Annotated in this window: 51 protein-coding genes (2 of these 51 cut by a window edge); 12 read left to right on the plus strand and 39 right to left on the minus strand. The window is 55.9% G+C overall.

From position 1 onward, the window contains the following. A protein-coding gene (locus AC1RKC_RS00530; protein WP_041414588.1) for a peptide ABC transporter substrate-binding protein crosses the window boundary here: on the plus strand, positions 1–843 show its 3' portion. 792 nt of this gene lie to the left of the window's left edge; 843 of the gene's 1,635 nt are visible here — the last part of the coding sequence; its start codon lies off the left edge, out of view; its stop codon occupies positions 841–843. Between the two features lie 174 nt (positions 844–1,017). On the opposite strand, the gene AC1RKC_RS00535 is transcribed toward AC1RKC_RS00530, so the two are convergent. Further along, complete coding sequence (locus AC1RKC_RS00535) at positions 1,018–1,266, minus strand: hypothetical protein (RefSeq protein ID WP_020827088.1); 249 nt, start codon at positions 1,264–1,266, stop codon at positions 1,018–1,020. A gap of 193 nt (positions 1,267–1,459) precedes the next feature. Next, a complete protein-coding gene (locus tag AC1RKC_RS00540) occupies positions 1,460–2,542 on the minus strand; it encodes a hypothetical protein (RefSeq protein ID WP_493092248.1) in 1,083 nt (360 codons plus the stop codon). Between the two features lie 146 nt (positions 2,543–2,688). Between AC1RKC_RS00540 and zntB the strand changes: the two genes are divergently transcribed. Beyond that, positions 2,689–3,672, plus strand: coding sequence for a zinc transporter ZntB (gene zntB, locus AC1RKC_RS00545; protein WP_020827086.1), 984 nt, complete (start codon positions 2,689–2,691; stop codon positions 3,670–3,672). A gap of 215 nt (positions 3,673–3,887) precedes the next feature. Here the strand turns inward: zntB and AC1RKC_RS00550 are convergent, their stop codons facing one another. The 11 genes from AC1RKC_RS00550 to nifJ form a co-directional block, all read right to left on the minus strand. After that, positions 3,888–4,286, minus strand: coding sequence for a VOC family protein (locus tag AC1RKC_RS00550; protein ID WP_020827085.1), 399 nt, complete (start codon positions 4,284–4,286; stop codon positions 3,888–3,890). 141 nt (positions 4,287–4,427) lie between these two features. Further along, positions 4,428–5,360, minus strand: coding sequence for a tRNA 2-thiocytidine(32) synthetase TtcA (ttcA, locus tag AC1RKC_RS00555; protein WP_020827084.1), 933 nt, complete (start codon positions 5,358–5,360; stop codon positions 4,428–4,430). A gap of 306 nt (positions 5,361–5,666) precedes the next feature. Next, positions 5,667–5,927 (minus strand): multiple stress resistance protein BhsA, encoded by a 261-nt coding sequence (gene bhsA / locus AC1RKC_RS00560; protein WP_046373417.1) that lies wholly within the window; start codon positions 5,925–5,927, stop codon positions 5,667–5,669. A 92-nt stretch (positions 5,928–6,019) separates the two neighbouring features. Then, positions 6,020–6,220, minus strand: a complete 201-nt coding sequence (locus AC1RKC_RS00565) for a heavy-metal-associated domain-containing protein (protein ID WP_115058725.1) — start codon at positions 6,218–6,220, stop codon at positions 6,020–6,022. 59 nt (positions 6,221–6,279) lie between these two features. Further along, positions 6,280–6,780 (minus strand): Cu(I)-responsive transcriptional regulator, encoded by a 501-nt coding sequence (cueR, locus tag AC1RKC_RS00570; protein ID WP_128865194.1) that lies wholly within the window; start codon positions 6,778–6,780, stop codon positions 6,280–6,282. Between the two features lie 34 nt (positions 6,781–6,814). Beyond that, positions 6,815–7,123, minus strand: coding sequence for a glutaredoxin family protein (locus AC1RKC_RS00575; RefSeq protein ID WP_130015819.1), 309 nt, complete (start codon positions 7,121–7,123; stop codon positions 6,815–6,817). 34 nt (positions 7,124–7,157) lie between these two features. Then, on the minus strand, positions 7,158–9,698 hold the full coding sequence (locus AC1RKC_RS00580; protein WP_493092247.1) for a heavy metal translocating P-type ATPase: 2,541 nt from the start codon (positions 9,696–9,698) through the stop codon (positions 7,158–7,160). 60 nt (positions 9,699–9,758) lie between these two features. Further along, entirely contained in the window at positions 9,759–11,255 is a 1,497-nt protein-coding gene (locus AC1RKC_RS00585; RefSeq protein ID WP_493092246.1) for an efflux transporter outer membrane subunit, read from the minus strand. Beyond that, the gene (locus AC1RKC_RS00590; protein WP_493092245.1) at positions 11,252–14,437 is read right to left on the minus strand and encodes an efflux RND transporter permease subunit; all 3,186 of its coding nucleotides are present in this window, start codon (positions 14,435–14,437) and stop codon (positions 11,252–11,254) included. The genes AC1RKC_RS00585 and AC1RKC_RS00590 overlap by 4 nt, the downstream gene beginning before the upstream one ends. Then, positions 14,437–15,591: an efflux RND transporter periplasmic adaptor subunit gene (locus tag AC1RKC_RS00595; protein WP_493092244.1), complete on the minus strand. Its 1,155-nt coding sequence runs from the start codon at positions 15,589–15,591 to the stop codon at positions 14,437–14,439. The genes AC1RKC_RS00590 and AC1RKC_RS00595 overlap by 1 nt, the downstream gene beginning before the upstream one ends. 217 nt (positions 15,592–15,808) lie before the next feature. Beyond that, positions 15,809–19,342 (minus strand): pyruvate:ferredoxin (flavodoxin) oxidoreductase, encoded by a 3,534-nt coding sequence (nifJ, locus tag AC1RKC_RS00600; protein ID WP_261286912.1) that lies wholly within the window; start codon positions 19,340–19,342, stop codon positions 15,809–15,811. A gap of 248 nt (positions 19,343–19,590) precedes the next feature. Between nifJ and AC1RKC_RS00605 the strand changes: the two genes are divergently transcribed. Together AC1RKC_RS00605 and AC1RKC_RS00610 are read left to right on the plus strand one after the other, a co-directional pair. Then, on the plus strand, positions 19,591–19,923 hold the full coding sequence (locus AC1RKC_RS00605) for an SMR family transporter (RefSeq protein WP_044551516.1): 333 nt from the start codon (positions 19,591–19,593) through the stop codon (positions 19,921–19,923). A 470-nt stretch (positions 19,924–20,393) separates the two neighbouring features. Continuing rightward, positions 20,394–20,654: a putative hemolysin gene (locus AC1RKC_RS00610; protein WP_046373425.1), complete on the plus strand. Its 261-nt coding sequence runs from the start codon at positions 20,394–20,396 to the stop codon at positions 20,652–20,654. 43 nt (positions 20,655–20,697) lie between these two features. On the opposite strand, the gene hslJ is transcribed toward AC1RKC_RS00610, so the two are convergent. Then, positions 20,698–21,126 carry a heat shock protein HslJ gene (gene hslJ / locus AC1RKC_RS00615; protein ID WP_048758730.1) on the minus strand — a complete coding sequence of 143 codons (429 nt, stop codon included), beginning with the start codon at positions 21,124–21,126 and terminating at the stop codon, positions 20,698–20,700. Positions 21,127–21,145: 19 nt separating this feature from the next. After that, positions 21,146–22,138 carry a 2-hydroxyacid dehydrogenase gene (locus AC1RKC_RS00620; RefSeq protein WP_046373427.1) on the minus strand — a complete coding sequence of 331 codons (993 nt, stop codon included), beginning with the start codon at positions 22,136–22,138 and terminating at the stop codon, positions 21,146–21,148. 551 nt (positions 22,139–22,689) lie between these two features. On the opposite strand from AC1RKC_RS00620, the gene AC1RKC_RS00625 reads away from it, so the two are divergent. From AC1RKC_RS00625 to AC1RKC_RS00635, 3 genes are read left to right on the plus strand one after another with little or no spacing between them, the layout of a single operon-like run. Further along, positions 22,690–25,302, plus strand: coding sequence for a YdbH family protein (locus AC1RKC_RS00625; RefSeq protein WP_493092243.1), 2,613 nt, complete (start codon positions 22,690–22,692; stop codon positions 25,300–25,302). Continuing rightward, a complete protein-coding gene (locus tag AC1RKC_RS00630; protein ID WP_020827070.1) occupies positions 25,299–25,496 on the plus strand; it encodes a YnbE family lipoprotein in 198 nt (65 codons plus the stop codon). Before AC1RKC_RS00625 ends, AC1RKC_RS00630 begins: the two co-directional genes overlap by 4 nt. Positions 25,497–25,504: 8 nt before the next feature. Next, positions 25,505–25,828 carry a YdbL family probable chaperone protein gene (locus AC1RKC_RS00635; protein ID WP_020827069.1) on the plus strand — a complete coding sequence of 108 codons (324 nt, stop codon included), beginning with the start codon at positions 25,505–25,507 and terminating at the stop codon, positions 25,826–25,828. A gap of 128 nt (positions 25,829–25,956) precedes the next feature. Here the strand turns inward: AC1RKC_RS00635 and azoR are convergent, their stop codons facing one another. Then, positions 25,957–26,562 (minus strand): FMN-dependent NADH-azoreductase, encoded by a 606-nt coding sequence (gene azoR, locus AC1RKC_RS00640; RefSeq protein ID WP_020827068.1) that lies wholly within the window; start codon positions 26,560–26,562, stop codon positions 25,957–25,959. Between the two features lie 269 nt (positions 26,563–26,831). Here azoR and hrpA point away from each other — a divergent pair, with 269 nt between their 5' ends. Then, positions 26,832–30,719 carry an ATP-dependent RNA helicase HrpA gene (gene hrpA, locus AC1RKC_RS00645; RefSeq protein WP_493092242.1) on the plus strand — a complete coding sequence of 1,296 codons (3,888 nt, stop codon included), beginning with the start codon at positions 26,832–26,834 and terminating at the stop codon, positions 30,717–30,719. On the opposite strand, the gene AC1RKC_RS00650 is transcribed toward hrpA, so the two are convergent. Beyond that, the gene (locus AC1RKC_RS00650; protein WP_115058734.1) at positions 30,697–31,845 is read right to left on the minus strand and encodes an MFS transporter; all 1,149 of its coding nucleotides are present in this window, start codon (positions 31,843–31,845) and stop codon (positions 30,697–30,699) included. The two genes, hrpA and AC1RKC_RS00650, sit on opposite strands and share 23 nt — an antisense overlap. A gap of 101 nt (positions 31,846–31,946) precedes the next feature. Here AC1RKC_RS00650 and AC1RKC_RS00655 point away from each other — a divergent pair, with 101 nt between their 5' ends. After that, complete coding sequence (locus tag AC1RKC_RS00655) at positions 31,947–32,762, plus strand: AraC family transcriptional regulator (protein ID WP_493092241.1); 816 nt, start codon at positions 31,947–31,949, stop codon at positions 32,760–32,762. Positions 32,763–32,765: 3 nt separating this feature from the next. On the opposite strand, the gene AC1RKC_RS00660 is transcribed toward AC1RKC_RS00655, so the two are convergent. From AC1RKC_RS00660 to folM, 7 genes are all read right to left on the minus strand, one after another. Then, on the minus strand, positions 32,766–33,587 hold the full coding sequence (locus AC1RKC_RS00660) for a trypsin-like serine peptidase (RefSeq protein WP_493092240.1): 822 nt from the start codon (positions 33,585–33,587) through the stop codon (positions 32,766–32,768). A gap of 129 nt (positions 33,588–33,716) precedes the next feature. Further along, the gene (ydgU, locus tag AC1RKC_RS00665) at positions 33,717–33,797 is read right to left on the minus strand and encodes a small membrane protein YdgU (RefSeq protein WP_455567193.1); all 81 of its coding nucleotides are present in this window, start codon (positions 33,795–33,797) and stop codon (positions 33,717–33,719) included. 92 nt (positions 33,798–33,889) lie between these two features. Then, entirely contained in the window at positions 33,890–34,195 is a 306-nt protein-coding gene (gene asr, locus AC1RKC_RS00670; RefSeq protein ID WP_020827063.1) for an acid resistance repetitive basic protein Asr, read from the minus strand. A gap of 348 nt (positions 34,196–34,543) precedes the next feature. Beyond that, positions 34,544–36,040 carry a carboxypeptidase M32 gene (locus tag AC1RKC_RS00675; RefSeq protein ID WP_048758738.1) on the minus strand — a complete coding sequence of 499 codons (1,497 nt, stop codon included), beginning with the start codon at positions 36,038–36,040 and terminating at the stop codon, positions 34,544–34,546. A 66-nt stretch (positions 36,041–36,106) separates the two neighbouring features. Further along, the gene (gene rstB / locus AC1RKC_RS00680) at positions 36,107–37,411 is read right to left on the minus strand and encodes a two-component system sensor histidine kinase RstB (RefSeq protein WP_020827061.1); all 1,305 of its coding nucleotides are present in this window, start codon (positions 37,409–37,411) and stop codon (positions 36,107–36,109) included. Continuing rightward, positions 37,408–38,133 (minus strand): two-component system response regulator RstA, encoded by a 726-nt coding sequence (gene rstA, locus AC1RKC_RS00685; protein WP_493092265.1) that lies wholly within the window; start codon positions 38,131–38,133, stop codon positions 37,408–37,410. Before rstA ends, rstB begins: the two co-directional genes overlap by 4 nt. 73 nt (positions 38,134–38,206) lie before the next feature. Beyond that, positions 38,207–38,929 (minus strand): dihydromonapterin reductase, encoded by a 723-nt coding sequence (gene folM / locus AC1RKC_RS00690; RefSeq protein ID WP_046373437.1) that lies wholly within the window; start codon positions 38,927–38,929, stop codon positions 38,207–38,209. A 126-nt stretch (positions 38,930–39,055) separates the two neighbouring features. On the opposite strand from folM, the gene AC1RKC_RS00695 reads away from it, so the two are divergent. After that, positions 39,056–39,472 carry a hypothetical protein gene (locus AC1RKC_RS00695; RefSeq protein WP_020827058.1) on the plus strand — a complete coding sequence of 139 codons (417 nt, stop codon included), beginning with the start codon at positions 39,056–39,058 and terminating at the stop codon, positions 39,470–39,472. Between the two features lie 28 nt (positions 39,473–39,500). On the opposite strand, the gene AC1RKC_RS00700 is transcribed toward AC1RKC_RS00695, so the two are convergent. Next, positions 39,501–40,892 carry an amino acid permease gene (locus AC1RKC_RS00700; RefSeq protein ID WP_020827057.1) on the minus strand — a complete coding sequence of 464 codons (1,392 nt, stop codon included), beginning with the start codon at positions 40,890–40,892 and terminating at the stop codon, positions 39,501–39,503. 245 nt (positions 40,893–41,137) lie between these two features. Next, positions 41,138–42,088: a DUF1471 family protein YdgH gene (ydgH, locus tag AC1RKC_RS00705; RefSeq protein WP_048758739.1), complete on the minus strand. Its 951-nt coding sequence runs from the start codon at positions 42,086–42,088 to the stop codon at positions 41,138–41,140. Positions 42,089–42,627: 539 nt separating this feature from the next. Between ydgH and pntA the strand changes: the two genes are divergently transcribed. Continuing rightward, the gene (gene pntA, locus AC1RKC_RS00710) at positions 42,628–44,157 is read left to right on the plus strand and encodes a Re/Si-specific NAD(P)(+) transhydrogenase subunit alpha (protein ID WP_046373440.1); all 1,530 of its coding nucleotides are present in this window, start codon (positions 42,628–42,630) and stop codon (positions 44,155–44,157) included. A gap of 10 nt (positions 44,158–44,167) precedes the next feature. Next, complete coding sequence (pntB, locus tag AC1RKC_RS00715) at positions 44,168–45,562, plus strand: Re/Si-specific NAD(P)(+) transhydrogenase subunit beta (protein ID WP_041414583.1); 1,395 nt, start codon at positions 44,168–44,170, stop codon at positions 45,560–45,562. Between the two features lie 53 nt (positions 45,563–45,615). Here the strand turns inward: pntB and uspE are convergent, their stop codons facing one another. The 13 genes from uspE to AC1RKC_RS00780 all read right to left on the minus strand — a co-directional run. Beyond that, the gene (uspE, locus tag AC1RKC_RS00720) at positions 45,616–46,578 is read right to left on the minus strand and encodes a universal stress protein UspE (protein WP_020827051.1); all 963 of its coding nucleotides are present in this window, start codon (positions 46,576–46,578) and stop codon (positions 45,616–45,618) included. A gap of 127 nt (positions 46,579–46,705) precedes the next feature. Next, the gene (fnr, locus tag AC1RKC_RS00725) at positions 46,706–47,470 is read right to left on the minus strand and encodes a fumarate/nitrate reduction transcriptional regulator Fnr (protein WP_012145310.1); all 765 of its coding nucleotides are present in this window, start codon (positions 47,468–47,470) and stop codon (positions 46,706–46,708) included. A 422-nt stretch (positions 47,471–47,892) separates the two neighbouring features. Further along, the gene (ogt, locus tag AC1RKC_RS00730; protein ID WP_020827050.1) at positions 47,893–48,417 is read right to left on the minus strand and encodes a methylated-DNA--[protein]-cysteine S-methyltransferase; all 525 of its coding nucleotides are present in this window, start codon (positions 48,415–48,417) and stop codon (positions 47,893–47,895) included. Positions 48,418–48,628: 211 nt separating this feature from the next. After that, a complete protein-coding gene (locus tag AC1RKC_RS00735; RefSeq protein WP_116690386.1) occupies positions 48,629–48,940 on the minus strand; it encodes a YmdA family protein in 312 nt (103 codons plus the stop codon). A 326-nt stretch (positions 48,941–49,266) separates the two neighbouring features. After that, on the minus strand, positions 49,267–50,121 hold the full coding sequence (locus tag AC1RKC_RS00740) for a tagatose bisphosphate family class II aldolase (RefSeq protein ID WP_020827048.1): 855 nt from the start codon (positions 50,119–50,121) through the stop codon (positions 49,267–49,269). Between the two features lie 9 nt (positions 50,122–50,130). Continuing rightward, on the minus strand, positions 50,131–51,297 hold the full coding sequence (locus AC1RKC_RS00745) for an SIS domain-containing protein (RefSeq protein WP_176983517.1): 1,167 nt from the start codon (positions 51,295–51,297) through the stop codon (positions 50,131–50,133). A 26-nt stretch (positions 51,298–51,323) separates the two neighbouring features. Beyond that, a complete protein-coding gene (gene agaR, locus AC1RKC_RS00750; protein WP_046373443.1) occupies positions 51,324–52,094 on the minus strand; it encodes a transcriptional repressor AgaR in 771 nt (256 codons plus the stop codon). 332 nt (positions 52,095–52,426) lie between these two features. Further along, entirely contained in the window at positions 52,427–53,335 is a 909-nt protein-coding gene (locus AC1RKC_RS00755; RefSeq protein ID WP_044551454.1) for an ROK family protein, read from the minus strand. Between the two features lie 18 nt (positions 53,336–53,353). Continuing rightward, complete coding sequence (locus AC1RKC_RS00760; protein ID WP_020827044.1) at positions 53,354–54,637, minus strand: Gfo/Idh/MocA family protein; 1,284 nt, start codon at positions 54,635–54,637, stop codon at positions 53,354–53,356. Between the two features lie 19 nt (positions 54,638–54,656). Next, positions 54,657–55,769 (minus strand): ABC transporter ATP-binding protein, encoded by a 1,113-nt coding sequence (locus tag AC1RKC_RS00765; RefSeq protein ID WP_044551450.1) that lies wholly within the window; start codon positions 55,767–55,769, stop codon positions 54,657–54,659. Between the two features lie 22 nt (positions 55,770–55,791). Continuing rightward, positions 55,792–56,610 (minus strand): carbohydrate ABC transporter permease, encoded by an 819-nt coding sequence (locus AC1RKC_RS00770; protein ID WP_044551448.1) that lies wholly within the window; start codon positions 56,608–56,610, stop codon positions 55,792–55,794. A 12-nt stretch (positions 56,611–56,622) separates the two neighbouring features. Beyond that, a complete protein-coding gene (locus tag AC1RKC_RS00775; protein WP_020827041.1) occupies positions 56,623–57,561 on the minus strand; it encodes a carbohydrate ABC transporter permease in 939 nt (312 codons plus the stop codon). Between the two features lie 82 nt (positions 57,562–57,643). After that, positions 57,644–57,671, minus strand: the 3' end of a protein-coding gene (locus AC1RKC_RS00780) for an ABC transporter substrate-binding protein (RefSeq protein WP_176983520.1). It continues 1,226 nt past the right edge of the window; 28 of the gene's 1,254 nt are visible here — the last part of the coding sequence; its start codon lies beyond the right edge, outside the window — the gene reads right to left on this strand; the stop codon is at positions 57,644–57,646.

Raw genomic sequence — 57,671 nt, forward strand, 5'->3', positions numbered from 1 at the left:
CTGGCCGGAGATATCGATATCACCGAATCCTTCCCTAAAAACATGTACCAAAAACTGCTGAAAGACATTCCGGATCAGGTGTATACCCCGGACCAACTCGGCACCTATTATTATGCTTTCAACACCCAACGGGCGCCGACCAACGATGTGCGGGTGCGCAAGGCGCTGTCTTACGCGATCGATCGCAAAATTATCGCCGAAAAAGTGTTAGGCACCGGTGAGAAACCGGCTTATCACTTTACGCCGGATGTGACCGCAGGGTTTAAACCGGAAGTGAGTCTCTTGCAACAGCAGCCGCAGGCCGAACTGGATGCCCAGGCCAAGGCGCTGATGCAGGCGGCCGGCTATGGCCCTAATAACCCTTTGAAGCTGACGCTGTTGTATAACACTTCAGAAAGCCACCAGAAAATAGCCATCGCCGTGGCCTCGATGTGGAAGAAAACCCTTGGGATCGACGTTAAGTTGCAGAATCAGGAATGGAAAACTTATATCGACAGCCGCAACACCGGCAATTTCGACGTGGTGCGCGCTTCCTGGGTGGGCGATTACAATGAAGCTTCGACCTTCCTGTCGTTGTTGAGCTCCACCCACAGCGGCAATATCGCCAAATTCAAGAGCGCGGATTACGACAAGCTGTTGGCGCAGGCCAGCCGTGAAACCAGCGCCGCGGCCCTGACGGCGGATTACAACAAACTGGAACAGATCATCGCGGAACAGGCGCCGATCGCGCCGATTTACCAATACACCAATGGCCGTCTGATCAAGCCTTGGGTAAAAGGTTACCCGATCACCAATCCGGAAGACGTGGCCTACAGCCAGACGATGTATATTATCAAGCATTAATAACTGCATTTAACCAGGCTCCGTTAATTCGGGGCCTGGTTATCAATATTTGTCGAATAATAAAACAAACCCCAATGGCTTATTTCAGCCAGGGCGATGCTGTCCGTTGAAATAACCGGAGCGGCCTTTATATTCGGCAATGAATAGTGGGTAAAACAGGTCGTTATTTATGCTTTATAAGCTGTCCCGCATGGCATCAACCAGGATGCGGCCGCTCATGTCCGTTTGGGTAATGCGATAGCTGGTTGGGTATGAGCGTCGGGTGCTGAGGTGATCGTGTACCGATACCTTGCCAACCTGCGCACCACTGGCATTCTTAACGATAAACTCGCTGATCTCTTCCTGGCCCTGATTTTGAAAATTAACGCTGCGGATTTTCTCCAGCGTATCGCTGTCGTTTAATTTTAAATGGTCGCGTAACATAACTACCTCCTCGTAGTGAGGGAAGTATATGCCTCTCAAATTTGAGCTGGAACAGCTTTTTGTTAATTTTTTATTGTCATTATGAATTAAGATTGCTGTGAATATGTTAAGTCATAATAATGGCGCGATAGCCAGCGCTTTATTCCACGATATCCGCATTTATCGGTCGGGTTTTATTTCATCTCCGTTATTATTAGTCTGCATTTTTGTTAAATAATACCTGACGCCCAACGGGTGAGGGAAATACGCAGGACACGTCATGTGCACAGTCGGGAACGATCGCTAAATCACGTTTGGCGCGCGGGGCAATAAAACGTCGATCGTAAGCCGCATAGGCGATGCCGCGTTGTAGACGATCGGGGCCTTGCGCCTGCGCCGCACAAGATTTGTCGAGTATTTTGTAGAAGCTGCCTGGCGCGTCGCCGCTGTCCTTTGCGCCAACCATGTAGGTGATATTCGCCGTGGCATAGCGTTGGCGTACTGATTCAGTCTGTTGGTCGAGGTAGCTCGGAATAGCTTCAATGCCGTATTTCCAACGATTGACGCTCGGGCAGGCGTCACTGTTAACCTCAACCCAATCGAAGGTGCAGCCCCCTGTTGAATCACAATCTCGCCAATCGACAGGGCGCTCGTTGTTTACCGGCAGTGGTCGGTGATTGTCAAAATAGAGCCAACTGCCGGGGTCGGATATCACAAAGCGCAGTTTTACGCCGGGCGGCGGATTGGCGAAACCGACATAGTGCTGTACAAACTGTGCACCGGCGGAAAACCCTGCAACGGTGACCCAGCGTATCTGCGGCCATTTTACTTTCAATTCGGCAACCAGGCGATCAAGCGCGGCAAACGAGCTGGTTCTTCCCTGGTTGTCCAAACCGCCTTCGATCCAGGAACTGCAACTCCACAGCGCGTCCCCGGCCTGCGCTTGTGGAACGCCGGGAGAATGGCAGCGTGTGGACTGAGCATTACTGACCGGGAACAGCGGGGCGACCAACAGCGCTTGGCCGGTTTTGCCTGCAAGTTGAGCCGCTTTTACCGCGGCGGCCAGGGTTTTCCCCGCATCTCTGGGATGTCCGTGCAGCACGATTAACGCGCTATCTGGTGTGATTACCTGGGGGTGTGCGACAAAGTAAGGTAAATTTCCTGCTGTTGGTCCCAGTTTCACCCGGTATGCGTCGGCAAGAGTGTCGAGTGTGCTATCTGCGGCAAACAGTGGATGAAACGGGGTTGCGATAACCGCCGCTACTGAGGCCAATACCAATGTTCGAGTGGGGGTCATTAAGCACCAGCTTTAGGGTTTGCGCATTATTCCTCCATGTTAGCCTATAAGGCCATTTCGAGCGTAGCATTCGCACGGCTTCATCTTTGATCCGCCTGGCATTAACGCTAGACTCTGAGGTAACTGAAAAGCAAAGAGGATGAGGAATGGAAGTCATTGAGGGGCGCGAGTTACAGGTTCCTGACGCAGTCTATGCCTACCAACTCGATGGTAAGGGCGGTGTAACATCGATTGATTACGATGATAAAGTCACCTGCGATGAGCCGTGCTGGCTGCATCTCGATTATGCGCACCCAGCCAGCGCCGAGTGGCTGGCTACCACACCGCTTTTGCCGGATGCGGTAAGAGAGGCTTTATCCGGCGAAAGTTCCCGGCCGCGCGTCAGCAAGGTGGGCGAAGGCACCATGATCACGCTGCGCAGCATCAACTTTAACGCCAACTCGCGGCCGGATCAGCTGGTCACTATCCGCGTTTACATGACCGATAAACTCATCGTTTCTACCCGCCATCGCAAGGTCTATTCCATTGACCAGGTGGTGAACGATCTGCAAAGCGGCAGTGGGCCAACCAACAGCGGTAACTGGCTGGTGGAGATATCGGACGCGCTGACCGACCACGCCAGCGAGTTTATCGAAGATCTGCACGATAAAATCATCGATCTGGAAGATTCGTTACTGGAGCAGCAGGTCCCCGAACGGGGGCAATTGGCGCTGATCCGCAAACAGTTGATTGTGCTGCGTCGTTATATGGCACCGCAACGCGACGTGTTCTCGCGTTTAGCCAGCGATCGTTTGCCCTGGATGAATGACGACGATCGTCGCCGCATGCAGGATATTGCCGATCGGCTGGGGCGCGGGCTGGATGACCTGGACGGTAGCATTGCACGTACCGCGATCCTTTCTGACGAAATCACCACGGTAATGGCCGATGCCATGAACCGCCGTACTTACACCATGTCGCTCCTGGCGATGGTGTTTTTGCCTACGACCTTTTTGACCGGGCTGTTCGGCGTCAACCTGGGCGGGATCCCTGGGGGCGGTAATCCATTCGGCTTTGCGGCATTTTGCCTGATGCTGGCCGGATTGGTGTTCGGCGTGGGCTGGTGGCTGAAGCGACGGCGTTGGTTGTAGCCAAAAATAGGTAAAACCCCGGTTAACATTGAGCGATATCAACTTTTGTCGGGGGGAAATGAGGCATGATCTATCTCGCAGGTGAATGCAACGTCAAGCGATGGGCGTTGCGCTCCATAATTGTCTTACTTTCTTATATTTAGAATTACTGCATAGCACATTGATTCATACGATGCCGGTTTAATCACCGGCATTTTTTTGTCCGCAATTTGCCCTCAGGCCGCACTCTCATCCCAGAAACTGGCTTCAATCTTGTGCCCGTCCAGATCACGCACAAAGCAGCCGTAATAGGCTTCACCATAGTGCGGCCGTGAACCGGGGGCACCTTCATCCGTCGCCCCTGCCAGCAACGCCTGCCGGTAAAAATCATCAACCTGCTGCTTGCTGGTGGCGAAAAAACCCACATGAATGCCGTTGCCGGTGGTAGCCGGTTTGCCGTCGATCGGCAGCTGCAACCAAAACTCCGGATAATCGCGGCCATAGCCTATGGCCCCTGGGTGTTCCAAAACCCGGCGGCAACCTAAGGCGGCGAGGGTGCGATCGTAAAAATCAGCTGCGGCGTCAAAATTATTGCTGCCGAGAGAAACGTGAGACAAGCAGGGCGTGATGTTCATCGGTAATCTCCTGGTGACTGTATAAAAACACAGTATAGGATAAAAACCGCACTGTCTGGTGAATTCTGCTGAAAATGCGAGCGGGATCGCCAACTGAAGGGGGGTAAAGAGCCGCCCGCAGTGTGCGGGCGGAACAACGGCTTACTTGATTTCGAGCACGTCTAAACGTGCCGGGGCAGGTTCATCCGTCTCTTCCGGCTGCCAACCCACCGGCTGCATCGGAATGTCTTCGCGATCGAAGGCCAAATCGCCACCGTCAACGACTTCACTGCCGTGGTGAATGCCTTTGAAATCAAACAGGTTAAAGTCGCTCAGGTGCGAAGGCACCACGTTTTGCATTGCGCTGAACATGGTTTCCAGGCGGCCTGGATAGCGTTTATCCCAGTCGCGCAGCATGTCGCCAATTACCTGACGCTGCAGGTTAGGCTGCGAACCGCACAGGTTGCACGGAATAATCGGGAATGCTTTCGCCACCGAGAAACGCTCAATATCTTTTTCACGGCAGTAAGCCAGCGGGCGGATCACCACGTGCTTACCGTCGTCGCTCATCAGTTTAGGTGGCATGCCTTTCAGTTTGCCGCCGTAGAACATATTGAGGAACAGGGTCTGCAGAATGTCATCACGGTGGTGGCCGAGCGCAATCTTGGTGGCACCCAGCTCGGTGGCGGTGCGGTAAAGGATACCGCGGCGCAGACGCGAACACAGGGAGCAGGTGGTTTTGCCCTCGGGGATCTTGTCCTTGACGATGCTGTAGGTGTTCTCCTCAACGATCTTGTATTCCACCCCTAAACTTTCCAGATAGGCTGGCAGGATATGCTCAGGGAAGCCAGGCTGTTTCTGATCGAGGTTAACGGCAATCAGTGAGAAATTGACCGGTGCACTCTGCTGCAGGTTGCGCAGAATTTCCAGCATGGTGTAGCTGTCTTTACCGCCGGACAGGCAGACCATGATGCGGTCGCCTTCTTCAATCATGTTGAAGTCGGCAATCGCTTCGCCCACGTTGCGGCGCAGACGCTTGTGCAATTTGTTGAGGTTGTATTGCTCTTTTTGACTAACGGTTTGTTTTTCTGACATTTAAATCGTGCTCGTTCTCAATTGGGGGCACTATGGGCATGACGTTTTAGGCAGCAAGTTTAGCATTCAACAGGCTGATTGGGTCATTATTCATTTCGCTCTCGGGGCCGTGAAGAACCTTGGCGTGCTGTCATGCCTGGTTGTCTGGGGATAAACGCACCCAACATGCATCAATGTGGCGTGTATGGTACGGATTGTGAGAACGAATACCAGCGTGTTTTGCGTGGTGGGGATGGAAAACGGAAAATAATGGGTGCCAAACCCACATGAGGCCGCATGTGGGCCCCATGTCTTACCGACTCAATTTTATTTATAAATTTCAGCTGTGCCACACAGACGGTTATTGCCGGAGGCGCCGATGATGCGATATACCTCGGCGCCGGCTTCGACCGCCTTGGCTTCCAGTTCCCGCTGTAGGCTAGAAAGATTATTGCTTGCTGCGCAGGCGCTAATGATCCCGGCTTTTTGCCGATCGGTGGGTGCTGAGTCAACCAGGGTAGCGGCGACGGTCGTGAACGACAGGGTGGCCAGCGCGAGGGCAGTGAGGGCCAGATTGACGTTTTTCATGCTGTGATTTCCTTTTCTGTGGCCTGTATCGATTAAGACTGGCGACGAGGTTGATTCGCTCAGTGTGAGTTTTTCAGACCAATGTGGGTTGGCTATTGGTCTTCTCGCGCCGGATAGCCTGCTTCACGCAGCACCGCGAGAAAATCACTTTCGTCCTGAGTACTATCGACCTGAACCTGACGCGCGGCCGGGTCGGTTTCAATCTGGGCCTGCGGATCGACACTGTGCAGTGCCTTGGTGACGGATTTCGCGCAACCGCCGCAGGTCATATTGGGAATGTAGAAACTGTGCATATCAATCTCCTGGTTCTTTAGGGTGTCCGGTCACTATGCGGGTTGACAGCGTGGCAAGGTCAAACGCTTTTCAGTGAAAATTTTTGCTTTGAATTCAATGACGATACCGGTGTATAAGCGCCAAAGCGTGGCGCCTCACGAGGGGGTTGCAGGCTGGGCTCCGTGGTTGTAGCAGGCTCAGCCAAATCCGCCAGGATCGGGCAGTCTGGGCGATCGTTGCCATGGCAGTGATCGGCAAGGTATTCGAGCGTTTGCGCCATCTCTTGCAGTTCGGCGATCTTGGCTTTCAACCTGGCAACATGGGAAAGCGCCATCTCTTTAACGTCGGCGCTGGCACGATCGCGGTCGTTCCACAAGACCAGCAGGGCCGAGATCTGCTCGACAGAAAACCCCAGATCGCGTGCACGACGAATAAATCGCAGACTGTGTACGTCCTGTGAGCTGTAATGCCGGTAACCGGCATCAGAACGAAGGGCTTTCGGAATCAGGCCAATTTGTTCGTAATAGCGGATCATCTTTGCTGAAACGCCAGAAGACTTGGCTGCTTGACCGATGTTCATTATTCACTCCTTCTGGGGGATTCATTAAATTTCCCTAAAGCGGGGGATCGGCTACGGGTCGACAGGTAGCGTTATCGCTGGCACTCGCTGGCGCGATTGGACAGATCGAGTACCACAACCAATCCAGGTGATAGGTGCGATAGAACACTTTCGCGTTCACCTGAGTGGTTGGCGCGATACATACACCGCCACGCGCCTTGGCCTCCTCGCTGATCTCGGGGTTGGAGAGATCGCGTTCTTCGAAAGCGATCCCTTCATTTTCGAGCCAGGATTTCAACGTTTGGCAGTCTGAGCACGTCGGCATGGTGTAGATGACGACCTGAGGATGAAATTCACTGGCCATGCTGGCCTCCTCAAACCTGTTGTAGTGTTGCCGCCTAAACCTTTACGTTTTCCGGCCCGACAGGGCGGGATTCGATACCCATTGGTGCCTGGAAACGCTTTAGACGGAGCGCGTTGCCGAGCACGAAGACGCTGGAGAGCGCCATCGCTGCAGCGGCGAAGATCGGCGAAAGCAAGGTGCCGTTTATCGGGTAAAGCATGCCTGCCGCAACCGGGATCAGCACTGCGTTGTAGGCAAAGGCCCAGAACAGGTTCTGCTTGATGTTGCGGATCGTCGCCTGGCTGAGCGCAATGGCATTTGCCACACCACGCAGGTCACCGGACATCAACACCACGTCTGCCGCTTCGATAGCTACATCGGTTCCCGTACCGATGGCCAACCCAACATCTGCTTCGGCCAGCGCCGGGGCGTCGTTGATGCCGTCCCCCACGAAAGCGACGCGTGCACCATGGCTGCGGAACTGCTTCAGCGCCGCGACCTTACCGTCGGGTAAAACCTCAGCCGCGACCTCATCGATACCGAGCTGTCGGGCGATTGCCGAGGCGGTTGCTGCATTATCACCGGTGATCATCGCGACCTTGAGCCCCAATGCGTGCAGCGCCTTGATTGCCTCTGGCGTGGTCTCTTTAATCGGGTCGGCAACGGCGATCACCGCCGCCAAACGACCGTCTATCGCAGCATAAAGCGGGCTCTTGCCTTGCTCTCCGAGACGCTGGGCGGCCGGCAGGAAACTGGCCACGTCCAGGCCGAGCTGCGTCATGAAGCGGTCGGCTCCAACGGCGACGGTTCGGCCGCTGACCTTGGCTGATACACCGAAGCCCGGTGTGGCATCGAAGGCTTCAATAGCGGCGATCTTGAGGTCGCGCTGTTTTGCGGCGGCGACGATGGCTTCGGCGATAGGGTGCTCCGAACGGGTCTCCACTGCGGCAACCAACGCCAGAACCTCGTCGTAATCGAAGCCCTCGGCCGGTACCAGGTCGGTCAACTCAGGGCGACCTTTGGTCAGGGTGCCAGTTTTGTCCAGCGCGATAACGCTGACATCTCGTAGTGCCTGTAAGGCTTCGCCTTTACGGAACAGCACGCCGAGCTCGGCGGCGCGGCCAGTGCCGACCATTATCGAGGTGGGGGTGGCCAGCCCCATGGCGCAAGGGCAGGCGATAATCAGCACGGCCACCGCATTCACCAGCGCGAAGGTCAGTGCCGGCGTCGGTCCGAAGATCAACCAGATCAGGAACGTCAGCGCTGCCGCCGCCATCACCGCCGGGACGAACCACAGGGTCACCTTGTCGACCAACGCCTGGATCGGCAGCTTGGAACCCTGGGCTTCCTCAACCAAGCGGATAATTTGCGCGAGTACCGTATTGGCACCGACTTTGGTGACGCGAAAGCTGAATGCCCCGGTTTTGTTGATGGTGCCGCCGACCACTTCGGCACCGACACTCTTGGACACCGGCACCGGTTCGCCGGTGATCATGCTTTCATCTACATAAGAGGCACCTTCGACGACCTGACCGTCGACCGGGATCTTCTCGCCCGGGCGAACGAACACGACATCACCGGTGGTCACCTGGTCGAGCGGGATTTCCAGGGTTTCACCGTTACGCTCGACGCGCGCCGTTTTGGCCTGCAGCCCAACCAACCGTTTTATCGCCTGAGAGGTTCGCCCCTTGGCGCGAGCCTCCAGCGTGCGCCCAAGCAAAATCAGCGTAACGATCACCGCGGCGGCTTCGAAATAGATGTTGGCGGTACCTTGCGGCAGCACTTGCGGAATGAAAGTGGCCACCACCGAGTAGCCATAAGCCGCCGCTGTACCCACCGACACCAGCGAGTTCATGTCAGGGGCACCGCGCAGCAACGCCGGCACGCCTTTGCGGAAGAAGCGCAGGCCGGGCCCAAACAGCACCAGCGTGGTAAGCACGAACTGCAGATACCCATTGCGCTGTTCACCCAGAACCCCTAACACCCAATGATGCATCGCGGGAATCAGGTGCGAGCCCATTTCGAGGACGAATACTGGCAAGGTCAGGAGGGCGGCAATCAGTAAAGATCGGCGTAGTCCACGTGCTTCGTTCTCGCGCCTTTCACTGTCTTGATCGTCAGAACTTGCCGTGGCGGCAGACAAGCGACGGGCCTTATAACCGGCCTGTTCGACCGCGGCTTCAAGCATGGCCGTGGTGACGATCCCGGCACTATGGCGCACCCGGGCACGCTCGGTCGCCAGGTTGACATTCGCTTCGATCACGCCCGGAATTTGCCTGAGCGCTTTCTCAACCCGACCGACACAGGACGCGCAGGTCATATCTTCGATGCCGAGTTCAGTGGTTTCTTCACGAACGGCGTAACCGGCGCTCTCGATGGCACCAACGGCTGCCTGCGGATCGGCGCGATCGCCGAAAGTGATATCGGCGCGCTCGGTGGCCAGATTGACCGTTGCCGTTTGCACGCCGGGAACGGCTTTTAGCGCACGTTCGACGCGGCCAACGCAGGAAGCACAGGTCATACCTTCGACCGGCAGACTCAGACGAGTGGTGCGCAGGGCTGAATTAGAACCTTGTTGCACAGAGACGGAAGTCATTGAACTACCCCTTTACTGATTCGGATATCGAAAAGCTTAAAGCTTCCCACTGTGGGAAGGTCAAGACCTGTCAGGGATTTGTTTTGCCAGGGGCAGATTCGGCCTCGTTTTGGCTCCACCGCAGAGCGTCGTCTCCACAGTACACACCTGCCAACCACCTCCCAATGCCTTATAGATGCTGACCACGGCGAGTTGTTGTTCGGTGCGTGCGACCGCCAGCGCTCGCCGGCTGTTAAAGTCGGAACGCTCTGCGTCAAGGACTTCCAGATAGAGGCCTTGCCCCTGGGAAAACTGCAACCGGGCGAGACGAGCGGCCTCACGATTGGCTGCTGATTCAAGCAGGCGCAGTTCGAGCGTGCTGCCTGTTGCTTTATAGGTTTTGAAGGCGTCATCGGTTTCTTGCAGCGCGCGCAATAGTGTTTGATCGTAGAGGAGCAGAGCTTCTTGGGCGCGAGCTTCACTGGCGGCAATCCGCGCTCGGACGCGACCGTTATCGAGCAGAGACCAGCGAATGACCGGAAGGATAAAACCGGACAAAGCTCCGGCACCGTTCACTGCATCGAGGTTCCCGGCAACGAATCCGATCGAGCCTTGTACCTGGATCTCGGGGTAGAGACCTGCCGTTTCTACCCCAATCCGGGCGGTTGCTGCCGCCAGAGTGCGTTCGGCCGCCGCAATATCGGCACGTCGTGCCAGGAGCGCCTCGGGGTTGCCGACGGCGAGGGAGGTAACCTTCAGTTCATCACGCCCAGGTATGGCGACTGGAGGGCTAAACCTTTGCGGCGTTTCGCCAAGCAATACCGCCAGCGCATTGACGGAAACCGCGCGACGGCGCTCGAGCTCGGGGGCGACAACCTCGACATTGTGTAATAACGCCTCGGCGCGCAGTCGGTCGAACTCACTGGCTGAACCGGCATTCGCCAGACGTTCAACCTGAGCCAGGCTCTCGCGCTGGCTTCGGGTGATATCTTCAACGACAGCAAGCTCGGCCTCGATACCGCGCAGTTCAAACCAGGTGGCGGCCACCGCTGCTGCAACGCCGGCTTGCACATCGCGCAACAAGGCTTCACGCGAGCCTGCCTGCGCCTGGGCTTCCTCAACCGAACGGCGCACGCGACCGAACAGATCGATTTCCCAGGCGGTGTCTACGGCACCGCGATAGGTTTCCTGCTGACGAGCCTGATCAGGGGATGTCTCTATCTCGCTCTTGCGACGGTTTTCATAGCTGAAAGCAGGGCCGCCGCTTGGCAGAAAGCTCTGACGATCCTCGCGCAGCAGGGCTTTTGCTTCTTCGAGCCGCATGGCGGCAATGCCGATATCATGATTAACCGAAAGCGCCTGCCGGATCAGTCCGCTCAATATCGGATCGTCGAAGGCACGCCACCATTCAACCTCCACGGCAGCGTAATTAAGGCCTGGCGAAGCTTCACCAAAGCTGGCGGGAAGCCGTGCCGAAGACAGCGAAGGCGGCGAATAGTCTGGCCCTACGGATGAACACCCGGTTAACAGGGTAAGCGCACTCAGGGGGAACCACAGCGATTGATAGAGGCTTTTCATGAGGTGCTCTCCTTAATGCGCTGTTTGCGCAGCTTCGATTCTGCCCGGCGGCGTTCGATACGAACGGACAGGTTACGCATCACCACATAAAACACCGGCGTCAGGAACAGACCGAACAGCGTCACGCCTAGCATGCCGGCGAAGACGGCGATACCCATTGCATGGCGCATCTCCGCCCCGGCACCGCCGGCAAAGACCAGAGGAACCACACCGGCGATAAAGGCAAGGGAGGTCATCAGGATTGGCCGCAGTCGCAGCCGACAAGCCTCGATAACCGCATCCAGCGCGCTTGCGCCCTCGGCCTCGAGAGTGCGGGCGAACTCGACGATAAGAATGGCATTTTTGGCGGCCAAACCGACCAGTACGATCAGCCCGATTTGCACAAAGACGTTGTTGTCACCGTCGGTCATCCATACGCCAATAATGGCGCTCAGCAGACACATCGGCACAATCAACAGGACGGCCAGCGGCAACAACCAGCTGTTGTACTGAGCGGCAAGGATGAGATAGGCCAGAAGCACACACAGCGGGAAGATGAACAACGCCGAATCCCCGGCCAGCTTTTGCTGGTAGGTAAGGTCGGTCCATTCAAAAGTCATGCCTTCCGGCAGCACTTCCTTCGCCAGACGCTCCATCACGGCTACCGCCTGACCCGAACTGATGCCGGCCATGGCCCCGCCGGAGATGTCGGCGGAAGGATAGCCGTTGTAGTGGATCACTCGGTCTGGGCCTGAGCTCGGTGTGACGGTAACAAATGAAGATAAAGGCAGCATTTTCCCGGCAGCATTGCGTACTTGCAGGCGACCGATGGCTTCTGCCTGCATGCGATGGTCTGCATCGGCCTGGGCGGTCACTTTGTAGGTGCGGCCAAAACGGTTGAAATCGTTGACATAGAGAGAACCGAGATAGACCTGCAGCGATTCGAAGATATCCGCCAGACGGACGCCCTGACTCATGGCTTTGGTACGATCGATGGCAACGTCGAGTTGTGGGGCATTGACGTCAAAGCTGGTCATCAGTCCGGCCACCTGTCCCGACTCGGTGGCTTTGGTCATCAGGATCTGGGTCTGCTGAACCAGAGCATCCAATCCGGCGCCGCTGCGATCCTCAATTTGCATTTTAAAACCGCCGGTGGCGCCCAGACCCGGTACCGGTGGCGGTGGAAATACGCCGAGGAAGCCATCGGGAATGCCGGCGAATTTTGCTTGCAGGCGGCCGGCAATCGCGGTCGCGCTGAGATCGTCTGTTGTACGAGCTTCAAACGGGTCAAGCATAACGAACATGACGGCGGCATTCGGTACGTTGACGAAGCCGTTGATCGACAGCCCTGGGAAGGCTACGACGCTCTCGACACCGGGTTCCGCCAGCGCGATTTTTGACATCTGTTTGACGACCGCATCGGTGCGTTCCAGCGAGGCCGAATTGGGCAGTTGGGCAATACCAACCAGGTAGTATTTGTCCTGCATCGGTACGAAGCCGGGCGGAACCGCCTTAAAGCCGAAGAAGGTCAGTGCCAGTAAGCCACCGTAGACCAAAAGTGCCAGACCGCTAACACGGACCACTTTGCGGACCGTATTGCCATAAGCGCTAGGCGCGTGTCGGAAAGGCCGGCCAAACGCACGGAACAACCGATCGGCACGACCGCGCAGGGTGCGCGGATCTCGGGCGATCGCAGCCTTGCGCGGACGCAGCAAGAGGCCGGCCAGCGCCGGGCTGAGTGTCAGGGAGTTGATGGCCGACAGAATGGTTGAAATGGCGATGGTGAGCGCAAATTGTTGATAAAACTCCCCCTGCAGGCCGCTCAGGAAGGCAGTGGGGATGAATACGGCGGCAAGCACCGAGGTAATGGCGATGATTGGGCCGGTCACTTCATCCATGGCGCGCCTTGCGGCCTGGGGAGGCTCTTCGCCATTTTCGATATGTCGTTCGACATTTTCGACCACGACGATCGCGTCGTCGACCACTATCCCGATCGACAACACCAGGCCAAACAGCGACAAGGTATTGAGCGAAAAGCCCATCAGATGCATGACGGCAAAGGTCCCGATCAGCGATACCGGCACCGCCATCAATGGGATCAACGACGCGCGCCAGTTGTGCAGGAACAGCACTACCACGATCACCACCAACAGGATCGCCTCCAGCAGGGTGGTGGCTACCGACTCCAGAGAAGCACTGACGAAGACCGTTGGGTCGTAAGCTATGCGCGAAGTGAGTCCTGCCGGAAAGTGAGTTTCGAGCCGTTGCATGGTGGCCCTCACGGCCTTAGAAACGTCTAGCGCGTTAGCTCCCGGGCTTTGAATAATTTGCAGCGCGACGGCCGGCTCACCATCGAGCAGGCTGCGCAACGCGTAGGCATCAGCTCCCATTTCGATGCGGGCGACATCTCGCAGGCGAGTGATTTGGCCGTCGCTACCGGTGCGAATAATGATATCGCCAAACTGTTCCTCGTCGGTCAGGCGGCCGAGGGTATTGACCGTCACCTGGAATGCAGCGTTGGAGTTGGGTGTCTGGCCAACCGAGCCGGCCGCCACCTGAACGTTCTGTTCGCGTACGGCGGCGATAACGTCACCGGCCGTCAGCCCTCGCGCAGCGATCAAATCAGGATCGAGCCAAAGCCGCATGCTGTACTCGCCGGCACCCCAAACCAAAACGTCACTGACTCCGGGGATGCGGGAAAGCTCATCGCGTACCTGGAGGTAAGCGTAATTTGAAATGTAGAGAGGATCGTAACGCTGATCGGGCGACAGCAGGTGAACTACCATCAGGATATCCGGCGAGGTTTTTTGCGTGACGACGCCCTGGCGTTGAACCTCTTCAGGTAACCGCGGCAGCGCGCGCGAAACCCGGTTTTGCACCTGAACCTGCGCCATATCGGCATTGGTGCCCTGGGCGAAAGTGACGGTCAGGATCATTCGGCCATCGGTTGCCGACTGCGACGACATGTACAACATGCCCTCAACCCCGGTGATTGCCTGTTCGAGCGGAGCCGCTACCGTTTCAGCGATCACCTTGGGGTTGGCTCCGGGGTAAGATGCGGTCACTTGCACCGTTGGCGGAGTGACTGCCGGATACTCGCTAAGCGGCAGTTGGAAGAAGGCCACGCTGCCGGCGAGCACCATCAAAATTGACAGGACGATGGCAAATATCGGGCGTGCGATGAAGAAACGAGGAAAAGTCATTACGCGGCCCCCGTGGTTGTCGGCGCCGTCATGGGAGCACCATCAATGGCGGTTGTTTGCGGCGTGATCTGCATACCGGGGCGTACCAGGCCCTTGACCACGATACGCTCACCCGGCTGCAGACCCTGTTCGATCACCCGCATGCCTTCGACCATCGGGCCGAGCTCGACTGGCCGATATTCGGTTTTGTCACCTTTGCCGACGACCAACACATAGCGGCGGCCCTGATCGGTGCCAATTGATTGATCGGACACCAGTACGCGGGCGCGCGGTGCACCGGTTTCCAGTTTGACCTTGGCAAACAGGCCAGGGGTCAATTGTCCATCGGCATTATCGACAACGGCGCGAATACGCACGGTGCCCGTCCCACGGTCGGCGGAGTTGGCAAGAAAATCGACACGGCCAGTTCGGGTATAGGTTTTGTCGGTGATCAGCGCGACCATCACCTTGGTTGCCGGCGGGGTGGCACGAGTGCGGTCTGCGGCGAGCGAACGCAAATAGGTGCGCTCGTCGACGTCGAAATAAACCTGGAGCGGGTTGGTCGAGACAATCGTCGTGAGCGGCGTTACGCCATTGGTAACGTAGTTGCCCTCGGTGACCAGCACCTGGCCGACGCGCCCGCTGATAGGTGCCGTGACGCGCGTGAACTCCATATCCAACTCTGCCGCAGCCAGGGCGGCTTTCGCGGCATCGATCTGCGCTTTGCCTGCATTCAACGAAGCGGTTGCCGTATCGAGCTGAGCACGCGCAAAAACCTTTTGAGCAAACAGCTGTGTGGCACGGGCATATTCCGTTTGAGCGAGCCGCGCTGCTGCTTCAGCCTCGCGCAAGCGAGCTTTGGCGGCACTCAGCGCGGCTTCGTACACCCGAGAGTCAATGAGAAACAGCCGTTGGCCTTTCTCAACCCAGCGACCTTCCGGCACGCTGACATCTTGCAGATATCCGGCGACTCTTGGGCGCAGTTCAACCTGTTTGACAGCGGTTAGCGAACCGGTGAACTCGACAAAAGGCGTGACCGGGCGAACGACCACTTCGGCTACTGGTACGCTCGGAGGCTTGGCGGGAGCAGCTGCGGACACCGTCTCTTTGCAACCGGCGACAGCGAATGCGACGCTTATCGCCGCAGTGATTAGAGTGACACGTTTGGCTTTCATCATTTGACCTTTCGCGACTGAAGTCGACAGTGGAATTTATTGAGCCGAAGCGGCTCTGATTGCACTTATCGGACTTACCACGTTTGGAAGGTCAAGCTGTTTTTGAGGGCTGATTCAGGCTATTCGATACTGTGTTGCGCGAGGGCGTCTGGCGTGGAGAGCGTTACGCAGTGGCAAAAAAGAAAAGCGGGGCGCGAACCGGTCGCGCCCCGTGGGTTTACTCGGCCGAGGAGGTTTCCCCCTTGCCGGCCAGCAGGCTGAGGAAGTCGTACTTCTCCTTCAGCTCTTTTTCTGCGGCCTGATACAGCGCGCTGGCGACTTCCGGCTGCTGTGAGTTCAGGCGGCGGAAGCGCTGTTCTTTCAACAACGTATCGGTCAGATTGCTGTTTGGCGGCCGGGAATCCAGCGCCAGCGCCGGTTTGCCCTCATCGGCGCGACGTGGATCGAAGCGATACAGCGGCCAGAATCCGGTCGCGGTCAGCTGTTTCATCTGGTCGTGACTGAGTGCCAGATCGTAACCGTGTTCTTCACAGGGGCTGTAGGCAATGATCAGGGATGGCCCCGGATAAGCTTCGGCTTCCTGAATGGCTTTCACCGTCTGATTAAGCTGCGCACCCAGCGAGATTTGCGCCACGTAAACATGGCCGTACATCATCATGCTGACGCCCAGATCCTTACGTGCCTTGCGCTTGCCGTGTTCGCCGAACTTGGTCACCGCCCCGAGCGGGGTGGCCTTCGATTGCTGGCCGCCAGTGTTGGAGTAACACTGAGTGTCCAACACCAGCACGTTGACGTTTTCGGTCAGGCTGAGGACGTGATCCAACCCGCCGAACCCGATATCGTAAGCCCAGCCGTCGCCACCAATCAGCCAGATGGATTTATCCACCAGATAATCGGCGTCAGTCGCCAGTTGGCGCGCGTCGTGACCCTCAATCTGCGCCAGCAAGCCGCGCAGTTCCTTAATCTGTTGGCGACGCGGCTCTGGTGCGATATCCGTCATCTGCAGAGCGTTGACCAACTGTGCCGGCAGCTGCGGCGCCAGGGTGTTCAGCAAACGCAGTACGCGGCTGCGGTGCTGATCGACCGTTAAGCGGAAGCCCAGACCGAACTCCGCATTATCCTCGAACAACGAGTTGGCCCAGGCTGGACCGCGGCCTTCGGCATTGGTGGTATAAGGTGTAGTCGGCAGGTTGCCGCCGTAAATGGACGAACAGCCGGTGGCGTTGGCAATCAGCAACCGGTCGCCATAAAGCTGGGTCAGCAGCTTGATGTACGGTGTTTCCCCACAGCCGGAACAGGCACCGGAGTATTCGAACAGCGGCGAAATCAACTGCGAGGTACGGATGTCGATCCGCTCGATCTGCGAGGGATCAATTTCCGGCAACTGCAGGAAGAAGTCGTAATGCGCTTTTTCTTCAGTCAGGTGCTCAAGGCGCGATGCCATGTTGATGGCCTTGATGTCCGGGTTCTGGCGATCTTTTGCCGGGCAGACTTCAACGCACAGATTGCAGCCGGTACAGTCTTCCGGCGCGACCTGCAGTACGTATTTCTGGCCGCGCATGTCGCGCGCTTTCACATCCAGCGATTGCAGCGAGGCAGGGGCATGTTCCATGGCCTCCGGCTGAACCACTTTGGCGCGGATGGCGGAGTGCGGGCAGGCGGCAACGCAGTGGTTGCACTGGGTGCACAGATCCGGCTGCCAAATGGGGATATCCTCGGCGATATTGCGCTTTTCCCACTGGGTGGTCCCCACCGGCCAGGTACCGTCCGGCGGGAAGGCTGACACCGGCAACGCATCCCCCAGTCCGGCCAGCATCGCGGCGGTCACGGTTTTGACAAAGTCAGGCGCCGCATCCGAGACAATCGGCGGTCGCATTGGGCTGCTTTCGTTAACCGGCTGCAGGGGGATTTCAATCAGCGCGTCAAGCGTGGCAGCCAGCGCTTGCCAGTTGCGCTCAACAATATCCTGGCCTTTGTTGCTGTAGCTGCGTTCGATAGCATCCCGCAATTGCTGGAGTGCCACGTCGCCCGGCAGAATTTGGGTCAGATGGAAAAACGCCATCTGCATTACGGTGTTGATACGTGCACCGAGCCGGCATTCACGTGCCAGTTTCGCCGCGTTGATGATATAGAAGCGTGCCTGACGTTGCTGCAAGACGGCTTGCACTTCCTGCGGCAGCCGCGACCAGGCCTCTTCGGCACCATAGGGAGTATTGAGCAGGAAAATGCCGCCGGGTTTCAGGCGCTCCGCCATCTGGTAAGTATCGATAAACTGCAGTTGGTGGCAGCCGACAAAGTCGGCGCGACTGACCAGATAGGCCGAGTTGATGGGCTGTTCGCTGACGCGCAGGTGGGATACCGTCAGGCCTCCGGCCTTTTTCGAGTCATAAACGAAATAGCCCTGGGCATACATGGACGTACTGTTGCCGATGATTTTGATGTTGTTCTTGGTAGCGGAAACGGAGCCGTCACTGCCAAGACCGTAAAACAGCGCCTCCAGCGACGCGCGCTGCGGCAGGGTTTCTTCACTGAGTGGCAGGGAAAGACCGGTCACATCGTCGAAAATACCGACGGTAAAGCGTGGACGCGGGCGCTCCAGAGCCAGCTCGTTAAACACGGCTAACGCGCAGTCAGGGCCAAACTCTTTCGAGGAGAGCCCATAACGGCCGCCGATCACCATCGGCATATGGGCGCGCTCACCCCGGCTGAACGCTTCAGCCAGTGCGGTCATCACGTCCAGATACAGGGGCTCCGCCAGCGCGCCGGGCTCCTTGGTACGGTCCAGTACGGCGATTTTCTTCGCGCTTTCCGGCAACACGCTGAGCAGGTGCTGCGCGGAAAACGGCCGAAACAGCCGCACTTTCAGCACGCCGACTTTTTCACCACGGGTCAACAGGGCGTCGATCGCTTCTTCGCAGGTGCCGATGGCGGATCCCATCAGGATCACCACGCGCTCGGCCTGCGGATGGCCGTAATATTCGAAGGGCTGATACGCCCGGCCGGTGATCTCGGCGAACTTGTCCATCGCGTCGATCACATGCTGGCAGGTCGCGTTATACCAGGGGTTGGTGGCTTCGCGCGATTGGAAATAGGTGTCCGGGTTGGCGGAGGTGCCCCGCACCACGGGATGATCAGGCGACAGTGCGCGGCTGCGGTGCGCATCAATCGCGTCCTGAGGCAGCATCTGGCGCAGGGTATCGTCGCTCAGCGGCACGATTTTGTTGATTTCATGCGAGGTGCGGAAACCATCAAAAAAGTGAATAAACGGCAGGCGGCTGTTGAGACTGGCCGTTTGGGAAATCAGCGCAAAATCCTGTGCTTCCTGGACGTTGCTGGCACACAGCATGGCGCAGCCGGTTTGGCGTACGGCCATCACGTCGGAATGGTCGCCAAAAATCGACAGCGCATGGGTGGCGATGGTGCGCGCAGCAACATGCAGCACAAACGGCGTCAGTTCACCGGCCAGTTTGTACAACGTCGGGATCATCAGCAGCAGGCCCTGCGATGAGGTAAACGAGGTCGACAGCGCGCCGGTTTGCAATGCGCCATGTACCGTGGCGATCGCACCGCCTTCCGACTGCATTTCCACCACTCGCGGCACGTCGCCCCAGATATTTTGACGGCCGTCGCCGGACCAGGCATCCGCCTGTTCCGCCATGGTCGAACTGGGGGTGATTGGGTAGATGGCAATCACTTCGCTGGCGCGGTAGGCGACGGAAGCGACTGCATTATTACCATCTGTAGTAATCATCAACTTTACCTTTCATTGCTCAAAAAGCTGCGAAAGTCACCTCTCGCAGTAATTAACAAAGTCTAGCAGAGGGATATATTGGCCCTTTATCGCGTTTGTGTGGCGGATGATAAATCGACAAAAAATGCGACAAAGAGATATTTCACGACTTTAAATGGCCCTGAAGAAAAATTGTCATCGTTGTTTAACGACAATTTATTTCCGGCGCGTCATACTGGTGAATAGGTAAACTTACAGAAGAAAAAACGATGAGCGGATTTATGTATTTGACCATGGCGATAGTCGCAGAAGTGATCGCCACCACCATGCTGAAAGCCTCTGAGGGATTCACTCGCTTGTGGCCGTCGCTGGTGGTCGTGGTCGGCTATGGCGTAGCTTTCTGGGGGCTGTCGATGGTGGTGAAAACTATGCCGCTGGGCATTGTTTACGCCATCTGGTCGGGCATGGGCATTGTTCTGGTGTCAATTGCCGCGGTATTTGTTTATCAACAAAAGCTGGATTGGCCAGCCGTACTGGGGATGGGATTAATTATTGCTGGCGTGTTGGTGATTAATTTACTGTCGAAAACCGCAGCACACTGATCCTTATTTAAACCGAAACAATCGCCAGCGCGACATTCAGTGGCGCTGGCAGAAAACCTTATTAATAAATAACGGAAAATAATAGATTACCCCCAAGTTTGGATCTTCCTTTTACTGGCAAAAATGCGCCATTTTGACACCGCATTTTGGTGCTTTTCGCCCCGCCTCAAAGCGTTAACCTCTCCTAAAATGCCTGTTTAACCCTGCTGTGACTGACCCTTGTTCAGGTCGGGCAGGGATGTTCGACGTTTGCTCCGCGGACAGAGCGGAAAAATCCAGTAACCATAATAATTTCGTCGCTGTTCAAATAAACGGCAAATAATTGCAGGAATATATTTTCATTATTTATATATCAGGCTAGATTAAACAGGTTTGCATCAAAGATAACCTAACGTGTCCGCAATAAAGTGATGCGAGTTATCGGCAATGGCGATTTTACACAGCGCAGTTTCGGGTTCAGGAGTGGATTAATGACAATATTAAAAGGGTTGCTGGCCGGCACCGTACTGCTTTTGGCCGCCTGCAGCAGCAACAACGAAGAACCAGTCCAGCAGGCTAACAGTGCAAGAATCAATAACTTACAGACCAGTGCTAACTGTGCCATCGTTGGCGGCGTCACGACCGTGACCCACAATTTAAACGGCGAAGCGATCAGAATGTGCCAGATGCCGAATGGCAAACAGTGCGAAGAGTCGACGTTGGGGCGGGGTGCCTGCGCGAGCGCCGGCTAACGGTTAATAACACCAGGCCGCAGAACAGCCTGGTGCACAGGGATCACTGCACCCAATCGCGCAGTGTATAAACCAGGGTATGGTCGCCGCCGCTCAGCGTTAATTGCTGAGCGCTGAGGGTGACTTTTGCTCCTTTGCCCAGCACGTCGCCGATCACCCGATCCCACTGATTGAGTTGCGGGTCTGCGCACAGCATGCGTGTTGAAGCCAGACCTTTTACCGTCAGCACGCCATTTTGCAATTGGCCATTGCCAAAGAAGCGGTTACACATGGCACCGGAAACGTGCAGGGTTTCACCGAACTCGATGTTGGGCTGCTTGCCCTGGCCCGCTTTCACCGCTACGCCGTCGACGCTTTGCAAAATAAAGTTATGATGCAACAGATCGCTTTCCTTTACCGTCTTTCCGTTTTGACTCATTCCACACCCGGCTAATAGCAGCGGTATTAACGCCACCAACATAAACTTTTTCATCGGCTCTCCTTAGGACAAATCAGGCATTGAGCTGATTAGGGCAAGGCTCACCACGATCCAATTGGCTCACGTTCTGCAACGTGGTTTCCGAGATGCTGGTCAGCGCCTCTTCGGTCAGGAAAGCCTGATGACCGGTGAACAACACGTTGTGGCAGGCAGACAGACGACGGAAAATATCGTCCTGGATCACGTCATTGGATTTATCTTCGAAGAACAGGTCGCGTTCATTCTCATACACGTCCATCCCCAGGGCGCCGATTTTCTGTTGTTTCAGGGCATCAATCGCGGCTGATGAGTCAATCAGACCGCCGCGGCTGGTGTTGATGATCATCACGCCATTTTTCATCGCCGCAAAAGCGTCGGTGTTCAACAGGTGGTGATTTTCCGGCGTCAGCGGGCAGTGCAGGGTAATAACGTCAGATTGCGCGTACAGCGTTTTCAGATCGACATATTCCGCGCCCAGCTCCAATGCCTGTTCGCTTGGGTACGGGTCATAAGCCAGAAGTTTCATGCCGAAGCCTTTCAGGATGCGCATAGTGGCGACGCCGATCTTACCGGTGCCAATCACCCCGGCGGTACGGTTGTGCATGTTGAAACCGATCAATCCCTCGAGCGAGAAATTGGCATCGCGGGTGCGTTGATAGGCACGGTGAATACGACGATTCAGGCACATCATCATGCCCACGGCATGTTCAGCGACCGCTTCCGGCGAGTAGGCCGGAACGCGCACCACCTTGATGCCCAGTTCTTTGGCGGCGTCCAAATCGACATTATTGAACCCGGCGCAACGCAGAGCCAAAATTTCGACCCCCAACGCCGCCAGTTCTTCAAGCACTTCACGGCTGCCGTCGTCGTTGACGAAGATGCAGATGGCTTTGCAGCCGGCGGCGTTTTTGGCGGTTTTTTTACTGAGCAGGAAGTCGAAGAACTCCAGCTCGTAACCAAACTGCTGATTCACCAGTTCGAGATATTTACGGTCATACTGTTTGGTGCTGTATATCGCCAATTTCATCGTGGTTTCTCCCGCGTGATTTTGTGATCAATTTAACAGATTTTAGTAAATTCTACAATTGGTTAGCCTGTTTGATGCGCGTTGAATGGCAGCAGTTATCGTTGCCGCAAAGGGTATTGATTAAGGGTAGCTGGCAACGTCACAACAGGGTGAATATTCGGCGCGGAGTGGCTGAAAAGCGAAGCGCGAGAGATGAGAGAGAGGTTGGTTCCAGGCAAAAAAATCCCCACGGGGGTGTGGGGAATGGCTTCTCTAGTATAGTTAGCTAGCAGCTGACTTTTGTTAGAATGCTTGCAAGACTATTAATTATCAAAGGTAACGACAATAACAAAAGTCCGAAACAGTTCGCATTCATGTGATGAATATGTAACTAAAATTTACAGTATCCCTATCAACAGCTGCAAAAGCGCCGAAACGGGGCATCTTCGTCGGCGTTGGCTTCACCCTATGTCAAATTCATGCCATCATTATTGCCAATTCAGGCATAGACTTACTTAAAACGCCCTCTGGCCAGGGTAAGCTGCCTAACTCAGGAATGAAGCAATCATTTAATGACTAAGCGATTGAAAGTATTCATAGGGATTGTGGTCAGTACGGCGATCTTGCTGCTGGTGCTGTGGCAAACTCTGCCGCGCTGGTTGCCGCGTGTGATCTCTCATTGGCTGCCACAGGGCAGCCAGTTGGTTTTGCAAGGCAAACCGCATTGGCGTCAGGGGGCATTGCAGCTAGATGGCGCGCGTTTTCTGGCACAAGACTGTTTGCTTGCCGCCGTCGGACCGACCCGATTGGCCTATCAGCAGGGGCGGTGGGAGCTCATCAGCGATAAGCTGAATGTCGATACTGCCTGCTTATCAAAATTACCCGCCGCTGACGCCAGCAGTGCACCACTGGCGCTGGACCAATTGCAAAAACAACTGCCGCTGCTGGACGTTACCATCAAGGATTTCGCGGTGGTGCCGTGGCAGTACTACGCCGGTAAATTACAGATACATTCCTCTGCAGAGGGCCAGCGCCTGCAATATCAGGGGCCGAATATTCAGGTCGATGCGCTGTTGGATCCGCAGCAGCAATTGACGCTCAACGGCCTGACGATCACTGCGCCAGACAGCCCACAACCGCTGCACCTGACCGGCAAAATAGCCATTCCGCTCGATTTGGACAGTATTCCGGCACAAGGGGCGCTGCAGGGCGAAATGCAGACCGGCTATCTGGACAAACCCTTACTGTTGGATATGCGCTGGCAACAGCAGCAGGGCGTGCTGACGCTGACGGAAAAGGGTGAAAACAAACCCCTGGCGACGCTACCCTGGGAGATCAACGCCCAACAGGTCAGCATTAAACAGGGCGAATGGCGCTGGCCATACAGCCAGCAACCGCTAAACGGCGGGGTGAACATTGCGCTGTACGACTGGAGTAAAGGTTTTGATGAGACGCAGATCAGCGCCCGTTTGAATGTCATCACCGACGGCCATAACGGCAAAGGCAACGCGGTATTGACGCTGGGGCCGGGTAAAGTCGGCCTGACCGACAGCGATCTGCGTTTCCAACTGACCGGCCAGGCGAATCTGTCCGACTTTTCAATGACTGCCTCGATCCCCGGTATTGTCAGCGGCACCATCCTCAACCCGACGCTGGTCTTGCAGTCCGGTTCACTGCTGCGACTGTGGGGCAACGCCACACCGGAAATGAAATTGGAAGAGGCGCGTTTGCCGTTGGCCGGGGTGAAAGTGACTGCTGCCGGCATCACCGGTCGGTTGCAGGCCATTATTAACGCCAGCGACAGCTACTGGGGGCGTTTTAAACTGCATCTGGACGGCAAGGCGCAAGATTTTTGGCCGGACCACGGCAACTGGCAATGGCGCTACTGGGGCAACGGACAATTACCGCCGTTGCAGGCTGCCTGGGACGTTGCCGGCAGCGGCAGTTGGCAGGACAGCACGCTGATCCTCGATCGGCTTTCCACTGGTTTTGATCGTTTGAAGTACAGCATGGTAACGGTGGATGCGCCGCGCCTTAGCCTCAGCCAGCCGCTGCGTTGGCAGCGGGACGAGAAAGCCCCGGCGTTTAATGGCGAACTGCAACTGGTTTCGGGCAAGGTCAGCTTTACTAACGGCGGTTACCTGCCGGCACCGGTGTTGGCGCTTCAGATGAAGGGCACAACGCCGGATAATTTCCAGCTGCAGGGCAAACTGCAGGCGGAACAGATTGGCCCTATAGCACTACGTGGCCGTTGGGACGGTGAGCGTTTACGCGGAGAGGGCTGGTGGCCGAAGCAGTCGCTGAAGGTGTTCCAACCGCTCATCTCGCCGGATCTCAATATCAAACTGCGCGACGGTGAATTCTATGCGCAATCGGCCTTCTCTGCCGCACGGGTGCAGGGTTTTGAGGCCGGTGGCCATTGGGTGGTGAAGCAGGGCGGCATGTGGCTGAAAGACGGTGAGATGAGCGGGCTGGATTTCGTCATGTCCTACCGCCTGAAAAATCACATTTGGCAGCTCGGCGCCAAGCAACCGATGATGCTGCGCATCAAGTCTTTCCGCAACCTGTTCGAAATGCAGAATATTACCGCCGATCTTCAGGGCGCTTATCCTTACAGCGAGCAGGCACCGCTGACGCTGAGCAACGTCGGTATGGACGCGTTGAACGGCCACATCAGCCTGTCTGCGCTGCGCATGCCGCAGCATGACGCCGCCGTATTGAAGCTGGATAAGGTGGATCTCAGTGCCTTGTTTACCGCGTTGAAGCCAAAACAGTTTGCCATGTCAGGACGGGTAGACGGTGAATTGCCGCTGTTCCTGAATCATCCTAAATGGCTGGTGCGCAACGGTTGGATTGCCAACGCCGGCATGTTGACGCTGCGCCTGGACAAGGACATGGCCGATGCCATCGGCAGTAATAATATGGCGACCGGCGCCGCGATAGATTGGCTGCGCTATATGGAGATTAACCGCTCCAAGGCCAGAGTCGATCTCGACAACCTCGGTGAACTGACGCTGAAGGCGCGAATTGACGGGGTTAACCCGCAAAAAAGCGCTAAAAGAGAGGTTATCCTGAACTATAGCCATCAGGAAAACGTGTTTCAGCTTTGGCGCAGCCTGCGCTTTGGCGACAATTTACAGGAGTGGCTGGAACAGGCCCTCACCAAACCTGGGGAACAACCATGAAAATCATCAGCGGGCCATTACTGGCCGCCGTGCTCGGCACCTCAATGCTGAGCGGCTGCGTGCCACGCATCGAGGTCGCCACGCCTAAAGATCCGATCACCATCAATATGAACGTCAAGATTGAACATGAAATTCACATCAAAGTGGATAAAGACGTCGAGAATCTGCTGAAAGACAAAAGCGGTTTGTTCTAGGAGCCAACATGAAAAAACGTTATTTAGGCTTGATTGGCGCCGCCTGGCTGTTCAGCAGCATGGCAATGGCATTGACGCTGGATGAGGCCAAGCAACAGGGGCGCGTCGGTGAAACGCTCAACGGCTATATTGCGCCGGTGAAGCAGGACGCGGAAACGCTGTCGCTGGTGAAAAATATCAATGCCGGTCGCACCGAGAAATACCAACAGGTAGCGGACAGCAATCATATCGCCATCGACGATGTGGCACGCATGGCCGGGCAAAAACTGGTCGCCCGTGCCCCCGCGGGGGAATACGTACGCGGCATAAACGGCCAATGGTTGAAGAAATAAAAAAAAGCGCGCCCTGAGGCGCGCAATAGCGATATAACATTGGATTTTTATGAGGGTAGAGCGGGGTTGACCGGATTTGGCTTGTTCTGTTGAAGCTTTGCAGGGGCATCACACCCCTGCAACGGGCATCAGGCGGCAACAACCTGTGCCAGCGTGGCTTTGGCATCGGCCTGCGCTTTGGTGGCAACATCCGGCCCGTAGGCGATACCTTCAGCGAACACAAACTCGACGTCGGTGATACCGATAAAGCCCAGGAACAGACGCAGGTAAGGTTCGACCAGGTCAGTCGGGGTGCCTTTGTGAATGCCACCGCGGCTGGTCAGAATGATGGCACGCTTACCTTTCACCAGGCCTTCCGGACCGTTTTCGGTGTAGCGGAAGGTGACGCCGGCACGGGCAATCAGGTCGAAATAGTTCTTCAACTGGGTCGGAATGTTGAAGTTATACATCGGGGCCGCCATAACGATGGTGTCATTGGCTTGCAGTTCGGCGATCAGCTCGTCGGACAACGCCAGGGCTTCGGTTTGACGCGGGGTCAGCGGCGTGTCGGAAGGACGCAGGGCGCCAACCAGTTCACCGTCCAGTACCGGGATTGGCTGTGCAGCCAGGTCACGCACGGTGATGGTGTCGTTGCCATGAGCCTTTGCCCACTGCTCAACGAAGAAATCTGCCAGTTGGTTAGACTGCGAGTAGCCCGCCAGGATGCTTGATTTAAGAACCAGTACTTTGCTCATCGGTAATTCCTTACGTTATGACAGTGACATCAGGACAACGCGTCCTTTGCATGCAGTACACTCTATTCACATTTTTTCAGCAGTGATAGCGCAATATTTCGAGACCTTTGTTCGATTTTATTGAATAAGCTGCCGGGACATAAGCGGCGAGATTATGGGGAAAAAGGGGCTTATGTTATTCTGCGCACTTAAAGCTGAAAACTCGCTAACCCATTACCAAACCGCTGCTAAAGCTTGATTCAGCAGCGATGAAACAAGGAATACCGAACGTGAAATCTCCGCTCGCGGCACTGTCTGCCCAACTGGGCGAGCTGATGCTCCGTGACCAACAACGTCTGCAACGTCGGCTGCAGGGCGCACGAAAAATCAAAAATCCCGATGCTCAGCTGGCCGTCGCCGCCGAGCTGGAAAGTGACATAACGACAGCGTTGCAAAAAGTGCAATCGCGCGCCGCATCCTGTCCGAAAGTCACCTACCCGGAAAACCTGCCGGTCAGTCAGAAAAAACAGGATATTTTGCAGGCCATCCGCGACCATCAGGTGGTGATTGTTGCCGGTGAAACCGGTTCGGGGAAAACCACCCAGTTGCCGAAGATCTGTCTGGAGCTGGGGCGCGGGGTAAAAGGGCTGATCGGCCATACCCAACCTCGACGCCTGGCGGCGCGTACCGTAGCCAACCGCATTGCCGACGAGCTGGAAACGCCGTTGGGCGGCAGCGTCGGTTATAAGGTGCGCTTTAACGATCAGGTCGGCGAAAACACCTTGGTCAAGCTGATGACCGACGGGATCCTGTTGGCGGAAATCCAGCAGGACCGGCTGCTGATGCAGTACGACACGTTGATTATCGATGAAGCGCACGAACGCAGCCTGAACATTGATTTCATCCTGGGTTACCTGCGTGAACTGCTGCCAAAGCGCCCGGATCTCAAAGTCATCATCACTTCGGCGACTATCGATCCGCAGCGTTTTTCGCGCCATTTCAATAACGCGCCGATTATCGAAGTCTCTGGTCGTACTTATCCGGTCGAAGTGCGTTATCGTCCGGTAGTGGACGATGCCGACGATACCGACCGCGATCAACTGCAGGCGATTTTCGATGCGGTAGATGAGCTGGGCCGCGAAGGGCCGGGGGATATTCTGATCTTCATGAGCGGCGAGCGCGAAATTCGCGACACCGCCGACGCCCTGAACCGTCTTAATTTGCCGCATACCGAGGTCCTGCCGCTGTATGCCCGTTTGTCGAACAGCGAACAGAACCGGGTATTCCAGTCGCATCACGGCCGACGCATCGTGCTGGCGACCAACGTGGCGGAAACCTCACTGACCGTACCCGGCATCAAGTACGTGATTGATCCCGGTACCGCGCGTATCAGTCGTTACAGTTTCCGCACCAAGGTGCAGCGCCTGCCGATCGAGCCGGTTTCGCAGGCTTCCGCCAATCAGCGCAAGGGCCGCTGCGGGCGCGTCTCCGACGGTATTTGCATTCGTCTGTACTCGGAACAGGACTTCCTGTCGCGTCCGGAGTTTACCGATCCGGAGATCCTGCGCACCAACCTGGCGTCGGTTATCTTGCAGATGACGTCGCTTGGGTTAGGGGATATCGCCGCTTTCCCGTTCGTTGAGGCGCCGGACAAGCGCAATATTCTCGATGGCGTACGCCTGCTCGAAGAGCTGGGCGCAATTAAAACGGCCGACAATGGCCACTACCAGCTCACGCCTCAGGGGCGTCAATTAGCGCAGTTGCCGATCGACCCGCGTTTAGCGCGCATGGTACTGGAGGCGCAGAAAAGCGGCAGCGTGCGTGAAGTGATGATCATCACCGCTGCGCTGTCGATACAGGATCCGCGCGAACGGCCAATGGACAAACAGCAGGCCTCGGACGAGAAACACCGACGCTTTGCCGACAAAGATTCGGATTTCCTGGCTTACGTCAACCTGTGGGACTGGCTGAAAGAGCAGCAGAAAGAGCACTCCTCCAGTCAGTTCCGCCGGCTGTGCCGAAATGATTTCCTTAACTATTTGCGGGTGCGTGAATGGCAGGACATTTATACCCAGCTGCGTCAGGTGGTGAAAGAGCTGGGGCTGCCGGTCAACAGCGAACCTTCCGATTACCGCAGCGTACACACCGCGTTATTGACCGGTTTGCTATCGCATATCGGCCAGAAAGATGCTGATAAGCAAGAGTACACGGGCGCTCGCAACGCAAGATTTTCTATCTTCCCAGGTTCAGGTCTGTTCAAGAAACCGCCGAAATGGACCATGGTGGCCGAACTGGTTGAGACCAGCCGCCTGTGGGGGCGTATCGCCGCACGTATCGAACCGGAGTGGATTGAGCCGTTAGCCCAGCACCTGGTGAAGCACAGCTACAGCGAACCCCATTGGTCGAAATCCCAGGGTGCGGTGATGGCCACCGAAAAAGTGACGCTGTTCGGGTTGCCCATCGTCGCTGCGCGACAGGTTAATTACAGCACCATAGATCCGCTGCTGTGTCGGGAACTGTTTATCCGCCATGCGCTGGTGGAAGGCGACTGGCAGACGCGCCATGCATTCTTCAGTGCCAACCTGAAGCTGCGTGCGGAAGTGGAGGAACTGGAGCATAAGTCGCGCCGTCGTGACATTTTGGTTGATGATGAAACCCTGTTCAGTTTCTACGATCAGCGCATCCCTGGCGAGGTGATCTCCGGGCGTCATTTTGACAACTGGTGGAAAAACGCCGCAAAACAGAACGCGGATTTGCTCAGCTTTGAAAAAGAGATGCTGATCAAGGACGGCGCCAATAAGGTCAGTGCGCTGGACTATCCGAATACCTGGCATCAGGGCAACCTTAAGCTGCGCCTGACCTATCAGTTTGAGCCAGGTACCGACGCCGACGGCGTGACGGTGCATATTCCTCTGCCGATCCTTAATCAGGTTGAGGATCAGGGTTTTGAGTGGCAAATTCCAGGCATTCGCCGTGAATTGGTGATCGCCCTGATCAAGTCGCTGCCCAAGCCGGTTCGTCGCAACTTTGTACCGGCACCGAACTATGCCGAGGCTTTTCTGGGACGGGTCACCGCGCTGGAATTACCGCTGTTGGATGCGCTGGAGCGCGAACTGCGTCGTATGACTGGTGTGACGGTGTCACGAGATGACTGGCAGTGGGAACAGGTGCCCGATCACCTTAAAATGACTTTCCGGGTGGTGGGGGAAAAACACAAAACCCTGCTGGAAGGCAAAAATCTGACCGCGCTGAAGCTGCAACTGAAAGACAAGGTGCAGGAAACCCTGTCCGCGGTGGCAGACGATGGGCTGGAGCAAAGCAATCTGCATATCTGGAGCTTCGGCAAACTGCCGGAGTTTTATGAGGAGAAACGCGGTGGCTATTCGATGAAGGCCTATCCGGCGCTGGTGGATGAAAAAGACAGCGTGGCGATCCGTTTGTTCGACAGCGAGCAGGAACAGCAACAGGCGATGTGGCAGGGAACGCGCCGCCTGCTGTTGCTGAACATTCCATCGCCCATCAAGTATCTGCATGAAAAACTGCCTAACAAAGCCAAGCTGGGGCTGTACTTTAACCCTTATGGCAGGGTGCTGGATTTGATTGACGACTGCATCTCGTGCGGCATCGATAAGCTGATTGCCGAGCACGGCGGGCCGGTTTGGCAGGAAGAGGATTTTGCCCGCCTGCAGGAAAAAGTGCGCGCCGAGCTGAATGAAACGGTGGTAGGAGTAGCCAAACAGGTCGAGCAGATCCTGACTGCGGTATTCAACATCAATAAACGGCTGAAAGGCCGGGTGGACATCTCCCTGGCGCTGGCGCTGTCGGATATCAAAAACCAGCTCGGCGGCCTGGTTTATCGCGGTTTTGTGACCAACAACGGCTGGAAGCGCCTGTCGGATACGTTGCGCTATCTGCAGGCAATTGAGCGCCGTCTGGAGAAGCTGGCGACCGATCCGCATCGCGATCGTGCGCAGATGCTGCGGGTGGAACAGGTGCAACAGGCCTGGCAACAGTGGCTGAACAAACTGCCGCCGAAGCGGCAGCAGGATGAAGAGGTGAAAGAGGTGCGTTGGATGATCGAAGAACTGCGCGTCAGCCTGTTCGCTCAACAACTTGGCACGCCTTACCCGATCTCTGACAAGCGTATCTTGCAGACTATCGAGCAGCTTTCGGGCTGAGCAACGCGAACAGGCAGCCTGTGCAGACCAGACACAGCAGGCTGCACACCAGCAGCGTTGCGGGCAGGTTTTGCCCAACGGCGGCCAGGGACAGCCCGGCGCCAATCAGCAGGTAGTAAAGCAGGCCAAAAATCGCGCCGGCGGTGCCCAGTTGCTGCCGGTAGCGATTCAGGGCCTGACTCAATACATTGGGGATCGCCAGGCCGAAGGCCAGGCTGATCAGCATGCAGGGCAGCAACATCATTATGCTGTGCTGCCAGTAACCTAATGCCAGCGCCGCGCCACACGCCAGCAGGCTACCCAGCAGGATTTGACGCTCTGCGCTGATATCCCTGGCCAACAAATGGCGATTGACTAACGCGCCAAGCAGGCTGCCCAGCGCCAGGGCGATGCCAGAGTAGCCAAACTGTCGGCTGCTCAGCCCCAGTCGTTCAAACATGAACGGTGCCAGGCTGAAGTAGCTGAACACCATAATATTAAAACCTGCCACCAATAAGGCACTACACCAGATATGCCGGTCGCGCAGGATAATCCAGCCACTGCTTGCCGCAGAGGCTTGTAATGCGCCGCCCGGTGGCTGCGTTTCCGGCAGAGCGTACCAGCACCAAACCAGCAGGGCCCATGCCAGCATCCCCTGGGCAATGAATATCGCCATACTGCCGCCCCAACTGACCAAAATTCCCCCCGCCAACATACCCAGAACCGGGCTGATCGACAGGGCAATGCCGAGGGTGGCGAAGACTTTCCCCAGAGCGTGCCCCTGATACACGTCACGCAGCATGGTTTGCGTGACGATAGAGCCGACCGCAGCACCGAAGGCGATGGTGGCGCGAGCGGTCAACAACAGCGTGAAATGCGAGCTCAGCAACGCCACCACCGCGCCGCCCAGATAGAGTGTCAGTCCTGCTAACATGGTCACTCTGCGGCCAAACCTATCGCACATTACCCCCCAGAAAGCGACGCCGAAGGCAAAAGCGAAGAAATAGATCGATAGCGTCTGGCTGGCCTGGGCGGCACTGACGTTGAAATCGGCGCGGATCGCGGTGAGCGCCGGGCTATAAAGGGTTTCGAGCACCTGTGGTGCCATTATGCTGGCGACCATCAATGGCAGAGGAAGGCGCGACATGGGGGTTGACCTTTAACAATGAATAATTGCGCCAGTATAGGGAAAGCCAAAATGTTCAATTACAATCATCAGGACAAAAAATAACGAAAAAAGGACAATTAATGGCCTTGATTGCCCAACGGGATGCCTTCGACCCGGATAGCTGGCCTGCACCGGTGTTGGGGATTGCCGCCGAGCTAGCCAATCATGACTCTAAAGAGCACTGCCATCGGCGTGCTCAGTTGCTCTATTCGTCCCGTGGATGCATGACGGTGACGCTCAGCGATCGTTGGCTGATTTTACCGCCAACGCGCTGTTTGTGGATCCCCGGTGGGATCCGGCATCGGGTACAGCTGCACGGCCAGGTGGCCTATCGCTCAATCTATCTGGAGCCTGAATTGGCGCCTGCCAGGCTGCAAGAGTGCGCGGTATTGGCGTTCAATCCCTTGCTGGCAGCGGTGATTGAACGTATCGCTTATTGGCCGTTTAATCAGGCGATCGAATGCCGTGCGGCGCGTGATCTGGTGCCGGTGCTGATCAACGAACTGAATGCGGCACGGCTAGAGAGCACCGGACTGATACTGCCCAGGGATGCTCGTTTGGCTCGCTGGCTGGAGAACCTCGACAAGCGGGATGAACTGCCGGGGTTGAGCGTACTGGCACAGGAATTGAATTTGCATGCCAAAACGCTGACGCGCATTTTTCAGCGCGAGAGCGGGTTGAGCTATCAGCAGTGGAGCCAACAATGGCGGTTGATGCGGGCGATTGAACTGCTGGCGGAAATGCCCAGGGTCAGCACCGTGGCACAGCATTTGGGCTTTTCCAGCGACAGCGCTTTTATCGCGTTCTTCCGGCAGTTCACCGGCACCACGCCCAAGGGCTTTATGGCGGGAAACGTCTCAAGGGAAACCGGCTCAGAAGCCCACGCCGGCTTATAACGCTTATTTCCCCGCGGCCAGTGCGTCCAGCGCATCGCGGATACCGGTCACCGCCAGTGCGCGGTTATCGGCACGGTAGCGATCTTTGGCTGCCGGTGCGGAGCTTTGAATGGCGATGAGCTTCCAGCCAGCGGCGGTTTTCAGCAATAACGGCGAGCCGCTGTCGCCGGGCAGGGTATCGCATTGATGCGACAGTACGCCTTGTTGCGCCCAACCCGTCACTTTACAGTTTTGGTGACTGTAGAGATCGTCGAGGTGATCTCCCGGATACCCGGCCTGGGTAATCAGCCGTTTGGCCTGTTTCAGCGCCTGAGCCAGAGCCTTGCTGTCGCCTTGCCACAGCGGCAACGGCTTAATCGGCAGCGGCTTTTTATCCTTCAGGCGGATCAGGGCAAAGTCATACGCCGCGGCTGCTGGCGGTACGATCCAGCCGTCGCCGTCGGCCTTGAGCTTTTTGCCCAGCTTGCGGTCAACCAGCGTCTCGATATTGTCGGTCTGGTATTGCCAACTCTTGTTGCCGGCCACAAAGCGCAGTGCGATCGCCTTGTCCAATTGGCCCGGCGGTGCCAGCACGCAGTGACCGGCGGTGAGTGCCAGATGAGGAGAGATCAGCGTGGCGGTGCACAAATTACCGCTGGCGGTTTCTACCTGGCCAATCGCCTGCCACGGCCAGCCGTCGGTTTCGGTGACCTTGATGCGTTCATCTTTGCCAAAAAACAGGCGTGTTTGCTCAGCGATCGATGCATCGGAAGGGCTGTCGGCCCTTGCTGAGAGGGAAAGTGCGAGCGGGAATGAGCACAGCAACAGCAAAACGGTTATGCGCATAGGTTTATTGCCTGGAAATGACGGGTCATCCATAAACACACTGAGTGGTAACTATAGACTGATTTAGTCGCAGTGTGGATGGGCAGTGATTGATTTTTCAATAATTTCTTATCCCGAGGGGCTGAGCGGCTACAGATAAAAAAAGGCGGCAATGAGCCCGCAAAGGATCAGGCTGGCCAAAATGATTTCAAATAGGTAGCGACGCAGCATGATGAGAACCCCCGATGAAAAAACACCCGGCGAACCGGGTGTTGGACAACTCAAGTCTGGACTGGTGAGGGGAGCCTCACTTCAGATTGCGATTATGCCGCTGGCGTGCTGGTGGCTTTTTTGTGGCTGGCTTTTTTGTGGTGTTTCTTGGCGGCCTGGGCTTTCTGAGCCGGCGCTTTTTTGGCAGTAGCTTTGTGGTGCTTTTTAGCCGCCTGCGCTTTTTGTACTGGCGCTTTCTTCGCGTGATGTTTCTTCACGTGAGTGGTTTTAGCCGGAGCTGCGGTGGTGGTAGTCGCTGTCGCAGCAGGGGTTGCCGTGGTGGTGGCAGCGTCAGCAGCGAAGGCAACAGAAGACAGACCCATTGCAGCGGCAACAACCAGAGCTAATACTTTTTTCATTGTAGATTCCTCAAATGACTCATCATGTATCGAGCCCACTGCGGGGCCGGTGTAAAGATAGTAGGCAAACGCCAGAATGCTTTCCGTGAGTGATTGGTTTCGGCGTGTAACCTAATGTACGAACCCACAGAAAAGGGAGATGAAAGCGCCGGCGAGCGACAACCGTGGTTAGAGCGGATGCCCAATAGGCACTGAATTTTGCCATTTTAGTTACAACATACATATGGAGGGTTGCCGACTGCACTCTCTGCGGCCAAGGTGTCGTAGGAGGGGGAAGTGCGCTATGGAATCATGCTGGCAAAGCAGGGGAAAATGCCCAGGCACGGGACATTGTGCCTGGGGACAGGATTACAGGTAGCGGTTTTCCAAATGCTTGCGGAAATAGGCCGGGTTAAGCGCTTCGCCGGTCGCGTTAGCGATCAGCGTATCGGTAGGGAAACGGCTGCCGTGGCGCCAGATATTCTGCTTCAGCCAGTGGAACAGCGGATTCAGGTTGCCTTCGGCAATGTCGCTGCTCAACGATGGCATTGCTTCACGTGCGCTGTGGAACAGCTGCGCGGCATACATGGCGCCCAGAGTGTAAGTCGGGAAGTAACCGAAGGCACCGTCAGTCCAGTGAATGTCCTGCATGCAGCCATTACGGTAGTTGCCGACGGTGTCCAGGCCGAGGTAACCCTTCATTTTCTCATTCCACAGTGCCGGAATGTCCTCCACCTCGATCTCGCCTTCAACCAGGGCTTTCTCGATCTCATAACGCAAGATTACGTGCGCCGGGTAGCTCACCTCGTCAGCATCTACGCGGATCAGGCCGGGTTTTACACGCTGATTCAGACGGATAAAGTTAGCTTCTTCCAGCGCCGGCTGCTCGCCAAATTGCTGGGTCACCAACGGGCGCAGGATCTTCAGGAAGTCGCTGCCGCGCGCCAACTGCATTTCAAACAGCAGGCTTTGCGATTCGTGGATGGCCGTTGAGCGCGCCTGAGCTACAGGTTGGCCCAGCCAGTCACGCGGCAGGTTTTGCTCGTAGCGGGCATGGCCGGTTTCATGCACGATACCGAGCAGTGCCGTCAGGAATTCTTTATCGTTATAGCGAGTGGTGATGCGCACGTCTTCAGGTACGCCACCGCAGAATGGGTGGGCACTGACGTCCACGCGGCCGCCATCAAAGTTAAAACCGAGCAGTTTCATTACGCTCAAACTCAGTTGACGCTGGGTCTCCACATTGAACGGCCCCTGTGGGATCAGGCAAGGTTCCTGAGCCTGTTTGGTCACCACTTTCTGCAGCAGGTCAGGCAACCAGGTTTTCAGATCGCCAAAAATGCGGTCGATATCGCTGCTGCGCATGCCCGGTTCATACAGATTCAGCAGCGCATCGTAGCGGCTGGTGCCTGCTGCTTCGGCCCGGATCTGCGCTTCCTGTCGGCTAAGCTTGACTACTTCACGCAGGTTCTCCGCGAAACCTTCCCAGTCGTTGGCTGGACGCTGAGCGCGCCAGGCATGTTCACAACGCGCGCCGGCCAGCGACTTGGCTTCGACCAGCGACTCCGGCACCAGCACCGCATTGTCATATTGGCGACGCATTTCCAGCAGGTTGGCGCGATCAATATCATCCAGGGTTTCCTGCTGTGCACGTTCAAACAGGCGGCCGGTTTTTTCTGCGGTCAAAATTTGGTGTTGCAGTACGCTCAGTTCAGCCAGCGCTTCCGAACGTGCTTTGCTGCCGCCCGGTGGCATCATGGTTTGCATGTCCCAACCGGCAATAGCGGAAAGGTGGCCGAAGCGCGACAGGCGGGTGAACAGGGCGCGCAGCTCGTCGTATGAGGATGGGGTATGTGCAGATGTCATCGTTTAGCTCCATATTATTTTAATCCGGATCACTCTTTCGCGTAGTCATGCTGCGCGTGAACAGGGTTACACCGGGTCTGCTTTTAAATCGAAAGTGGGCTTTATTGGCCAACAGAAACGGAAGCTGGCACCGCCGAGCGAACTGGCGTCAACATAAACCTGGCCCTGATAGGCCACGGCAATCGAATGCACAATGGCCAGGCCAAGGCCGCAACCGCCGGTGGCACGATCGCGGCTCGGATCGAGGCGGACAAAGGGTTCGAATACCCGTTCACGCTCTTCCGGCGGAATGCCGGGGCCATCGTCTTCTACCTGTAAGCAGGCATTGTCGCCGTCAAACCACAGGCCGATTCGCAGGCGCTGTTCGGAGTAACGCAATGCGTTGTTTACCAGGTTATCCAGCACCCGCTCCATCAGACGCAAATCAACGCCGCCAAAATCGCCGACGTGGGGGATATCCAGTTGAATTTCTCGTTCCGGGTGGATCAGCCGCAGGTCATCCGCCTTGTCTTCCAACCATTTGGGCAAGTCGAGCGGCTCTATATTGAGCGCCACCTGGGGACGATCCAACCGCGCGTAGGTAAGCAGTTCATCGATAAGTGACTCCAACTGGCCGATATCGCGATTCAATGCCTGTTGCTCGCTATCGGACAGATTATCGCTCATCGCCAGCCGATAACGCAGCCGTACCAGTGGCGTACGCAGCTCGTGGGCGATGCCGTCGATGAGCTGCTTCTTGCTGGCGATCAGCGTATTGACGTTATCCGCCATCTGGTTAAAGGCCACCCCAAGCCGGTTCAGACTGGAGGTAGGATCGAAATGGGTACGTTCATCCAGGTGCCCGGCACCCAGGCGCTGTGCCGCATTTTCCAACTTCAGCAAATCCTGCCAGTGCGGGCGCATCCACAGAAACACCGGCAGCGCCAGCGACATGCCGATAAACACCAGCAGCGCCAAATCCAGCAGCCGCATTTGATGCAGATAGAACAGATAAGGGATCGGACCCACCACCAACACATAGTGGCTACGGGGAATGCGCTGCATAAAGGTGTATTGATCGTCGAGCGCGATAATTTCGCCAAGGCGCAGGCGTTTCTTCAGGTCTTCACTCAGATCCTGTTTACCCAGCGGTTCAATGTGCAGCTTGAACGACAGGTTCAAATCCAGCGTGGCGATGGTCTTGTTCCAGTCTTTCAGCGGGATTTCCCGCAGTTCGCTGCGCATCAGGTACAGCGAACTTTTCATCAGGTCGTCCATCGACTGGCGGCCGGCGCGTTCAGCGGTGACTTTGTACACCAGGCCAACCAGCATCGCCATCACCAGGAAGCAAACGAAAAGCAGCAGGAAAAACTGCACAAAGAGCTTTCTCATTGCTGCACGAACTCCCAGGCGTTCGGGGCGAACAGGTAACCTTTATTGCGCACGGTTTTGACGCGAAAAGGCTCCAGTGCGTTGTCGTACAACTTGCGACGCAGGCGGGAAATCGCGACGTCGATACTGCGGTCAAGGCCGTCATAGCTCACGCCGCGCAGGTTTTGCAGTAGGGCTTCACGATCCATGATTTGACCGGCATGAGTGGCCAGCTCCCACAGCAGATCGAAATCCGAGGTGGAAAGGGTGATGATCTCTTCGCCCAGCGTGACCTGGCGGTTGACCGGGTCGATGCACAACAAGCCAAAGTGCAAGGCGTTGTGCTGGGTGATTGGTTGGGTCGATTCTTCCTTTGGCTGATGGCCATGCTGACGCAGATGCAGGCGTAGCCGCGCCAACAACACCGCCGGGGGCGTGGTTTTCAGGATGTAATCGTTGGCACCCATTTCCAGCGAAAGGATATGGTTCATGTCGCTGTCCAGCGAGGTCAGCAGCACGATCGGGCCTGCGAAGGTCGGACGCAAATCGCGGCATAAAGTCATACCGTCCTTACCGGGCAACATAATGTCGAGCAGCACCAGATCAGGTTTCTCCAGCTCGATGCGAGCCTGTGCGCTGTCGCCACGCGGCTCGATCAGAACCTCAATATCGTGCTTGCCCAGATAGGCGGCAATCAGTTTGCCGACTTCCGGATCGTCTTCAACAAAAACAATTTTATGCATATTCAGCGGTTTTATCAGAATAACGAAATTCAGCATAGCGCGGGGCACCGCGATAAGCCATGCAGATCATGCGCTAACGCAGGGGTCTTCCGCCATCCACGCCATGGGTTCGGCCGGTGACGTAACGACTGTCCAGCAAGTAGTTCACCAGGTTAACCACTTCACTTTCGCCGGGGGCGATTTTCATCAGCGATTTTGCCAACGCCTGCTGACGATAATGCTCGTCGTCGCCCGGGTTAAAGATAATCAGCGCAGGCGCGATGGCGTTGACCTTGACCTCCGGTGCCAGCTTGCGGGCAAACGAGCGGGTCATATTGTCCAGGGCGGCTTTACTGGCGGCATAGGCAATGTGTTTGTCGCTGCCTTTTTCCACCACATAATCTGTCAGGTGAATGATATCAGCCCCGGCTTGACCCTGGCCCAGCAGGCAGGGTTCCAGCAGCTGATTCAGCAAGTAGGGGGTATAAACGTGAATTTGCAGCATCGCCGCCATCACCTGCTCTGGCGGCACCTCTGGGGATTCGGCTTGCCAGGCGCTGGCGTTGTGGATCACCGCGCGCAGTTTTGGGGCTGTTTGGCGCACCTGTTCGGCAAAACTGTAAATGCCCTCATGGGTGGAAAAATCCCCTTGAATACAGGTAGCGCCCAGTCTTTTCAGCTCGCTCAGCGCCGGATAAGTGCTGCGATAGGCAATGATCACCGGGATATCGCGCTGTAAGAATGACCTGGCCAGGGCCAGCCCAATCCGACGTGCGCCGCCGGTGATCAGGACCGGCGCAGAGTTGTGAAGTTCCATTGATTAAAGCTCCTGGACAGACTGGCAAACAATAGGGGAATTATGCCATTATACGGCGGAAATTCGTTAAAGCTTCGCATCGATTATCCATTTCAGGATGTAATACACTGGCAATGAGAGGAAGGGATGAACAGTAGTCACCTTGCACCCGTCGCCCGCAGTGAGAAAATCTGTTTTGATTACATGGATTTTCTGTCCGCATCGTGCAAGAAGCACTGGCGCTTTGTAGATGCAATCTATGGTGTGATGCCGTTTTTTGGCATGGTATTGAAATCGCAGGCTTCCGCATCACAAACGCGGAAAGAGCAGTTGAAGGCGCTGGCGCTGCAGGTGGTTTCCACCCAGGTCAGCGACGAAACCAACATTGTGCGTCTGATCGATCTGGCGCAGCAGCAGGGGCTGGCAGTGTTCGACATTAAACTACCGTATGCGCTCGATAAGCAGCAGTTGGCAGCCATCCAACAAGAGTGCGTTGAGGGAGTGATTATCTCTCAGGTGGGTGAACGCATGAGCATCAGCCTGGGCCTGTCCCAATCTAACTGACCGGGTGTTTCCACCCGGCCGTTTTTCACTACTGCAACATAAACCAGCCGGCCGGTACCGTGGCCACCAGCAACAGAAAAATACTGCCTTTCTCCAGCTGATTCAGCAATTTGACATCACCATGTCCGCGCCTTGCATAGATAAACACCAACAGCCCGGGCGCATACAGCAGCACCGACATCAGCAGATGCATCAAGCCTGACGCATAGAGCAGCCAAATGCCATACAGGCAAGCGCCCGTCGCGGCAAACATCAGCCGTTTGTCCTGACGACGGATCGCCACCTTAAACAGGAAGGCGCCGACCAGGAAATAGGGCACCAGGATCATTTCCGAAGCGATAGTCAGCAACGAGTTGTAGTTGCTGCCGGTCAGCCAGATCAGCACCAGAGCGAACTGTACCGCCAGGTTGGTCAGCCACAGCGAAGCCGAAGGCGCGTGGTTCTTGTTTTGCTTGCTGAATATTTTGGGAAAAGCGCCGTGTTGCGCCGCCAGCAGCGGCACTTCGGCAGCCATGATCGTCCAGCTCAGGTAAGCGCCGCAGACCGAGACGATCAGTCCGGCGGCGATAATCACATCACCCCATGGCCCAATAAGATCGACCATCAACACTGCCATCGACGGATTGCGCATCTCCGCCAATTCGCTGCGCGGTACCACGCCCAATGAGAGCAGCGTTACCAGTAGATAAACCGCCAGTGCGGAAACCACGGCCAGCATAGTGGCGCGGCCCACATCTTTTTTATGGCGTGCACGGGCCGAAACCACCACTGCGCCTTCCACACCGATAAACACCCACAGGGTGATCAGCATGGTATTTTTAACCTGTTCCCACACCGGTTTGCCAAGCGCGACGCCGTGGAAATCCAGCGTGAATACGTCCATTTTGAAGGCAACCGCCGCCAAGACGGCAAACATCCCTAGCGGCAACAGTTTGGCCAGGGTGGCGACCAAATTAATGCTGGCCGCGGTTTGCACGCCGCGCAGTACCAGCGCATGCACAATCCACAGCAGCAGCGACTCAGCCAGCAGCGCCTGCCAGGTATTGCCGTCACCTAAAATGACATCGCCGCCGCGATCGGTGAACAAACTTAGCGCGGCAAACACGATCACCAGGTAAGAAACATTGGCGATAACGGCGCACAGCCAATACCCCCAGGCGGAGCAGAAACCCACCAGTTCGCCGAAGCCTTCTTTCGCGTAGGTGAAAATACCGCCGTCCAGATCGGGCCTCAGGCGTGTGAGCAACAGCATGGCAAAAGCCAGAAACAGGATGCCGACACCGGTAATCGCCCAACCCAATAGCAAGGCGGCCGGACTGGCGACTTGCGCCATGTTTTGCGGCAGGCTGAAAACCCCAGCGCCCAGCATTGAGCTGAGCACCAATGCGGTTAACGCGGTAAGACCTAGTTTCTTTTCCAATGACGGATCCTGAACACAGAATAAACAACTGGGAGGGAACTGCTCGGCAGTAACAACGTAATGGTAATTACTGAACAAATAGACAATAGCCCTAAAAATTCGCGCAAATTCTACGGATGGATCTCTGCGGATGCAATGATTGAATATGCGATTTTTGCAAAAAATTATTCAACTGGCGGGCGACAGGCGGGGCAAAAAAAACGGGCAGCTCAATGGCTGCCCGATGGTAAACCGCAAAGTGAAACTTATTTGAACAGGTCAGCGCTGACGGTCAGGTTGCCGCCGCTCTTGTTCTGCCACTGACGGGTTACGTGATAGTACTTGGCGCCTTTCTCAGCCGCGCGTTTCGCCACTTCGGTAGAAACGTCGGTCATGCTGTTGAAGTGGCCGGTAAAGGTCACTGAGTCAAACGGCACCATCTGCGCGGCGGTCACGTTGTTTACTTCTTGAATCTTGGTGCCGTTAGGCAACGTGACAGTATAACGCTTACCGGTTGAAGACTGGGTTTCGAAGAAACGGCCTACGTCACGGCTTGGTGAGCCTGAAGAGGCTACGCCAGGGATTTCCACATTGGCAGCAGCAGCGCCACCGGCAGCCAGAGCGGCCTTACCGGCTTCAGAGTCGGCCGGGATGGCATCCGGGTTCTGAACGGTACGTTTAGGTGCATCGGCTTTATAGATGTAGGCGGTAATGAACTGGTTGCCGCCCTGGTTGGCATCAACCTGACGTACGATAAAGAAGGAGGCTGCGCCTTTCTTTTTCGCTTCTTTGGTGATGGCATCGTTGATGTCCGGCTGGCTGCGGTAGAAACCGCTGACGCTTACGGTATCGTAAGGCTCCAGCAGGAAGGCTTGTTCTTTCGGCAGCTCGGTAACGCCGTTAATCACGCGGTATTTCGGTTCTTTGCTCACTTCCGGCGCATCTTTGTGGTAAAGATCGGCGGTGACACGCCAGTTGCCGCCGTTGTTGCTGTTGTTGCTGTCCTGGATGTAGAAAGCGTCTGCACCCAGCTTGTCTGCACGGCGGGAAATGGCATCAGCAGCTTCATTGATGGCATTAAAGCGGCCGGTAATCGTGATGCGATCAAACGGCTTCAGCGCCGCTGCTTTTTCAGGAGTTAACTCTTGCGCCGCATGAGCGGACAGCGCAGTGAGTGATAACAAGGCTGACGCGATGATCGTGTTCTTCAGCTTCATAAAAAATCCTTTCGCCTAGCGCATTAACGTTTATAACGTGCTGAACTGTTTAGGTGTAATTCAGCCGCCGATTATTACATGTAATCTCGAGCAGTGTCTCAGCATTTTATGTCATCTCATGAGACAAATTCCCGGAAGAATGATGTCCGTCATTCTGAGCAGCATCACCATAAGTTTCAATAATAAAGCCTTTGATGTCATAAGTGTTAATTATTCACAATTTTATAACTTTTATGCGTGCCAGCCGCGTCGCGCCAGATATCCGCGCACCGGGTGCTATCGCAATCTGGCCGCTAAAGCGCCATTCCAACGGGCTTTTTAACTTTAAATTGCGATTTGTCATGTCGTTAGCTGGGTTTTTATGTAAAAACAGACCTGAATGCGTAAGCAATTATGGATCATCGATCATATTTTCAGTAGGTTATAGATGGTGCCTTAATTCGATGCCGACAAGCGTAAGCAAAGGCCTGTCAGCCGGCGCCATCGCTATGGGCAGGACGATAATAAACATCATCAAAGACAGGTGAGAAGGGAACATTATGCGTATTGGTGTACCAAGAGAACGGTTGGCCAATGAAGCCCGGGTCGCAGCAACGCCGAAAACGGTGGAACAACTGCTGAAGCTGGGCTTTACCGTCGCGATTGAAAGCGGGGCGGGTAAACTGGCAAGTTTTGACGATGGCGCGTATCAAGCCGCTGGGGCTGAGATCGCCGACACTGCCGATGTCTGGCAGTCGGATCTGATTTTGAAAGTTAACGCGCCGCTTGAGGACGAGATCGCGTTAATGCGTGAGGGCAGCACTCTGGTCAGCTTTATCTGGCCGGCGCAAAACCCTGAACTGATTGCGAAGCTGGCCGAACGCAACGTCACCGCGATGGCGATGGACTCGGTGCCGCGCATCTCACGCGCACAGTCTATGGACGCGCTGAGTTCTATGGCGAATATCGCCGGCTACCGGGCGATTGTTGAAGCCGCGCATGAGTTTGGCCGCTTCTTTACCGGTCAGATCACCGCTGCGGGCAAGGTTCCACCGGCCAAGGTGATGATCATCGGTGCCGGCGTCGCGGGTTTGGCAGCCATCGGTGCTGCCGGCAGCCTGGGAGCCATTGTTCGCGCGTTCGACACGCGCCCTGAAGTCAAAGAGCAGGTGCAGAGCATGGGCGCGGAATTCCTCGAGTTGGATTTCGAGGAAGAAGCGGGCAGCGGTGACGGCTACGCCAAAGTGATGTCCGAAGCCTTTATCAAAGCAGAGATGGCGCTGTTCGCTGCTCAGGCGGCGGAGGTTGACATTATCGTCACCACGGCGCTGATCCCGGGCAAACCGGCACCGAAGCTGATTACCAAAGAAATGGTGGCTTCGATGAAACCGGGCAGCGTGATCGTCGATCTGGCCGCACAAAACGGGGGTAACTGCGAGCTAACCGTGGCCGACCGCGTGACCGTTACCGATAACGGCGTGAAAATCATTGGCTATACCGATCTGCCAAGCCGTTTGCCGACCCAATCCTCGCAGCTTTACGGTACCAACCTGGTTAACCTGCTGAAGCTGCTGTCGAAAGAGAAAAATGGCGAAATTGACGTCGACTTCGAAGACACCGTGATCCGCGGCGTGACCGTGGTGCGCAGTGGCGAAGTCACTTGGCCGGCACCGCCAATCCAGGTTTCTGCCCAGCCGAAACAGGCGCAGGCGGCGACCCCGGTCGCCAAGCCGGAGGCAAAACCGGTATCACCTTGGCTGAAATATGGCCTGATGGCGTTGGCGATTATTCTGTTTGGTTGGTTGGCCGACGCCGCGCCGAAAGAGTTCCTGTCTCACTTTACTGTGTTTGCGCTGGCCTGCGTGGTGGGTTACTACGTGGTGTGGAACGTCAGCCATGCATTGCATACCCCGTTGATGTCGGTCACCAATGCGATCTCAGGGATTATCGTGGTCGGTGCGTTATTGCAGATTGGCCACGGCGGTTGGGTGAGTTTCCTCTCCTTCATCGCCGTGCTGATCGCCAGCATCAACATTTTTGGTGGATTCACCGTCACTCAGCGCATGCTGAAGATGTTCCGCAAGAACTAAGGGGTAGCACATGTCTGGAGGATTAGTTACAGCTGCATACATTGTTGCCGCTATTTTGTTTATCTGCAGCCTGGCGGGTTTATCGCGCCATGAAACGTCCAAGCGGGGCAATCTATTTGGTATCGCAGGGATGGCGATTGCGCTGATCGCCACCATTCTCGGGCCGGATTCCGGCAACGTGGGCTGGATCATCATCGCGATGATTATCGGCGGTTCTATTGGGGTCTATCTGGCGAAGAAGGTCGAAATGACCGAAATGCCAGAGCTGGTGGCGGTACTGCACAGCTTTGTCGGCCTGGCGGCGGTACTGGTGGGCTTAAACAGCTATCTGGATCACGGTGCGCCGATGGAGCCGGTGATGGAAAACATCCATCTGACCGAAGTGTTCCTCGGTATCTTTATCGGTGCGGTGACCTTTACAGGTTCGATTGTCGCCTTTGGTAAACTGCGCGGTATCATCTCGTCCAAACCTTTGGCGCTGCCAAATCGCCACAAAATGAATCTGGCGGCCCTGGTCGTCTCCTTCCTGCTGCTGGTGGTGTTTGTTCGTGCCGACAGCGTGGGCTGGCAGGCAGTGGCATTGGTGCTGATGACCGCTATCGCGTTGGCGTTTGGCTGGCATCTGGTGGCTTCCATCGGCGGGGCAGATATGCCGGTGGTGGTGTCGATGCTCAACTCCTATTCGGGCTGGGCAGCGGCAGCGGCGGGCTTCATGCTGAGCAACGATCTGCTGATCGTGACCGGAGCACTGGTAGGCTCTTCGGGTGCCATCCTGTCTTACATTATGTGTAAGGCGATGAACCGGTCGTTTATCAGCGTAATCGCCGGCGGCTTCGGTACCGACGGTTCTTCGACCGGTAATGCGGAAGAAATGGGTGAGTATCGCGAAACGACCGCGGAAGAAGTTGCCGAGCAGTTGAAAAACTCCACTTCGGTGATCATCACCCCAGGCTATGGCATGGCGGTCGCTCAGGCGCAGTATCCGGTGGCGGAAATCACCGAGAAACTGCGTGCGCGTGGCATCAAAGTACGTTTCGGTATTCACCCGGTTGCCGGGCGCTTGCCTGGTCACATGAACGTATTGCTGGCTGAAGCCAAGGTGCCTTACGACGTGGTGTTGGAAATGGATGAAATCAACGAAGATTTCCCTGATACCGACACCGTGCTGGTGATTGGCGCGAACGATACGGTGAACCCTGCCGCGCTGGAAGATCCGCGTAGCCCGATCGCCGGCATGCCGGTACTGGAAGTGTGGAAGGCGCAGAATGTGATTGCCTTCAAGCGTTCGATGAACACCGGTTACGCCGGCGTCCAGAACCCGCTGTTCTTCAAGGAGAACACCCAGATGCTGTTTGGTGACGCCAAAGAGAGTGTGGAAGCGATTCTGCGTGCGCTACAGGCGTAACGTGCAGGCATAAAAAAACGGGCCCTTGGGCCCGTTTTTTTATGCGTCAAACATCAGTCTTCGTCGTCGTGCTCATCATCTTCGTCAACTTCGATCGGACAGTTGAAGTTTTCTGGCTTGATCACCAGCAGGTCACATTTCAGATGGTCGATCACATGTTCGGCGGTATTGCCGATAAACGCCGCCGAGATGCCGGTACGGCCCAAGGTACCCAATACCACGACGCCCGCCTGCAGGTGCTCAGCCAGGTCGGGGATTACCTCTTCCGGCAGGCCTTTTTCGACGTGGGTGAATTCTTCGTTAATGCCGAATTTCTGTCTTAACGCCTTCATGGCAATCAGATGCTGTCCGCGGATGGCATCGTTGTAAACGCTGGGGTCAAAATCAGGCAGCTCGATGGCGATATTGATGGGGGTGACGGGGTAAGCGCCGACCAGATGCACTTCCGTTTGGTTGACGTTATGCGCCAACTCAACGGTCTCCTGCACCAGTTTGATGTTCAAGGGATCGTGATAGGGTTCTTCACTGGCCAGGTTAACCGCAACCACCGCTTTACTGCCTTCAGGCCAGGGCTGATCTTTGACCATCCACACCGGGCACGGGCATTTGCGTAACAGATGCCAATCGGTTGGGGTGAAAATGACGGATTCAAGACGGTCGTGTTGGTGCGCCATTTTCAGCAGCAGATCGTGCTTACCGGCGATCACTTCCTGAATAATCGCCTCATAAGGGCGGTTATGCCAGACCACTTTGATTTCAATGGGCACGCCTTCGTCGAGATAAAAACGACATTGCTCGGTGATCCAAGCAGCGCGTTGACTGATAACGCCTTGCCGCATTGCCGTTCTTTCGTCTGGCGAGAGCAGGGTCGTCATCTCGTAAGAGAAGTCATAAATAGGCAGGAAGGCCTTAATGCGCCCGCCATTGCGTTTTATCAAGTATACCGCCCGGCGCAGCGCCGGCTGGTCGTCCTGATTGGGGTCAATAGCCACCAGAAGATTCTGATACTTCGCCATAGGGCCTCCTTACAGCTGAAAATCAACAGTCTGTCAATTTACAGAGTAACCCAACATTGAAAAACAGAACAGCGGCAGAGGTGTGCTGGGTCAATAATTCTGTCGAATGATTAACCCAGCATAGGGATCAGGCGTTTACGGTGACGTTAATGCGTGGCGTACCGGCCAGCACAGACAGGGCATCGACGTTTTCGATGGTGATGTATTTGCCTTTAACGCTGAGAATTTCGCTTTTTTGGAAACGGCCCAGCAGGCGACTGATGGTTTCAACCGTCAGGCCGAGGTAGTTGCCGATATCGCCGCGGGTCATGGTCAGGCGGAACTCGCGCGGTGAGAAACCCCGCTCCGCAAAGCGGCGCGACAGGTTGTAGACGAATGCCGCCAGACGCTCTTCGGCATTCTTTTTCGACAACAGCAGGATCATGTCCTGGTCACCTTTAATCTCGCCGCTCATCAGACGCATGATCTGTTGGCGCAGATTAGGCATTTTACCGGAAAGGTCATCCAGCGTTTCGAATGGGATTTCGCATACCATCGAGGTTTCCAACGCCTGAGCAAAGCTTGGGTGCTTCAGACCGCCGATAGCATCAAAACCGACCAGATCGCCCGCCAGATGGAAGCCGGTGATTTGCTCGTCACCCTGTTCGGTAATGGTGTAACTCTTGATGGTCCCGGAGCGGATAGCGTACAGCGATTTCAGTTCATCGCCGGCCTTGAACAGGGTCTGGCCCTTCTGGATAGGCTTTTTCCTTTCGATAATGTTGTCGAGCTGGTCCAACTCGTGCGCATTAAGAGTAAAAGGAATACACAGCTGGCTGATACTGCAATCCTGACAATGGATCGCACAACCACCAGACTGGATACGACGAATCACGCGTTTTTCCGGGATCATAGATTACGCTCATTCAATAATTGATATGCGTCAATTTTAACATCTTTTCCGGCAGGTGATAAGGGTAGCATTAATAAGAACGGGGGCATTCTGTGCGAATATTAAGCAGGCTTGCAGCCGATTGTTCTGTAGCTAGCTGAAATGTTTCTATTTATTTGCTAGTTACGCCAAGGGACGGTCGACGCGCTTGGTTCTCCGTATCCGCAAGAAATGCGGGGTAGCGCAGCGTATTTTTCAGTAAGCAGCATTTAACCCTGCCTTTTGAGCGCCTTTTTGCGGATTGAGACCAATTTTTATACACATTGTTACGGTTACACCTCAGAGGATGTACAGCCTGCATCAACTATACCGCCGGACTACGTTCCTCATTAATAAGCCACCGGAATAGCCCATAGTGAGCTGCGCTATTCCGGTGGGTTGAATTAAAGCAGATCGTTTTGCAGGTAGCCTTCGTGTTTCAACAGCCACTGTTTGCGCTGAACGCCACCGGCATAGCCGGTCAATGCGCCCTGCGAGCCAATCACCCGATGGCAGGGCACCACGATGCTGATGGGGTTGGAGCCGTTGGCCATCCCCACCGCACGGGACGCCGTTGGGCGTCCAATACGCTTAGCCAGTTCACCGTAGGTGATGATCTCGCCGCATGGGATCTGGCGCAGTTGCTGCCAGACAGTGCGCTGGAACTCAGTGCCGGCCGTCATGACCGGCAGATCGTTGATCACATCCAGTTCACCGGAAAAATAGCGCTGCATGGCATCGGTCAGGCCACCGGGGTTAGCTTTGTCCACCAGTTGAAAACGATCGGCTCGGTAATGGGTATTCAGCAGCTTCATCAGGCGGGTTTCGTGTTCCGTCCAATCGATAGCGCGCAAGCGGTCCTGCTCATCGGCAATCAACACCAGCTCACCCACCGGCGTCGCCATACGATCAATAAAAAAAGTCTGCATTTTGATCACTCCTCTCGTTTGATGGGCAGATTATTGCACGAAACCAGGCGGGACGATGGCGGATTCCGGACATGAAGATGGGCAACCTCAGGTTGCCCATACTGACGACTGAAAAATGAGTGGGGTACAAAGGGGCTTATTTATAAAATAAATTTATAATATATCAATAATGTTTATCACCCTAAGCAGGGTTAACAATAAAAAGCCCCCATTATTTATAGCTGATGGTGATATTCTTCAACCGGTCGTTATTATTGATTATCTCGGTGGTCACGTTGGAAACTAATTCTGGTGGCATATTGTTCAATGAGGTAGTGATAGGGCGTTGACCCTGAGCCGATACCAAACCTGAGCAGCGAGAAATGATTTCTTCATTTCTATGTTGGATAGTACAGGCCGGTGAGGTGATCTCGCCGATAAAGCGTATAGTACCGGAAGCCACGTGGTGGCTGGTTTGTTGAGCAGCCTGCAGGGTTGCGGGTAGCAGGGCCAATAGCATCAATGCCATGAGTGAATGGTTCATTATTAATTCCTTTTTAAAAATGAAACAGGAAAATAAAACAGTCCAATTAAACAAAAATCAATCAGGCAAGTTGATGATCGCCAAAAATCGAATTAGTCGCGCCCTCCTTGTAGAATGGTTTATATACTATTCTTAATGTTTATTCTTGATGAATTTGATAATAGGGAGGGGGGGCTGGCAAAACCATGATTTAGATCATAGTGAAGTCGGCTTAATGAATGACGAGGGAGTGTGGCGGTTTTACTGTGAAGCGCATCACGTTAAAAAATGCGGAGTGGCCGCAGTTGAAACTGAAACTACGGCCAAGCGTGGTGATTTATGCTGAGTTACAGCATGCCGCTGCTGCCACAGATACGAATTTTCTCTGCCACCACTTCTTTCATCGCCAGCTTGCCGGGCACGATGTATTTACGCGGATCGTTGGCATCGGGATGTTGTGAAAAATAGCTTTTCACCGCGTCGGCAAAAGCGATTTTTAGCTCAGTGGCGACGTTGACCTTGCACACCCCTAGAGAAATGGCGCGTTTCACCATGGCTTCTGGAATACCGGATGCGCCGTGCAGTACCAGTGGAATGTCAACCTGCTCGCGGATTAGCGCCAGGCGGTCGAAGTCCAGCTTGGGTTCGCCGTGGTACAGCCCGTGAGCCGATCCGATGGCTACCGCCAGCGAATCGATGCCAGTAGCGGTGACAAACTCGCGCGCGGCGGCCGGATCGGTGAAGAAGCTGTCGGTGGAATCGACAATCAGGTCATCCTCCTGGCCCCCGAGGCGGCCCAACTCTGCCTCAACGCTGGCGCCGTAGCGGTGGCACAATGCGACAGCCTCAGCCACTTTGGCGATGTTCTGTTCGAACGGCAGATGTGAGCCATCGATCATCACCGAACGAATGCCGCTTTTGACCTTGTATTCGATATCGTCCATCTCTTCGTGATGGTCCAGATGCAGCGCCAACGGCAGATCGTAACGGCGTGCGGCTGCCTGGCAGATACCGATTAAATAGTCGGTGCCGGCATAGCTGAAGGTGCCGGGCGTGCCGGCCATGATCACTGGCGAGCGCAATTCGGCGGCGGTCTCCGCCACCACCTGCACGGTTTCCAGATTATGGACGTTGAACGCCGGTACGGCATAACCCTGGCGTTGTGCTTTTTGCAGCATTTCCCGGTTGGATATCAGGTACATAGAGATTCCTTACGCCACAGAAGACGGATAACGGTAAATGGTGACGCCTTTAACCACCCGGTTAACCTCACCGGTCGGGCATGGGTTGTCCGGCGTCATGCCAAGCGCCAGCGAGCTTTCAAAGGCCAGCATTTGGGTGAATAACAGGTAAGGGAACAGCAGCCAGACGTCGTCTTCGGCGTGGTGCAGGTTCAGCATCATGTCCGATACCGGCTGCGCACTGCCGGTCAAGCCGACCATCTGCATCGCCAGACCATCGCGATGCAGTTCGTTCCACAAATCGCGATCGTATTGGCGGGCGTAGTCACCGCTGGAGAACATCAGCAGCACCAGCGTTTGGTCATCGACCATAAATTTGGGGCCATGGCGCAGGCCAAGCGGAGAGTCGTAGCGGGTGACAATCTGCCCGGCGGTCAGTTCCAGCATCTTCAACGAAGCCTCTTCCGCCAACCCGGTGAAACAACTGCCGCCCAGCGTGATGTAGCGTCGAAAACCGCTGGCTGCGAGCGCTTTTACCTGCGGTTGCAGCGTTTCACGCAGTTCGCGGCAGCGCGCCACCATGGTCTCGAGTGGCCGTTGGGCCTCGGTAAGGGAGTGCGGCCCGAGCAACAGCGCGGCGGACAGCATCATGCAGCTGAAACTGGAAGTCATGGCGAAGCTTTGATCGTTGGAGCCTTGCGGCATCACTAACGAACAGACGTTCTCGCGCTGATGGGCATAGTGCGCCAATTGGCTGTCCGGGTTACAAACCAGCATCAGGTGATAACTTTCCGGCAGCAGTTGGTCGGCCAGTTCGACGGTCGCGACACTTTCCGGGCTGTTGCCGGAACGGGCAAAAGAAACCAGCAGGGTTGGGCGCGTCAGATCCAGATATTGGTGTGGGTTGGCGACGATATCGGTGGTGCCATAGGCCACCACGTCACGACCGGTTTTTTCACGTAGCCAGGGCGCTAACGCGCGGCCGGCGAAGGCCGAGCTGCCCGCACCACACAGCACAATCTGCAGGCGAGGATTGGCCAACAGCGGTGCCAGGAAAGGTTGCCACAAGGCTTGTTGCTCCTGCAGCTGTCGGTGCAGGGCGTCCCATAAATCAGGCTGTTGCCAGATCTCACGTGCGGTATGCAGCGCATGCCGTTGTTCCAGCCAGCCCGCATCGTAAGCAAAATAACCGTTCATGTTGAAAACTCCTTGAAAAGCCTCGGTTAACGGTCGGCGATAATCACGTCGACACCTAAATGGTTCAGCGCATGCAGGTAGTTTTCCGGGATGCGGCTGTCGGTGACCAAACGCTGGATTTGGCCAATTTCACGGATCATGCAAAAGCTGGTGCGACCGAATTTGCTGGCGTCTGCAACGGCGATCACTTCGCGCGCTACGTCGCACATCGCGCGGTTGAGCTGAGCTTCACCAGGATCTGGCGTGGTGATGCCGCTGAGCAGGTCAAAACCGTCGACGCCGAGAAACAGCTTGTCGAAACGAAATTGCCGCATATGCTGCTCCGCCGCCGGGCCATACAGCGACCAGGATTTGCGCCGTACGCTGCCGCCCACCACCATCAGATCAACCTGTTCGTTGTTGGCCAGTTCGAACGCGATGTTCAGCGCATTGGTCATCACTACCAGGTCTTTCTTGCCGACCAGTTGCTGCGCCATCTGGCTGGTGGTGGAGCCGGAGTCGAGAATGATGGCATCGCCGTCGTTAACCAATTCCGCCGCGGCGCAGGCAATGGCGTATTTCACGTCGCGATTGATGCGGCCCTTGTCTTGCAGCGGGCGGTCGAACGCAAACTGTTTATTGAGCATTGCGCCGCCGTAAGCGCGCACCGCACAGCCGCTTTTTTCCAGCTGGCGCAAATCGCTGCGGATGGTGACGCTGGAAACAGAAAACTGGGCGCTGAGTTGCTCGACGCGCACCGAGCCTTCGCGACAAAGCTGGTCGATAATTAATTCCCGTCGTTTTACGGTATTTATCATTAACGCGTGACTCCCGATTTAGCTGTAGTCATACCCCGCCGCGGCGCAATGCGTCGCAGCTAATCTGACAGGAATGCTTTCAGTTGTTCGTGGCAAATTACAGCAAACGAAACAATGAAATGCAACCGATAAATTTATAAAAATCTATATGTATCAACTGGTTATATTTGTTTTTACTTTCGATTGGTGATCAACCGAAAGCGGCCGAAAAATGAAGTGAAAAGCGGTAATTCGTTATTTATCAGGCGGCAACTCACCGCCTGAGGTAATTTGTCGAAAGCAGGATGAAAGCCACGACATTCATTTATTCCCGTCTGGCGTTTCACTGTTTTTTATTGCCAGCTTTGGCGTAATAATGCCGCCCCTCGTACGCCGCTGCTGTCACCGTGCACTGGCGGATAGACTGCCGCCGGTTCGGTACCCGGCAACAGCCAGGCGCTCATGGCCGGCGGTAGCAGGGCGTACAGCTCCCCGACGTTCGACAGTCCGCCGCCGAGCACGAAGGCGTCAACGTCCAGCAGCAATTGCAGCCCTGCCAGGGCGCTGGCCAGAATATCGACGTACATCGCTATCAGCCGCTGTGCCAGCGGATCTCCGTGCCGGTAATGGGCGATCAGCGCCGGTACGCTGTCGGCGCGATGGCCGAAATGACGGCTTAGCGCCAGCAGACCGCTGCCGGAAACGTAGCGTTCAAAACAACCGGTCAGGCCGCAATTGCAGGTAAACAACGGTAAATCGTAACGCTGCGCCAACTGAGCAGAGATCGGCGTATGGCCCCATTCACCGGCCAGCCCGTTTCGGCCCTTGTGCAATTGCTTGTTCATCACCAGCCCGCCGCCGGCACCGGTGCCGATAATGGCGCCGAAGACCAGCGCCAGATGCTCGGTTTGCGGCGTGCTGGCCTCGGAAAGGGCGAAGCAGCGACAGTCGTTTTCAATTTCAACCGGCCGCGCCAGTTCATGGGCCAAATCGTCCGCCAGGCAGTGCCCGGTGAGGCAGGGGACGTTAACCGCCAACTGCTTACGGCTGCGGGGATCGGTCACGCCCGGCAAGCCGATGCCGATGCTGCCCTGGGTGTGCAGTTCGCGATCGGCATGATCGACCAATTGCTGGATACAGGACAAAAATGCGCGGTAATCGCCGGTAGGCGTGCTCACCCGTTGGCACAGCACCTGCCGCAATTGGCGATCGTAGGCCGCCATTTCAATCTTGGTGCCGCCGATGTCGAAACCGTAACGCATCTGTGATATTTCCACGTTTCAGGCTCCACTCAGGGTAATTACCGCAGATTCTCGGCGTGCGCGTTCCGCAGCGAAGACCATCAGATGGCTTTCCAGCGTTTCCGCCGGTCCGGACAGCACCTGCGACGGATCGTTAGTGCGGATCGCGTCAATGAAATGCTGCATCAGGTAGTAGTCGCCGCCGCCGTGGCCGGACATGGCATGCAGATCGTCGGCTTCTTCGACGTCGTACACTTTTTCACTGTCGTCAACGAACGAAGTGATACGGATATAGCGACCGTCGCCCTCGAGACAGCCGTGGCTGCCGAAAATACGGGTTTTGCGATCTTCCAGTCGGGTAAAGGCGGTCATGGTGAAGGAGGCGGTGCGGCCACCGGCAAACTGCATATTGACCACCTGGTGATCGACCACGTTATTGTCGCAGCGGTAGACGCAGCGGCCATACTGACCGTCGCGCAGCGCCGCCTGCAGGTGTGATTGGCTGACCTCGGGCGTTAATACGCGCAGGAAGCCCGGCGTGGCCTTGTGATCGTCGCCAAGGTAAATACGCTTGGCGGAGTAAGGACAGCTGGCTTCCACGGCGCAGTCAAGGCAGTTGTCAGCCGCACCGGCAGGCTGGTTCTCCTGGCGAAAATGGCGTAAACCGCCGAACGAACTGATCTGTTCGCAGGGCAGTTCCATGATGTAACGGATCCAGTCAATGTCGTGACAGGACTTCTGCAGCAGCATAAAGGCGGCTTCATTGTCGTTGCGCCAGTTGCCGCGAACAAAGGAGTGTGCCTGATGCCAGTAGCCTACCGGTTCCAGATGCTGCAGGCTGACGATGTCGCCAATCACGTTATCGCGCAGCAGTTGCTTGAGTTTTTGGGTGTAGCGCGTGTAGCGCAGTACGTGGCCGACCGAGAAAATCAGCTTTTGACGTACCACCTCTTCAACGATGGTGCGACACTCGCTGGCTACCGGCGAAAGCGGTTTTTCCAACAGCATGGCATAACCCTGCTTGGCAAAGGCCAGCGCCGGTTCCAGGTGCAGGGTGTCCTGGGTGCAGATCAGCACCGCATCGGCCAGTTTTCCGGCGTCGGCGGCCTGTTGCCAGTCGGTGAACACCTTATCCGCCGAAATACCGTGCTGTTCGACGAACTGCTGCCGATAAACATCACGCGGTTCGGCTACCGCGACTACCTGCATTAAATCCGGATGCGCCAACGCGTAGCGCGAGTAAATTTCACCGCGTGCCCCGGCGCCAATCACCAGAACCTGAACCGGGCGACCGGCAAAACCATTTTGTTTAGCTGACGACATTGCTCGTTCTCCGATCTTGTTATTTGAGGTTTTGGCCGCTGATTTCATCAAACAGGTGCGCACGGGTCAGATCGAAAGCCAGATGGATCTGTTCTCCCAGACGTGGTTCCCAGTCTGGTTGCGACGCCATACGCAGCACAAAGCGCAGTTCAGCCAGTTCACAGTGCAGCAACTCTTCGTTGCCCATGCGTTCGATGGTGACAATCTTCGCCGGGAAGCAGTTGCTGCTGCCGGGCGCACACAGCCGCAGAGACTCCGGACGGATGCCCAGACACACACGCGGGTGCGGATAACTTTCCAGCTGTTGTTGCAGCGCCGGCGGCAGTTCGAGCGGATATTCATTGCCGATGCGCAGCCCAATACCCTGTGCGCTACGAGTCACCGCCATGTCGTGCAGGTTCATCGACGGGCTGCCGATAAACTCGGCGACGAAGCGGTTAGCGGGCTGGTGGTAGAGGTTAATGGGTTTATCCACCTGCATAATGGCGCCACGGTTCATCACGCAGATGCGGTCGCCCATGGTCATCGCCTCCACCTGATCGTGGGTGACGTAGACCATGGTGGCGGCGGCGCCTTCCTGTTTCAGTTGGTTATGCAGTTCGATCAGTTGGACGCGCATTGAGACGCGCAGCTTGGCATCCAGATTGGAAAGCGGCTCGTCGAACAGAAACACCTTGGGTTTGCGCACGATGGCGCGGCCGACCGCCACGCGCTGGCACTGTCCGCCGGACAGCTGACCCGGTTTGCGCTGCAGCAGGTTGGTGATCTCCAGCTTTTCGGCGGCATCACGCACCCGACGGTCAATTTCGGCTTTGCTTTCCTTGCCGATCAGGCCGAACGCCATGTTCTTGTAGACCGTCATGTGCGGGTAAAGCGCATAGTTCTGGAACACCATGGCGATGCCGCGATCTTTTGGCATGGTGTCGTTGACGCAGCGATCGTGGATCAGGATCTGGCCTTCGCTGACGCTCTCCAACCCGGCGATCATGCGCAGCAGGGTAGATTTGGCGCAGCCGGACGGCCCGACGAAGACCATAAATTCGCCGTCTTTAATGTCCAGATCGACCCCGTGCAGCGCATTGAAACCGTTGGGGTATACCTTCTTCACATTGTTTAACTGAATACCGGCCATGTTATTTACCTTGTGTTCGCGGTTAGCCTTTTACCCCAGCGCTGGCGATGCCCTGGATGAAGTAACGTTGGAAAAGAATGAACAGCATCAGCATGGGGATCACTGCCATCAGCGCCCCGGCCATCAGTAGCGGATACTCCACCCCGGCGCGGCTCGACAGCGACGCCAGCCCGACCGGCAGCGTCAGCTTTTCGGTGGTGGTGTTGACGATCAGCGGCCACATCAGGTTGTTCCAGCTCCACAGGCCGTTGATGATGATGCAGGCGATAATGCCAGGCCGGATCAGCGGCAGCATGATGCGCCAGAAGATGGCGAAGTAGCTGTAACCGTCAATCAGTGCGGCTTCCTCCATCTCCTTCGGTACCGCGAGGAAGAACTGGCGCAGCAGGAAAGTGGCATAAATACTGAAGATGCCCGGCAACACCAGCCCGGTGATGCTGTTCACCAGCCCCAACTTTTGCACCACCAGAAATTGCGGGATCAAAAAGGCTTGCCCGGGCACCATCAGGATGGAAATACACACCAGAAACACCGCATCACGGCCGCGAAAATGCAGGCGCGAGAAACCGTAGGCGGCCATGGTGGCGATCACCATTTGCAGGGTGACGGTGAAAAAAGTGGCCAACAGCGAGTTCAGGTAAAAATCGGCGAAGGGGATTTCGCGCATGATCTTACCGTAGGCCTGCAGGCTGGGGTGGGCCGGCAGCAGCGTCAGCGGGATCTGGATACTCTCGGCCTGAGTTTTCAGCGAGGTGACCAGCATCCAGATAAACGGCACGACCGAAGCCAACGCCGCCAACACCATAAACAGATACACCAGCGTTCTTTTACTTATGCTCATCGTCGCGGCTCCTCAGCTCACTTTCAGGCGTTTGCCAATCATCATTTGAATCAGGGTGATCAGCAGGGTGACGGCGAACAGCACCACGGTGATGGCGGAGGCGTAACCTTTCTCCTGCAGGTAAAAGGCGTATTTGTAGAACAGGTTGGTGACGGTCATCACGTCGCTTTCCACCAGCGCGCGGTCAAACATCAAAAACACCACGTCAAAGATTTGCAGGATCTCGATAAAACTCATTACCGAAACGAAGAACAGCGTCGGGACCATCATCGGCAGGGTAATACAGAAGAAGCGACGCAGGGTGCTGATGCCATCGATGTCGGCGGCCTCATACAGCTGGCGTGGAATGCTCTGCAAACCGGCCAGTAAAATGATGATTTTCAGCGCCAGCGACGACCAGATAATGATGATGGAAACGCTGATGCGCACCACGTCCGGATCGGATAGCCAGGCCACCGGTGAAATACCCAGTTGGCCAATCGCCTGGTTAATCAGGCCGAAGTCCTTGTTGAACAGCCATTGCCACACCATCGCCACCGCGGCGGGCATGGTGACCGCCGGCAGGAACAGCAGGGTGCGCAACAGCGCCTTGCCTCGGATATTTTGGTTGAGGCCAATGGCCAGCAGTAGCGACAGACTCAGGCTGACCGGTACACACACCACCACATAGAACAGGGTGTTGCCGGCGGCGGTGTAGAAATCGTCGTCTTCAAACAGATTGACGTAGTTATCGACGCTGAGGGTGCTCCAGCGCATAAACTGATTGAGGTCGGTAAAGCTGTAAAAGATGTTCTGCAAAAAAGGGATGAAGTAAAACACCGTCAACCCAATCAACAGCGGTAAAATCATCACCCAACCCCAAAAACGCTCGGCGCGCTCCAAGCGGCTGAGCGCAGGACGTGGGATGCTTTTTTGTTGTTTTAGGGCACCGTAGGTATCTGCCAGCGACATGTTGCCATTCCTCACCAGTAACGGCTTTGCGGTGTTCCGTTGCCGGCCGCGCCTTCGGGCAGGCGCAGCCGGCACGGGGCGATTACTGCTCCATGATGCGTTCGATCTTC

The organism is Serratia sp. GW822-FHT06E05 (genome assembly GCF_058799445.1).

Excerpts from the sequence above, each read along its gene's own strand:
- AC1RKC_RS00650 (WP_115058734.1), bottom strand. The coding sequence starts at position 31,845 with ATGTCGCGCCTTCCTCTGCCATTGATGGTCGCCAGCATAATGGCACCA.
- cueR (WP_128865194.1), bottom strand. The coding sequence starts at position 6,780 with ATGAACATCGGTCAAGCAGCCAAGTCTTCTGGCGTTTCAGCAAAGATG.
- folM (WP_046373437.1), bottom strand. The coding sequence starts at position 38,929 with ATGGAACTTCACAACTCTGCGCCGGTCCTGATCACCGGCGGCGCACGT.
- AC1RKC_RS00540 (WP_493092248.1), bottom strand. The coding sequence starts at position 2,542 with ATGACCCCCACTCGAACATTGGTATTGGCCTCAGTAGCGGCGGTTATC.
- asr (WP_020827063.1), bottom strand. The coding sequence starts at position 34,195 with ATGAAAAAAGTATTAGCTCTGGTTGTTGCCGCTGCAATGGGTCTGTCT.
- hslJ (WP_048758730.1), bottom strand. The coding sequence starts at position 21,126 with ATGAAAAAGTTTATGTTGGTGGCGTTAATACCGCTGCTATTAGCCGGG.
- AC1RKC_RS00655 (WP_493092241.1), top strand. The coding sequence starts at position 31,947 with ATGGCCTTGATTGCCCAACGGGATGCCTTCGACCCGGATAGCTGGCCT.
- AC1RKC_RS00625 (WP_493092243.1), top strand. The coding sequence starts at position 22,690 with ATGACTAAGCGATTGAAAGTATTCATAGGGATTGTGGTCAGTACGGCG.
- nifJ (WP_261286912.1), bottom strand. The coding sequence starts at position 19,342 with ATGATTACTACAGATGGTAATAATGCAGTCGCTTCCGTCGCCTACCGC.
- AC1RKC_RS00585 (WP_493092246.1), bottom strand. The coding sequence starts at position 11,255 with ATGAAAAGCCTCTATCAATCGCTGTGGTTCCCCCTGAGTGCGCTTACC.
- bhsA (WP_046373417.1), bottom strand. The coding sequence starts at position 5,927 with ATGAAAAACGTCAATCTGGCCCTCACTGCCCTCGCGCTGGCCACCCTG.
- AC1RKC_RS00755 (WP_044551454.1), bottom strand. The coding sequence starts at position 53,335 with ATGCGTTACGGTTTCGACATCGGCGGCACCAAGATTGAAATGGCGGCC.
- pntB (WP_041414583.1), top strand. The coding sequence starts at position 44,168 with ATGTCTGGAGGATTAGTTACAGCTGCATACATTGTTGCCGCTATTTTG.
- zntB (WP_020827086.1), top strand. The coding sequence starts at position 2,689 with ATGGAAGTCATTGAGGGGCGCGAGTTACAGGTTCCTGACGCAGTCTAT.
- ydgH (WP_048758739.1), bottom strand. The coding sequence starts at position 42,088 with ATGAAGCTGAAGAACACGATCATCGCGTCAGCCTTGTTATCACTCACT.
- ttcA (WP_020827084.1), bottom strand. The coding sequence starts at position 5,360 with ATGTCAGAAAAACAAACCGTTAGTCAAAAAGAGCAATACAACCTCAAC.
- AC1RKC_RS00675 (WP_048758738.1), bottom strand. The coding sequence starts at position 36,040 with ATGACATCTGCACATACCCCATCCTCATACGACGAGCTGCGCGCCCTG.
- ogt (WP_020827050.1), bottom strand. The coding sequence starts at position 48,417 with ATGCAGACTTTTTTTATTGATCGTATGGCGACGCCGGTGGGTGAGCTG.
- uspE (WP_020827051.1), bottom strand. The coding sequence starts at position 46,578 with ATGGCGAAGTATCAGAATCTTCTGGTGGCTATTGACCCCAATCAGGAC.
- fnr (WP_012145310.1), bottom strand. The coding sequence starts at position 47,470 with ATGATCCCGGAAAAACGCGTGATTCGTCGTATCCAGTCTGGTGGTTGT.
- rstA (WP_493092265.1), bottom strand. The coding sequence starts at position 38,133 with ATGCATAAAATTGTTTTTGTTGAAGACGATCCGGAAGTCGGCAAACTG.
- rstB (WP_020827061.1), bottom strand. The coding sequence starts at position 37,411 with ATGAGAAAGCTCTTTGTGCAGTTTTTCCTGCTGCTTTTCGTTTGCTTC.
- azoR (WP_020827068.1), bottom strand. The coding sequence starts at position 26,562 with ATGAGCAAAGTACTGGTTCTTAAATCAAGCATCCTGGCGGGCTACTCG.
- AC1RKC_RS00695 (WP_020827058.1), top strand. The coding sequence starts at position 39,056 with ATGAACAGTAGTCACCTTGCACCCGTCGCCCGCAGTGAGAAAATCTGT.
- AC1RKC_RS00610 (WP_046373425.1), top strand. The coding sequence starts at position 20,394 with ATGACAATATTAAAAGGGTTGCTGGCCGGCACCGTACTGCTTTTGGCC.
- AC1RKC_RS00660 (WP_493092240.1), bottom strand. The coding sequence starts at position 33,587 with ATGCGCATAACCGTTTTGCTGTTGCTGTGCTCATTCCCGCTCGCACTT.
- AC1RKC_RS00575 (WP_130015819.1), bottom strand. The coding sequence starts at position 7,123 with ATGGCCAGTGAATTTCATCCTCAGGTCGTCATCTACACCATGCCGACG.
- AC1RKC_RS00775 (WP_020827041.1), bottom strand. The coding sequence starts at position 57,561 with ATGTCGCTGGCAGATACCTACGGTGCCCTAAAACAACAAAAAAGCATC.
- AC1RKC_RS00770 (WP_044551448.1), bottom strand. The coding sequence starts at position 56,610 with ATGAGCATAAGTAAAAGAACGCTGGTGTATCTGTTTATGGTGTTGGCG.
- AC1RKC_RS00620 (WP_046373427.1), bottom strand. The coding sequence starts at position 22,138 with ATGAAATTGGCGATATACAGCACCAAACAGTATGACCGTAAATATCTC.
- AC1RKC_RS00595 (WP_493092244.1), bottom strand. The coding sequence starts at position 15,591 with ATGAAAGCCAAACGTGTCACTCTAATCACTGCGGCGATAAGCGTCGCA.
- AC1RKC_RS00580 (WP_493092247.1), bottom strand. The coding sequence starts at position 9,698 with ATGACTTCCGTCTCTGTGCAACAAGGTTCTAATTCAGCCCTGCGCACC.
- AC1RKC_RS00740 (WP_020827048.1), bottom strand. The coding sequence starts at position 50,121 with ATGTACCTGATATCCAACCGGGAAATGCTGCAAAAAGCACAACGCCAG.
- AC1RKC_RS00550 (WP_020827085.1), bottom strand. The coding sequence starts at position 4,286 with ATGAACATCACGCCCTGCTTGTCTCACGTTTCTCTCGGCAGCAATAAT.
- agaR (WP_046373443.1), bottom strand. The coding sequence starts at position 52,094 with ATGATAAATACCGTAAAACGACGGGAATTAATTATCGACCAGCTTTGT.
- AC1RKC_RS00635 (WP_020827069.1), top strand. The coding sequence starts at position 25,505 with ATGAAAAAACGTTATTTAGGCTTGATTGGCGCCGCCTGGCTGTTCAGC.
- AC1RKC_RS00605 (WP_044551516.1), top strand. The coding sequence starts at position 19,591 with ATGAGCGGATTTATGTATTTGACCATGGCGATAGTCGCAGAAGTGATC.
- AC1RKC_RS00565 (WP_115058725.1), bottom strand. The coding sequence starts at position 6,220 with ATGCACAGTTTCTACATTCCCAATATGACCTGCGGCGGTTGCGCGAAA.
- AC1RKC_RS00760 (WP_020827044.1), bottom strand. The coding sequence starts at position 54,637 with ATGTCGTCAGCTAAACAAAATGGTTTTGCCGGTCGCCCGGTTCAGGTT.
- AC1RKC_RS00630 (WP_020827070.1), top strand. The coding sequence starts at position 25,299 with ATGAAAATCATCAGCGGGCCATTACTGGCCGCCGTGCTCGGCACCTCA.
- AC1RKC_RS00735 (WP_116690386.1), bottom strand. The coding sequence starts at position 48,940 with ATGAACCATTCACTCATGGCATTGATGCTATTGGCCCTGCTACCCGCA.
- AC1RKC_RS00765 (WP_044551450.1), bottom strand. The coding sequence starts at position 55,769 with ATGGCCGGTATTCAGTTAAACAATGTGAAGAAGGTATACCCCAACGGT.
- pntA (WP_046373440.1), top strand. The coding sequence starts at position 42,628 with ATGCGTATTGGTGTACCAAGAGAACGGTTGGCCAATGAAGCCCGGGTC.
- ydgU (WP_455567193.1), bottom strand. The coding sequence starts at position 33,797 with ATGCTGCGTCGCTACCTATTTGAAATCATTTTGGCCAGCCTGATCCTT.
- AC1RKC_RS00535 (WP_020827088.1), bottom strand. The coding sequence starts at position 1,266 with ATGTTACGCGACCATTTAAAATTAAACGACAGCGATACGCTGGAGAAA.
- AC1RKC_RS00590 (WP_493092245.1), bottom strand. The coding sequence starts at position 14,437 with ATGACTTTTCCTCGTTTCTTCATCGCACGCCCGATATTTGCCATCGTC.
- AC1RKC_RS00745 (WP_176983517.1), bottom strand. The coding sequence starts at position 51,297 with ATGAACGGTTATTTTGCTTACGATGCGGGCTGGCTGGAACAACGGCAT.